The 57671-nt window shown below is 33.5% G+C and carries 58 protein-coding genes and 1 tRNA gene (2 of these 59 only partly in view); 56 read left to right on the top strand and 3 right to left on the bottom strand.

Features of this window, described 5'->3' with window-relative positions; translation table 11 throughout:
* The 11 genes from pheS to THYS13_RS04530 form a co-directional block, all read left to right on the top strand.
* Positions 1-903 carry the 3' portion of a phenylalanine--tRNA ligase subunit alpha gene (gene pheS, locus THYS13_RS04580; RefSeq protein ID WP_042833356.1) on the top strand. The gene continues 117 nt to the left of window position 1, outside the view, so the window shows 903 of its 1020 coding nt (coding positions 118-1020); its start codon lies beyond the left edge, outside the window; the stop codon is at positions 901-903.
* 12 nt (positions 904-915) lie between these two features.
* Positions 916-3300 carry a phenylalanine--tRNA ligase subunit beta gene (pheT, locus tag THYS13_RS04575; RefSeq protein WP_042833355.1) on the top strand — a complete coding sequence of 795 codons (2385 nt, stop codon included), beginning with the start codon at positions 916-918 and terminating at the stop codon, positions 3298-3300.
* Between the two features lie 105 nt (positions 3301-3405).
* On the top strand, positions 3406-3780 hold the full coding sequence (zapA, locus tag THYS13_RS04570; protein ID WP_042833354.1) for a cell division protein ZapA: 375 nt from the start codon (positions 3406-3408) through the stop codon (positions 3778-3780).
* 19 nt (positions 3781-3799) lie between these two features.
* Complete coding sequence (locus THYS13_RS04565) at positions 3800-6151, top strand: DUF3656 domain-containing protein (RefSeq protein WP_042833955.1); 2352 nt, start codon at positions 3800-3802, stop codon at positions 6149-6151.
* Positions 6151-8526 carry an endonuclease MutS2 gene (locus THYS13_RS04560; protein WP_042833353.1) on the top strand — a complete coding sequence of 792 codons (2376 nt, stop codon included), beginning with the start codon at positions 6151-6153 and terminating at the stop codon, positions 8524-8526. The genes THYS13_RS04565 and THYS13_RS04560 overlap by 1 nt, the downstream gene beginning before the upstream one ends.
* A gap of 11 nt (positions 8527-8537) precedes the next feature.
* A complete protein-coding gene (locus THYS13_RS04555; RefSeq protein ID WP_042833352.1) occupies positions 8538-8960 on the top strand; it encodes a DUF523 domain-containing protein in 423 nt (140 codons plus the stop codon).
* Positions 8961-9015: 55 nt separating this feature from the next.
* Positions 9016-9711 carry a sporulation protein YunB gene (gene yunB, locus THYS13_RS04550; RefSeq protein WP_042833351.1) on the top strand — a complete coding sequence of 232 codons (696 nt, stop codon included), beginning with the start codon at positions 9016-9018 and terminating at the stop codon, positions 9709-9711.
* Positions 9712-9760: 49 nt separating this feature from the next.
* A tRNA-Ala gene (locus THYS13_RS04545) sits at positions 9761-9836 on the top strand.
* 134 nt (positions 9837-9970) lie between these two features.
* Positions 9971-11137, top strand: coding sequence for a sensor histidine kinase (locus THYS13_RS04540; protein WP_042833350.1), 1167 nt, complete (start codon positions 9971-9973; stop codon positions 11135-11137).
* Positions 11115-11741: a response regulator transcription factor gene (locus THYS13_RS04535; protein WP_042833349.1), complete on the top strand. Its 627-nt coding sequence runs from the start codon at positions 11115-11117 to the stop codon at positions 11739-11741. Before THYS13_RS04540 ends, THYS13_RS04535 begins: the two co-directional genes overlap by 23 nt.
* 98 nt (positions 11742-11839) lie before the next feature.
* Complete coding sequence (locus tag THYS13_RS04530) at positions 11840-13243, top strand: aminopeptidase (protein WP_042833348.1); 1404 nt, start codon at positions 11840-11842, stop codon at positions 13241-13243.
* A gap of 17 nt (positions 13244-13260) precedes the next feature.
* Here THYS13_RS04530 and THYS13_RS04525 read toward each other — a convergent pair whose 3' ends face one another.
* Complete coding sequence (locus tag THYS13_RS04525) at positions 13261-13941, bottom strand: CAP domain-containing protein (protein ID WP_042833347.1); 681 nt, start codon at positions 13939-13941, stop codon at positions 13261-13263.
* Between the two features lie 128 nt (positions 13942-14069).
* Here THYS13_RS04525 and THYS13_RS04520 point away from each other — a divergent pair, with 128 nt between their 5' ends.
* Positions 14070-14327: a DUF3343 domain-containing protein gene (locus tag THYS13_RS04520; RefSeq protein ID WP_042833346.1), complete on the top strand. Its 258-nt coding sequence runs from the start codon at positions 14070-14072 to the stop codon at positions 14325-14327.
* On the opposite strand, the gene THYS13_RS04515 is transcribed toward THYS13_RS04520, so the two are convergent.
* Positions 14324-15709: a hypothetical protein gene (locus tag THYS13_RS04515; protein WP_042833345.1), complete on the bottom strand. Its 1386-nt coding sequence runs from the start codon at positions 15707-15709 to the stop codon at positions 14324-14326. The two genes, THYS13_RS04520 and THYS13_RS04515, sit on opposite strands and share 4 nt — an antisense overlap.
* 153 nt (positions 15710-15862) lie before the next feature.
* Here THYS13_RS04515 and lpdA point away from each other — a divergent pair, with 153 nt between their 5' ends.
* The 8 genes from lpdA (at position 15863) to thiI (ending at position 22659) form a co-directional block, all read left to right on the top strand.
* Positions 15863-17215 (top strand): dihydrolipoyl dehydrogenase, encoded by a 1353-nt coding sequence (gene lpdA, locus THYS13_RS04510; RefSeq protein ID WP_042833344.1) that lies wholly within the window; start codon positions 15863-15865, stop codon positions 17213-17215.
* A 19-nt stretch (positions 17216-17234) separates the two neighbouring features.
* Positions 17235-17921: a lipoyl(octanoyl) transferase LipB gene (gene lipB, locus THYS13_RS04505; RefSeq protein ID WP_042833343.1), complete on the top strand. Its 687-nt coding sequence runs from the start codon at positions 17235-17237 to the stop codon at positions 17919-17921.
* Positions 17908-18756 carry a lipoyl synthase gene (gene lipA / locus THYS13_RS04500; protein WP_042833342.1) on the top strand — a complete coding sequence of 283 codons (849 nt, stop codon included), beginning with the start codon at positions 17908-17910 and terminating at the stop codon, positions 18754-18756. Before lipB ends, lipA begins: the two co-directional genes overlap by 14 nt.
* Before the next feature lie 81 nt (positions 18757-18837).
* Positions 18838-19137 (top strand): ferritin family protein, encoded by a 300-nt coding sequence (locus tag THYS13_RS04495; protein WP_042833341.1) that lies wholly within the window; start codon positions 18838-18840, stop codon positions 19135-19137.
* Between the two features lie 164 nt (positions 19138-19301).
* Positions 19302-19973 (top strand): hypothetical protein, encoded by a 672-nt coding sequence (locus THYS13_RS04490; RefSeq protein ID WP_042833340.1) that lies wholly within the window; start codon positions 19302-19304, stop codon positions 19971-19973.
* A gap of 103 nt (positions 19974-20076) precedes the next feature.
* On the top strand, positions 20077-20343 hold the full coding sequence (locus THYS13_RS04485) for a metal-sensitive transcriptional regulator (RefSeq protein WP_042833339.1): 267 nt from the start codon (positions 20077-20079) through the stop codon (positions 20341-20343).
* Positions 20344-20361: 18 nt separating this feature from the next.
* Entirely contained in the window at positions 20362-21513 is a 1152-nt protein-coding gene (locus THYS13_RS04480) for a cysteine desulfurase family protein (RefSeq protein ID WP_042833338.1), read from the top strand.
* Between the two features lie 3 nt (positions 21514-21516).
* Positions 21517-22659 (top strand): tRNA uracil 4-sulfurtransferase ThiI, encoded by a 1143-nt coding sequence (thiI, locus tag THYS13_RS04475; protein WP_042833337.1) that lies wholly within the window; start codon positions 21517-21519, stop codon positions 22657-22659.
* Between the two features lie 159 nt (positions 22660-22818).
* Here thiI and ychF read toward each other — a convergent pair whose 3' ends face one another.
* Positions 22819-23910 (bottom strand): redox-regulated ATPase YchF, encoded by a 1092-nt coding sequence (gene ychF, locus THYS13_RS04470; RefSeq protein WP_042833336.1) that lies wholly within the window; start codon positions 23908-23910, stop codon positions 22819-22821.
* 142 nt (positions 23911-24052) lie between these two features.
* On the opposite strand from ychF, the gene THYS13_RS04465 reads away from it, so the two are divergent.
* From THYS13_RS04465 to THYS13_RS04290, 36 genes are all read left to right on the top strand, one after another.
* Positions 24053-24607: a YhcN/YlaJ family sporulation lipoprotein gene (locus THYS13_RS04465; RefSeq protein WP_042833335.1), complete on the top strand. Its 555-nt coding sequence runs from the start codon at positions 24053-24055 to the stop codon at positions 24605-24607.
* A 102-nt stretch (positions 24608-24709) separates the two neighbouring features.
* Complete coding sequence (yfmF, locus tag THYS13_RS04460) at positions 24710-25975, top strand: EF-P 5-aminopentanol modification-associated protein YfmF (RefSeq protein ID WP_042833334.1); 1266 nt, start codon at positions 24710-24712, stop codon at positions 25973-25975.
* Positions 25976-25977: 2 nt separating this feature from the next.
* Complete coding sequence (gene yfmH / locus THYS13_RS04455) at positions 25978-27255, top strand: EF-P 5-aminopentanol modification-associated protein YfmH (RefSeq protein WP_042833333.1); 1278 nt, start codon at positions 25978-25980, stop codon at positions 27253-27255.
* A gap of 172 nt (positions 27256-27427) precedes the next feature.
* Complete coding sequence (gene mraZ, locus THYS13_RS04450) at positions 27428-27859, top strand: division/cell wall cluster transcriptional repressor MraZ (RefSeq protein ID WP_042833332.1); 432 nt, start codon at positions 27428-27430, stop codon at positions 27857-27859.
* A gap of 12 nt (positions 27860-27871) precedes the next feature.
* Positions 27872-28798, top strand: a complete 927-nt coding sequence (gene rsmH / locus THYS13_RS04445) for a 16S rRNA (cytosine(1402)-N(4))-methyltransferase RsmH (protein WP_042833331.1) — start codon at positions 27872-27874, stop codon at positions 28796-28798.
* Positions 28799-28826: 28 nt separating this feature from the next.
* Positions 28827-29270, top strand: coding sequence for a cell division protein FtsL (ftsL, locus tag THYS13_RS04440; protein WP_042833330.1), 444 nt, complete (start codon positions 28827-28829; stop codon positions 29268-29270).
* A gap of 12 nt (positions 29271-29282) precedes the next feature.
* A complete protein-coding gene (locus tag THYS13_RS04435; protein WP_042833329.1) occupies positions 29283-31358 on the top strand; it encodes a stage V sporulation protein D in 2076 nt (691 codons plus the stop codon).
* A gap of 83 nt (positions 31359-31441) precedes the next feature.
* The gene (locus THYS13_RS04430) at positions 31442-32893 is read left to right on the top strand and encodes a UDP-N-acetylmuramoyl-L-alanyl-D-glutamate--2,6-diaminopimelate ligase (protein WP_042833328.1); all 1452 of its coding nucleotides are present in this window, start codon (positions 31442-31444) and stop codon (positions 32891-32893) included.
* A complete protein-coding gene (gene murF, locus THYS13_RS04425; protein WP_052210459.1) occupies positions 32890-34275 on the top strand; it encodes a UDP-N-acetylmuramoyl-tripeptide--D-alanyl-D-alanine ligase in 1386 nt (461 codons plus the stop codon). The genes THYS13_RS04430 and murF overlap by 4 nt, the downstream gene beginning before the upstream one ends.
* Before the next feature lies 1 nt (position 34276).
* Complete coding sequence (gene mraY / locus THYS13_RS04420; protein ID WP_042833326.1) at positions 34277-35227, top strand: phospho-N-acetylmuramoyl-pentapeptide-transferase; 951 nt, start codon at positions 34277-34279, stop codon at positions 35225-35227.
* Between the two features lie 12 nt (positions 35228-35239).
* The gene (gene murD / locus THYS13_RS04415; RefSeq protein WP_042833325.1) at positions 35240-36604 is read left to right on the top strand and encodes a UDP-N-acetylmuramoyl-L-alanine--D-glutamate ligase; all 1365 of its coding nucleotides are present in this window, start codon (positions 35240-35242) and stop codon (positions 36602-36604) included.
* Positions 36605-36608: 4 nt separating this feature from the next.
* Positions 36609-37715 carry a stage V sporulation protein E gene (gene spoVE, locus THYS13_RS04410; protein ID WP_042833324.1) on the top strand — a complete coding sequence of 369 codons (1107 nt, stop codon included), beginning with the start codon at positions 36609-36611 and terminating at the stop codon, positions 37713-37715.
* A gap of 7 nt (positions 37716-37722) precedes the next feature.
* A complete protein-coding gene (gene murG, locus THYS13_RS04405; RefSeq protein WP_042833323.1) occupies positions 37723-38817 on the top strand; it encodes an undecaprenyldiphospho-muramoylpentapeptide beta-N-acetylglucosaminyltransferase in 1095 nt (364 codons plus the stop codon).
* Positions 38818-38890: 73 nt separating this feature from the next.
* Positions 38891-40144 carry a UDP-N-acetylglucosamine 1-carboxyvinyltransferase gene (gene murA, locus THYS13_RS04400; protein ID WP_042833322.1) on the top strand — a complete coding sequence of 418 codons (1254 nt, stop codon included), beginning with the start codon at positions 38891-38893 and terminating at the stop codon, positions 40142-40144.
* Positions 40145-40201: 57 nt separating this feature from the next.
* Positions 40202-40915 (top strand): cell division protein FtsQ/DivIB, encoded by a 714-nt coding sequence (locus tag THYS13_RS04395; RefSeq protein ID WP_042833954.1) that lies wholly within the window; start codon positions 40202-40204, stop codon positions 40913-40915.
* A gap of 15 nt (positions 40916-40930) precedes the next feature.
* Positions 40931-41653 (top strand): DUF881 domain-containing protein, encoded by a 723-nt coding sequence (locus THYS13_RS04390; RefSeq protein WP_042833321.1) that lies wholly within the window; start codon positions 40931-40933, stop codon positions 41651-41653.
* Positions 41653-41997, top strand: a complete 345-nt coding sequence (locus THYS13_RS04385) for a small basic family protein (protein ID WP_042833320.1) — start codon at positions 41653-41655, stop codon at positions 41995-41997. The genes THYS13_RS04390 and THYS13_RS04385 overlap by 1 nt, the downstream gene beginning before the upstream one ends.
* 25 nt (positions 41998-42022) lie before the next feature.
* Positions 42023-43249 carry a cell division protein FtsA gene (gene ftsA / locus THYS13_RS04380; protein ID WP_042833319.1) on the top strand — a complete coding sequence of 409 codons (1227 nt, stop codon included), beginning with the start codon at positions 42023-42025 and terminating at the stop codon, positions 43247-43249.
* Positions 43250-43265: 16 nt separating this feature from the next.
* Positions 43266-44339 carry a cell division protein FtsZ gene (gene ftsZ / locus THYS13_RS04375; protein ID WP_042833318.1) on the top strand — a complete coding sequence of 358 codons (1074 nt, stop codon included), beginning with the start codon at positions 43266-43268 and terminating at the stop codon, positions 44337-44339.
* Between the two features lie 175 nt (positions 44340-44514).
* Complete coding sequence (gene spoIIGA, locus THYS13_RS04370; RefSeq protein WP_042833317.1) at positions 44515-45345, top strand: sigma-E processing peptidase SpoIIGA; 831 nt, start codon at positions 44515-44517, stop codon at positions 45343-45345.
* 14 nt (positions 45346-45359) lie between these two features.
* Entirely contained in the window at positions 45360-46085 is a 726-nt protein-coding gene (sigE, locus tag THYS13_RS04365; protein WP_042833316.1) for an RNA polymerase sporulation sigma factor SigE, read from the top strand.
* A 69-nt stretch (positions 46086-46154) separates the two neighbouring features.
* A complete protein-coding gene (gene sigG, locus THYS13_RS04360; protein ID WP_042833315.1) occupies positions 46155-46925 on the top strand; it encodes an RNA polymerase sporulation sigma factor SigG in 771 nt (256 codons plus the stop codon).
* A 75-nt stretch (positions 46926-47000) separates the two neighbouring features.
* Positions 47001-47246, top strand: a complete 246-nt coding sequence (locus THYS13_RS04355; protein ID WP_042833314.1) for a YlmC/YmxH family sporulation protein — start codon at positions 47001-47003, stop codon at positions 47244-47246.
* 67 nt (positions 47247-47313) lie between these two features.
* A complete protein-coding gene (nrdR, locus tag THYS13_RS04350) occupies positions 47314-47790 on the top strand; it encodes a transcriptional regulator NrdR (protein WP_042833313.1) in 477 nt (158 codons plus the stop codon).
* A gap of 51 nt (positions 47791-47841) precedes the next feature.
* Positions 47842-48549, top strand: a complete 708-nt coding sequence (locus THYS13_RS04345; protein ID WP_042833312.1) for a response regulator transcription factor — start codon at positions 47842-47844, stop codon at positions 48547-48549.
* Positions 48549-49919 carry a two-component system histidine kinase PnpS gene (gene pnpS, locus THYS13_RS04340; RefSeq protein ID WP_042833311.1) on the top strand — a complete coding sequence of 457 codons (1371 nt, stop codon included), beginning with the start codon at positions 48549-48551 and terminating at the stop codon, positions 49917-49919. Before THYS13_RS04345 ends, pnpS begins: the two co-directional genes overlap by 1 nt.
* An 81-nt stretch (positions 49920-50000) precedes the next feature.
* On the top strand, positions 50001-50882 hold the full coding sequence (locus THYS13_RS04335; protein WP_042833310.1) for a phosphate ABC transporter substrate-binding protein: 882 nt from the start codon (positions 50001-50003) through the stop codon (positions 50880-50882).
* Positions 50883-51058: 176 nt separating this feature from the next.
* Entirely contained in the window at positions 51059-51958 is a 900-nt protein-coding gene (pstC, locus tag THYS13_RS04330; protein ID WP_042833309.1) for a phosphate ABC transporter permease subunit PstC, read from the top strand.
* The gene (pstA, locus tag THYS13_RS04325; protein WP_042833308.1) at positions 51955-52842 is read left to right on the top strand and encodes a phosphate ABC transporter permease PstA; all 888 of its coding nucleotides are present in this window, start codon (positions 51955-51957) and stop codon (positions 52840-52842) included. Before pstC ends, pstA begins: the two co-directional genes overlap by 4 nt.
* Positions 52843-52883: 41 nt before the next feature.
* Positions 52884-53633, top strand: a complete 750-nt coding sequence (gene pstB, locus THYS13_RS04320; RefSeq protein ID WP_042833307.1) for a phosphate ABC transporter ATP-binding protein PstB — start codon at positions 52884-52886, stop codon at positions 53631-53633.
* Between the two features lie 14 nt (positions 53634-53647).
* Positions 53648-54301: a phosphate signaling complex protein PhoU gene (phoU, locus tag THYS13_RS04315; RefSeq protein ID WP_042833306.1), complete on the top strand. Its 654-nt coding sequence runs from the start codon at positions 53648-53650 to the stop codon at positions 54299-54301.
* A 100-nt stretch (positions 54302-54401) separates the two neighbouring features.
* Positions 54402-55106 carry a DUF1614 domain-containing protein gene (locus tag THYS13_RS04310; protein WP_042833305.1) on the top strand — a complete coding sequence of 235 codons (705 nt, stop codon included), beginning with the start codon at positions 54402-54404 and terminating at the stop codon, positions 55104-55106.
* Positions 55084-56229 carry a stage II sporulation protein P gene (gene spoIIP / locus THYS13_RS04305; protein ID WP_042833304.1) on the top strand — a complete coding sequence of 382 codons (1146 nt, stop codon included), beginning with the start codon at positions 55084-55086 and terminating at the stop codon, positions 56227-56229. The genes THYS13_RS04310 and spoIIP overlap by 23 nt, the downstream gene beginning before the upstream one ends.
* Positions 56226-57131, top strand: coding sequence for a YIEGIA family protein (locus THYS13_RS04300; RefSeq protein WP_042833303.1), 906 nt, complete (start codon positions 56226-56228; stop codon positions 57129-57131). The genes spoIIP and THYS13_RS04300 overlap by 4 nt, the downstream gene beginning before the upstream one ends.
* A gap of 9 nt (positions 57132-57140) precedes the next feature.
* On the top strand, positions 57141-57344 hold the full coding sequence (locus THYS13_RS04295; RefSeq protein ID WP_042833302.1) for a hypothetical protein: 204 nt from the start codon (positions 57141-57143) through the stop codon (positions 57342-57344).
* Positions 57345-57353: 9 nt separating this feature from the next.
* Positions 57354-57671, top strand: partial view of a DUF3189 family protein gene (locus THYS13_RS04290; protein ID WP_042833301.1) — the 5' portion only. Its footprint extends 114 nt past the window's final position; the window shows 318 of its 432 coding nt (coding positions 1-318); the start codon lies at positions 57354-57356; the stop codon falls past the right edge of the window.

The following is a 57671-nucleotide window of genomic DNA, read 5'->3' as shown; positions in this document are numbered from 1 at the left end:
ACGCAAATTTTAAGGGGAATGGGAAACTTAAAGCCTGAAAAAAGACCTGTAATTGGTCAAATTGCCAATGAAATTAGAGAGAAAATTGAGGGTTTACTCACAGAAACAAAAAATAAAATTGCCCAATTAGAAAAAGAAAAGAGGATAAAAAGTGAGTACATAGACATAACTATGCCAGGTAAACCTTATGAGTATGGCCACAAACATCCCATGACACTAGTATTGGATGAAATTAAAAAGATATTTTTAGGATTAGGCTTTTCTATTGCAGAAGGGCCAGAAATAGAGTTTACTTATTACAACTTTGAGGCATTAAATACTCCAGAGGACCATCCAGCTAGAGACTTACAGGATACCTTTTATGTGACTTCTGATATACTTTTGAGGACTCAAACATCCCCGGTACAAGTAAGGACTATGGAGAAAAATAAGCCTCCAATAAGGGTTATATCTCCTGGAAGGGTTTATAGATCTGATGAGATAGATGCAACTCACTCCCCAGTGTTTCATCAGATGGAAGGGCTTGTAGTAGATGAAGGAATAACAATGGGAGATTTAAAAGGAGTTTTAAATATATTTGCGAAGAAATTTTTTGGGGAAGACACTCAAACCAAATTTAGACCTCATTATTTTCCCTTTACAGAACCCAGTGCAGAAATGGACGTGAGTTGCTTTGCTTGTGGTGGAAAAGGTTGTAGAGTTTGCGGTTATACTGGTTGGATTGAAATTTTAGGTGCAGGCATGGTACATCCTAATGTTTTAAAGATGTCTGGAATTGACCCTGAAAAATACAGTGGATTTGCTTTTGGATTGGGAATAGATAGGATTACAATGCTGAAATACGGAATAGAAGATTTGAGGCTTCTTTTTGAAAATGATTTAAGGTTTATACAACAGTTTTAAAGGGGTGGTCGTATGTTAGTGTCACTTTCGTGGTTGAAAGAGTTTGTTGACATAGATGAAGATGCGAAAACTATTGCTGAAGGCCTTACTATGTCAGGGTCAAAGGTAGAGACTATAACAAGTTATGGGAGAGAAATTTCAAATGTGGTGGTAGGGAAAATTATTTCATTAGAAAAACACCCTAATGCTGATAAATTGTTGGTTGGTATTGTAGATGTAGGTACTGAAAAACTACAAATTGTAACCGGAGCACAAAATATTAAAGTAGGGGACTACATACCAGTAGCACTTCATGGCGCAACTCTCCCTGGAGGAGTTAAGATAAAAAGAGGCAAATTAAGAGGAATAGAATCAAATGGCATGATGTGTTCTGTCAAAGAGCTAGGACTTGATGAAAGCTTGCTGCCAGAATATCAAAGAAACGGAATTTTTATATTACCACCTTTCCCATTAGGAATGGATATAAACGAAGCTCTTCAGTTAAAAGACGATGTATTGGAATTTGAGATAACGCCCAACAGACCTGATTGTTTGTCAATGGTAGGAATAGCGAGAGAGACAGCTGCGACTTTTAAGAAAAAATTTAAAATGCCGGTGGTAGAAGTTAATGAAAGCGAAGAACAAAATCCTGCAAAAGTGACTATTGAGGCTACGGATTTATGCTTTAGATATGTAGCAAGGGTCGTTAAGAATGTGAAGATAGGTCCTTCTCCTATGTGGATGCAGATGCGTCTTTTGAAAGCTGGAATAAGACCTATAAATAACGTGGTGGATGTTACAAACTATGTGATGTTAGAATTAGGGCAGCCTTTACACGCTTTTGACTTGGATAAAGTTGAAAGCAAGCACATAATAGTGAGAAGGGCAAGAGAAGGAGAAAAATTAGTTACATTGGATGGAAAAGAGAGAACGTTAGACAGCTCAATTTTGGTTATTGCTGATGAGAAGAAAGCTATAGGTTTGGCAGGTGTAATGGGAGGAGAAAATACGGAGATAACTTACACTACTGTAAATATTTTAATAGAAAGTGCTAATTTTAAAGGAAGCAATATAAGGCATACTTCTAAGAAATTGGGGTTAAGAAGTGAAGCTTCTTCAAGGTTTGAAAAAGGTTTAGACCCAGAGATTACAGTTTTAGCTTGTGAAAGAGCAGCACAGCTTATGGAAAAATACTGTGGCGGTACAGTTTTAAAAGGGCTTGTGGATGAGTATCCAAAGCCAATTGAAAAAACAGTTTTAACTGTAAATCCTCACAGCATTAACAGATTTTTAGGCACAGAGCTTTCGACATCTCAAATGATTGAGATATTGGAGTCTTTAGAGTTTAAAGTTGTGCAAAAAGGCAATGACCTTGAGATAACAGTTCCGCATTTTCGCAGAGATGTGACAATGGAGGCAGACATTGCAGAAGAAATAGCAAGACTCTTTGGCTATAACAATATTGAAGATAGTTTAATGAAAAATGCTCAAACTACATTAGGAGCGTTGACCAAAGAGCAACGACTAGAAGAAAAAGCAAGAAAAGTTCTATTGGCTTGTGGATTAAATGAAATTGTCACTATGTCTTTTATGGGACACAAGGATTTAGACAAAATAAACGTACCTTTAGATAGCCCTCTTAGAAAAGCAGTTAAAATTATAAATCCTTTGGGAGAAGACCAAAGCCTTATGAGAACTACTCTACTCCCTTTTATATTGAATGTAGCTTATACTAACTATAGTAGAAAAGTACAAGATTTCAAAGTTTTTGAAATATCTAAAGTCTTTATGCCAAAAGAATTACCCTTAAAAGAATTACCACAGGAAATAAAGACTATTGCAATAGGAATGTACGGGAAAGATGTGGATTTTTACTCATTAAAAGGAGTAATAGAAGCACTTTTTGAAGTAATGAGTATAAAAGAAGTAGAATATGTAAGGGCAGAAGATCCTTCCTATCATCCAGGAAGGTCTGCAAAAATTCTCCTAGGTGACGAAACAGTAGGTATATTTGGAGAGATACACCCTGATGTTTTAGAAAATTACGACATACCTGTTAGAGTCTACGGTGGAGAAATAAACTTAGATAAAGTAATACAATATGCTAATGTAGAAAAGAGGTACATGCCTCTTCCTAAGTATCCAGCTGTAGAAAGGGATATAGCAGTTTTAGTAGATGGAGATATTTTTGTAAAAGATGTAGAAAAAGTTATACTTGAAGCAGGAGGTAAACTTGTAGATAAAGTCGAACTGTTTGACGTCTATAAAGGTCCTAACATCCCTGAGGGCAAAAAAAGCGTTGCTTTCTCTATCTGGTATAGGTCTTATGAGAGGACTTTGACAGATGAAGAGGTAAATGTAATTCACAACAACATTGTAGAGGCTCTTGACAAAAAATTAGGAGCCAAATTAAGATAAAAAAGGCAATTTTACAGCCTTTTTTATCTTTTATCTTAATTAAGAAGGAAATTGCCCTTTAATGTAGAAGTAAATAAAATAACAAAAGAATAAGGGGATGTTTTTGTGGAGTTAAATAAAGTTACCGTGATTATCAATGGGAATGAATATATTTTAAAATCTGATTATCCTGAAGAACATGTAATAAAACTTGCCAATTATGTAGACAATGTAATTAAAGAATTGCTACAAAACTACGAAAAGTTATCACAAATGCAACTACTGCTTTTGTCGTCTTTAAATATTGCAGATGAACTTTTTATTGCAAGAGAAGAAAATAATGCTATTAAAAAGGAATTGCTTTCTTTAAAAGCAGAATTAGAAGAAAAAAATCGCTATATACGAAAATTGGAGGAGGAGCTTACTAAAACTAAACAACAGCTTTTAGAGACAGAGGAAGAGTTTCGACAGTTTATAGAAACTTTTGATAAAGAAAAGTAAAGTAAGTAAAGGTGATTGGATGAAAAAAGTTGAATTATTAGCTCCAGCAGGAGATTATGAGGCTTTAACGAGTGCAGTTAATGCAGGATGCGATGCAGTGTATTTAGGAGGAAAAAATTTTGGTGCAAGAGCTTATGCAACCAATTTTGACTATGATAATTTAAAAGCAGCTTTGGAATTCTGCCATTTAAGAGATGTCAAGGTATATGTTACTGTAAATACCCTTGTAGCCAATGAAGAATTTGAAAAACTGGTGAACTATTTAGATTTTTTGTATTCTTCAGGTGTTGATGCAATTATAGTGCAGGATATGGGAGTATTAAAGTTTTTACGAGAAAATTATCCTGATTTAAAAGTTCATGCCAGTACACAAATGACAGTTCATAATTTGGAAGGAGTACAGGAATTAGCTAAAAAGGGAGTTTCCCGGGTTATTTTATCAAGAGAGCTTACGTTAAAAGAAATAAAGGATATAGTTCAAAATTCTAACATTGAAATAGAAGTTTTTGTTCATGGAGCTCTTTGCGTCAGCTATTCCGGGCAGTGCTTTATGAGTAGTATACTAGGAGGAAGAAGCGGAAACAGGGGAAGATGTGCACAACCCTGCCGCTTAAAGTATTCTCTTGTAGATAAAGATGGAAAAGTTTTAGAAAAGGATTTACACCTTTTGAGTATGATAGATTTATGTACTATAGAACATATACCAAAACTCATTGAGGCTGGAATCACCTCTTTTAAAATAGAAGGTAGGATGAAAAGTGCCGAGTACGTCGCTTCTGTGGTAAAAGCCTACAGAGAAGCTATTGACAGTTTTTATGAGAGCAAAGCTTTTGATTCAGGTAAAGTTATAGAAGAGATGTCTCGAATTTTTAATAGAGGATTTTCTACTGGCTATCTTTTTGGAGTTAAACCCTCCAAAATGAGTTATATTTCCCCTAAAAACACGGGAGTTGCTGCTGCAGAAGTGATAAGTGTAACTTCAAAAACTTCAAAACTGAGGCTTTTAAGGGATATTGCAAAAGGTGATGGAATTTCTGATGAAAAAGGAGAAAAAGGACAAAAAGTTGAAATAATATTTAAAAATGGGAAGAAGGAAGATAGAGCCTCTGAAGGAGACATAATAGAACTACCCCTTAAGTTTTATGTAAAAGAAAGTGAAATATTAAATAAAACTTATGATGTATTGTTAAATGACAAGTTGAAAAACTTACCTTCCAGAAAGATTCCTATAAAAATTTATGCGGAGTTAAAAAAGGACAAACCTTTGTATATAAAGATACAAGAAGGAATTCATACAGTAGAAGTTTATAGTGATGAAATAAGCCAGACATCGGAAAAAGTTTCTATTGAGGAAGATTTTTTGAAGGATAAACTTACTCAAATAAATGACACAGCCTTCTACGGAGAAGAAATAGAAGTAGTAGTTGAAAAAGGCCTTTACATGTCTGTAAAGGGAATAAAAGAAGCGCGAAGAAAAGCAATAGAAATGTTAGAAAAGAGAAAGTTAGACTATTATAAAAGAGAAGAAAAACATACCTTTTTTAATCTGCCTTCTTTCAAGGAGAAAAAGGAAGAAGTAAGTTTAACTTTTTATACTGATAAACTTGAACATTTGAAGATGGCCAGCCAATTGGGTATAGAATACGTCTATTTCAATTACAAGCTTGATATAAAACTTTTTAAAAAAGGTTTAGAACTGACAAAAGATTCAAAGACAACGGTTATACCTGCTTTCCCTTCTATATTGAGGGAAGAGATAAAAAGAATAAAGCCTCAATTAGAATTTTTACAAGTTATGGGGATAAACAAAATTTTGGTTTCAAATTTAGGGCTTTATCATATTGCAAAAAATTATGACTTTGAGATTTTTATAGATTATCCTTTGAATATTTTTAATAATTTAGCTGTAGATTACTTTAAACCTTACGCTGTGACTTTATCTTATGAACTTACGCTGGAGCAGATTAAAGATATTGCCAAAAGAAGTGATGTAAAATTTGAAGCTTTAATATACGGCAGACTGCCTCTTATGACAATGGAATATTGTCCAATAAGAAATTTAGTAGGCTGTGACAGAGAAAGGTGTGAAAAAGGTTATTATTTTCTAAAAGACAGAAAAGGAAAGTTAATGCCTCTTAAAAGCAATGGTTTTTGCAGGATGCAGATTTTAAATGCAGACGTGCTTTTAATGTTAAGTATAAAGGAGCTTAAACAAGCTGGACTTTCTTTTTTGAGGATACATGACACAATAGAAGAAAATAAAGAAATAGAGAAAGTTTTAAAAATGTATATTGAAGCTTTAAAAGGGAATGAAATTGAAATTTTAGAAGGGGAATATACAAAAGGACATTTTTACAGGGGAGTTTTGTGATGGTGAGAGGAATTAATAGTAGAGCAATAAAAAGTCTTGAATTTGACAGGATAGTGGAGTTTATTGTTGGCTATTGTGATTCGGATTTAGGCAAACAAAAAGTTTCAGATATTGTCATAAAAAAAGACTTAGAGGAAATAGAGAGGGAATTAGATTTACTGAATGAGGCAATTAGCTTTATTTCCTCCTATGGAGGTATTTCTTTTGCTTTTGAGGACATAAGGGATTATATAAAAAAAGCACAAATAGATTCCGTGCTTTATAACCAAGAGCTTTTAAAGATTAAGAGATTTCTTAACTTAGTAAGCAAAATAAAAGGTTATTTCAAAAATCTTCAAGAAAATGATAGATTTGTAAGGTTAAAAGAATACGATAAAAAAGTTTTACCGATAAAAGATTTGGAAAAAATGATTGAAAATATAATAATTTCAGAAGATGAAATAGCAGATGATGCTTCTCCAATGCTTAAAGCTTTAAGAAGGCAGAAATTAAGCATAAATGAAAAAATAAGGACGACATTGAATTCAATAATTTCTACACGTCAAAAAGAATTGCAAGAGCCTATTATAACTGTAAGACAGGGAAGATACGTTGTACCTGTAAAACAAGAATATCGCAGCACTTTTAAAGGTATCGTCCACGACCACTCCTCCAGTGGTGCTACTCTTTTTATTGAACCTATGCAAGTGGTTGACTTAAACAACGAATTGAGACAAGTGGAATTGAAAGAGAAGCAGGAGATACAGAGAATACTTTTTGAGCTTTCTCAAGAGGTCAAAAAGTATGCACAGGTTTTATTTAATGACATTGAAATAGTTTCAGAATTAGATTTTATATTTGCTAAGGCTAAATATTCTTTAAAGCTAAAAACTGTAAGGCCAGAGCTAAACACAATGGGATATATTAATTTAAAAAAGGCAAGACATCCTCTCATAAATCAGGAAGTAGTTGTCCCTATAGATATATATATAGGAGACCAATTTAATACTTTAGTCATTACTGGTCCTAATACCGGTGGGAAAACTGTGACTTTAAAAACAGTGGGACTTTTAACTTTAATGGCAATGGCGGGACTTAATATTCCTGCGGAAGAAAGGTCACAGATTTCAATATTTGAGGAAGTTTTTGTGGATATAGGAGATGAGCAGAGTATTGAACAAAGCTTAAGTACTTTTTCTTCCCATATGACGAATATCGTAAGTATACTCCAAAAAGTAAACAAAAATTGCTTTGTTTTGTTAGATGAATTAGGAGCAGGTACAGACCCTATAGAAGGCGCTGCTTTAGCTATGAGTATTCTCGATACCTTGCATAAGATTGGTGCGAAGACAATAGCTACTACCCATTATAGTGAGCTAAAGCAGTATGCCTTAAAAACTCCGGGAGTAGAAAATGCCAGTGTGGAATTTGATGTTGAAACTTTAAAGCCTACCTATAAGCTTATAATAGGCCTTCCTGGCAAAAGCAATGCCTTTGAAATATCTAAAAGATTAGGACTTCCTCAGCAAATAATAGAAAATGCGAGAAAGTATATTTCAGGAGAAGCTTTAAAATTTGAAGACATAATTGCAGACGTCGAAAGTAAAAGAAGAGAATTGGAAAGGGCAAATCAAGAAATAGCTTTTTTAAAGAAAGATGTAGAAATTTTAAAAGAGGAATTAGAAAAAGAAAAGAAGAAATTGCAAAGTGAAAGAGATAAAATATTAAAAGAGGCGAAAGAAAAGGCGAGAAAAATAATACAAGAGGCGAAATTTGCCGCCGAGGAAACAATTAAAAAGATAAAAGAAGCAGAAGAAAGCACACAAAATAAAGACAGGATCATACAAGAGGTAAGAGAAGAATTAAAGAAAAATTTAGAAGAATTAGAAGAAGAAGTTTTAAAGCCTAAAGAGGCTCACCACAGCAGAATCCCTGATAATTTAAAAAAGGGACAGACAGTCTATATAGTGCCTTTAGACCAAAACGGGATTGTACTTTCTCTTCCTGACAAATCGGGAAATGTAGAAGTACAGGCAGGAATTTTAAAGATGACAGTCCATATAAGTAATTTAAGGGTAGTGGAGGAGAAAGAAGAGGAGGATGTAAAAAAAGGCTACAGCAAATTTGTACACGAAAAGTCTCAATCTATAAGCACTTCCATAGATGTAAGAGGTAAAAACCTTGACGATGCTTTGTTAGAGGTGGAAAAATACATAGACGATGCTTATTTAGCTGGACTTAAGGAGGTAACAATTATTCACGGACGTGGTACAGGGGTGTTAAGGACGGGGATATCACAATTTTTAAGAAGCAATAAACATGTTAAATCTTTTAGATTAGGTAAATACGGTGAAGGAGGAGACGGTGTTACTATAGTAGAATTAGCTGACAAATAGGGGATGGTAAAATGTATTTGGTAAGTGCTTGCCTTGCCGGAGTTAACTGTAAATACGATGGAGGAAACAATGAAAAAGAAGAAATAAAAAGATTAGTAGAAGAAGGAAAGGCTATTTTAGTTTGTCCTGAGCAATTAGGCGGACTTCCAACTCCGCGTCTACCTTCTGAGATAAATGGGGATAAGGTTTTTAACATTGAAGGAGAAGAGGTTACAGAAAATTTTTATAGAGGAGCCTATGAGACTTTAAAAATTGCTAAAATGTACAAGATAAAGGAGGCAATTTTTAAGGCTAGAAGCCCTTCTTGCGGCTGTGGAGAAATTTACGATGGCACTTTTTCGGGGAATTTGATAGAGGGAGATGGAATTACCACAAGAATTTTAAAGAAAAATGGGATATCTGTTATGACAGAACATGATTTTTATAAAAAATAAAAAAGGAGTAACCAAAACGCCTCCTCTAACATAAAATATAGGGGAGGTGTTTTACTTGAAAAAGAAAAAATGGGGACTGAGGCGTGTTAATTCGTTTTACATATATTTGATTTACATCGCTGTTTTGTTTGTGATTTTATACTATTTTACAGAATATCGATTAAAACCGGCTATTATAGCAGTAAGTGAAACTTTAGCAAAAGAAACAGCTGTAAATACTATAAATGATGCTATAAATGAAAAAGTGTTAAAAGGAATAGAGTATAAAGATTTAATTTATGTAAGAACAGACAACAATGGAAAAGTGTCAATGCTACAGGCAAATACTGTTGAGATGAATTTGTTAGCTTCTAAGATTATAAAAGAAGTAAAAAAAAACTTAAATAATTTAGGCCCTCTCTATACTAAAATTCCTTTAGGTTCAGTTTTTTCGACTGATTTATTCGCTAATGCAGGGCCACGGATAAAAATAGGACTTTTGCCAGTTGGAGCGGTAGATGTTGATTTTAGTTCTCAGTTTGAACCGGCTGGAATAAACCAAACAAGGCACAGAATATATTTAGACATTCAAACTACGATACGTATAATTGCACCTTTAGCTTCTGATAAAATAGCTGTTACACTTCACATGCCAATAGCAGAAAGCATAATAGTTGGAGATGTGCCTGCAAGCTATGTGGATGTAAATGGAGACAAATTTACGATTCCTGTGCCTCAATCTCCAAATTCAAATATAGAAATACAAAAATAACTATTGAATTTTTTTGGTGATGTGATATAATAAAAAACGTGTGGTTAGTGGGGGTGTAGCTCAGTTGGGAGAGCACCTGCCTTGCAAGCAGGGGGTCAGGAGTTCGAATCTCCTCATCTCCACCAATTAAAAAAGTGAATTACCCGATGAGGGTATTTTTTTTTGCTTTTTGTAGCTTAGCAATTTTTTCTTTAAAATGCAGGATTTTTTTGTTTTTTGTCGAATTATTAAGAAGATGGTGCTCAAAGAGGTGAATTAAATGAATGCCAATGTAGAAGTCACTTATAAAAAACGATTAGATAATATTGTAGAAAAAACAATAGAAGCAATTGAAAGCAGTAAAGAACAAATTTTTGATATTTTAGAAAAAGCAAAAGAAGAAGCTAGAAAATTAGAAACGCAATTAGAAGAACTGAAAATCCAAGTCATAAATGTGATAAAAGAAGTAGAGTTGTGTGAAAGGAAAGAAAAAAAATGCAGGTTAAAACTCGCATTTGTAAGTAAACAATTTGGGTACCTATCTGAACAAGCCATAAGAGAAGCTTATGAAGAGGCAAAAGAGGCTCAAATAGAGTTGGCATTAAAAAGGCGGGAAGAAAAAGAATTAATAGAAAAAAGGAACGAACTGGAGAGAAAACTTGTAGATAATAAGGCCATTATCGAAAAAGCTGAAAAACTTGCTTCCCAGATTAGCATAGCTCTCAATTATTTAAACAGTGATTTAAAAGAAATGAATAGTCAATTAGAGCAGTTGAAAGATAGACAGGCTTTGAGTGTAAAAATTATTGAAGCACAAGAAGAAGAGAGAAAAAGAATTGCAAGGGAGATTCACGACGGTCCTGCGCAAGCGATGGCAAATGTGTTATTGAAGTCTGAACTTTGTGAAAAGTTGATAACTAAAGATATTGAACTAGCTAAAATAGAACTCAAAAATCTAAAAGATATTGTACAGCAATCTCTAAAAGAAGTGAGGAAAATAATTTATGACTTAAGACCTTCTGCGCTTGATGATTTAGGACTTGTCCCTGCACTTTCCAGGTACATAAAAAATTTTTCAGAGGAGACAGGTATATTTGTAGATTTTACTGTTTTGTCGGATTATAAAAGACTTAGTCCCGAGATTGAAATAACTTGCTTTAGGGTAGTGCAAGAGGCTCTTACAAATATAAAAAAACATTCTAAGGCAAAAAATGCCTCTGTTAAATTTGAGTTTGGTATGCGATTTATCAGTGTAATTATTAAAGACGATGGCATTGGATTTGATAAAGAAAATATTGGGCAAGGGTATGGACTGATGGGCATGAGGGAGAGAGTAGAAATTTTAAACGGTAAATTTGAAATAAGCAGTTTTAAAAATAAGGGTACACAAATTTATATTTCTATACCTGTAAGGAGTGTTGAGGATGATCAGATTGTTGGTAGCTGATGACCATGCTTTGATAAGAAAAGGGTTAGTTCAGCTTATTGAAATGGAAAAAGATATAAAAGTTATTTCTCAAGCTTCAAATGGAGAAGAGGTTTATCAACTTGCAAAGAAATTTATGCCTGATTTAATACTTATGGATGTGAATATGCCTGTGATGAACGGTATTAAGGCAGCAAAAATGTTAAAAGAAGAAAAACATCCAAGCAAAGTATTATTTTTAACTATTTACAATGACAGAGAGTATCTTTTGGAAGCGCTTAAATTAGGAGTGGAAGGGTACATATTAAAGGATGCGGAATATGACGATTTAATAAAAGCAATAAGGACTATTTACAATGGAGGGGTTTATATTCATCCTTCTTTAATGGAAGAAATAGACAACATAGACCACGAAAACTTAAAAAAAGACCTCACACCAAGAGAGATAGAGATTCTTAAACTTATTTCTAAAGGGTATAGCAATAAAGAAATTGCACAAAAACTATTTTTAAGCGAGAAAACTGTCAAGAACCATGTTTACAATATTTTTAAAAAACTAGATGTGAAAGACAGAACTCAAGCTGCTATTTACATGCTTAAAAATGAAACGATTTTACAAAATTAATCTTTTACAAGGCTAAATTTGACTTTTATTCAAAAAAAGCGTATCATATTGTTGATACAGAGTGTCATCCATATAAAAAACCACGGGGGGTAATTTCATTGGAAGAAAAAGATTTAAAGGAAATTGAAAAACGTTTAGGTTACAAAAATGTAGATGCATGGACAAAAATCTCTGATGAAGAAAAAGAAAAAGTTTATCAGTTTGCAGAAGACTACAAAGACTTTATGACAAAATGTAAGACGGAAAGAGAAACGGCAGATAAGATTATAGAAATAGCAGAAAAGAATGGCTTTATCGATATTGAAAAAGTTACAAATTTAAAGCCGGGCAGCAAGGTTTATTATAACAACAAAGGAAAGTCAGTAGTTTTAGCTGTAATTGGTAAAGAGTCAATGCAAAAGGGAATAAAAGCGATAGCATCCCATATTGATTCTCCGAGAATTGACCTAAAACCTAATCCAATGTATGAAGATGGTGGATTGGCTTTATTTAAAACCCATTACTATGGTGGTATTAAAAAATACCAGTGGGTGACAATTCCTTTGGCTCTCCATGGAGTAATTGTCAAAGCAAACGGTGAGAAAATAAACATTGTAGTGGGAGAAGATGAAAATGACCCTGTCCTTTACATAACAGATTTATTGCCCCACTTGGGGAAAGATCAGATGGAGAAAAAAGTAGCAGAAGCGGTTACAGGAGAAGCATTAAATGCTGTAGTTGGAAGCATTCCTCTTTCTGAAGAAATCAGCGTGAAACCCAATATTTTGAAATATTTAAATGAAAAATATGGTATAGTGGAAGAAGACTTTTTAAGTGCTGAGTTAGAATTAGTGCCTGCCTATAAGCCTCGCGATATAGGTTTTGATAGAAGCATGATTGGTGCTTATGGTCAAGATGACAGGGTTTGCGCTTATACTTCTTTAAGAGCTATTCTTGAGCTTGAAGTGCCAGAGAGAACGGCTGTTGCGATATTCGCTGATAAAGAAGAGATTGGAAGTATGGGCAATACAGGTTTGCAATCAAGATTTTTCGAAAATGCTATTGCAGAGATATTAGAAAAATACGAAGGAAGCACAGATATCAAATTGAGAAGGGTTTTGGCTAATTCTGAACTGCTATCTGCTGATGTAAATGCTGCATTTGATCCTACTTATCCAGAAGTCAGTGAAAAGCAAAACACTGCTTATTTAGGAAAAGGGGTTTGTGTAACTAAATATACTGGTTCAAGAGGAAAGGGCGGATCAAATGATGCAAATGCGGAGTTTGTCGGTAAAGTGAGAAAACTCTTCAATGAAAATGGAGTAATATGGCAGACAGGTGAGCTGGGCAAAGTTGACATGGGAGGCGGCGGTACAGTTGCCCAATACGCTGCGAATTATGGCATGGAAGTTTTAGACTGCGGCGTTGCACTTTTAAGCATGCATGCACCTTATGAACTGTCTTCTAAAGTAGATGTATATATGGCTTATAAAGCTTATAAAGTATTTATGAAAAAAGATTAAATCCGGGGAACCCGGATTTAATCTTTTATAAACATTTCTACCACTATTATGCCATTGCCTTCTTTATTTTTTACTATCCCAACTCCAATTTTATTATAGTAGGGATTTAAAATGTTGGCCCTGTGTCCTTCTGAGTTCATCAAGGAATAGTGAGCTTTTATAACATTTGAATTTAAGGCTATATTTTCACCTGCCAAATAATAATTTATTCCAAATTTTTTCATCATGTCGAAAGGTGAGCCGTAGGTTGGAGAAGTATGAGAGAAATAATTGTTTTCTTTCATGTCTTCTGCTTTTAGTCTGGCAACTTTACAGAGATTTTCATCTACCTGAAGAGGATTTAAGTTGCGGCTTACTCTTTCTCGATTTATTAATTCTACTAAAGTTTTTTCCTCTTGAGAAAGAGAAATATTTGTTGTTTGAGGTGCTACCCCTGTATTTTGCGAGATAGAGCTATCGCTATTAGTGGGATTAAAAGTATTTGAGGGATTTGAAGTTGTTTGTTTAGCTGTAACATTATAAGAAACTGGTTGTTTTATAGTTATTAAGTTGTTTGAATTAGAAAACCTTATTGAATTATTTACTACAGTATTTTTAGTGAAATATCCATAAGAATAAAAAATAGAAGCACTAGCAGGATTTAAAGAAAAAACTATAGTTATTGCTATTAATACTGCTATTATTGATTTTATTTTCATTTTTATTACCTCCTCAAAATCATATATTCTACAAATAGCTGTAAATTCCTTCAAGTAATTTATGGTGAGAAAGGAACATTGTATCAACTTTTGCTTTGTTGGAATATACTGATTTTGAGGTGGTATTAGTGAAATATGGATTGATTGTCTTTTACTCTTATCAGCATGGTTTAATGACAGAAAAAATGTTAAAGAAAAATAATATTCCGGTAGAATTTGTACCAACTCCCAGAAGTATCACGGAAAGTTGCAGCCATTCTCTTAAGTTTGGATTGGAATCTTTGCGAGTAGTACAAAACCTTTTGCAAAGGCTCAACATTCCTTACAAGGGAATATACGAAGTAGAAAGAATTCCTGCAGGATATAAAATAGTTAAAATTGTTTAATATTCGTCGCTTTTTATAAATATATTTTTTATTTTTTGAAAAGTGCTGACATTTTGTAGATTTTCCAGTTTAGCATTTAAAATTATTATTTGATTTTGTAAGTCTTTTATTTGTTTTTTAAGATTTTCATTTTCTCTTATCAAACTATTTACCATTGTATTGTAATTGTCCGCTTTAAGGGCAATTTTCATTTTTTCATCATTTATTTGTTTTAATAATTCTTGTAAATCGCCTATATTTTTGTTTTTTATTGTAATTTCAATATTCTTTCTGCTTAGTTCTTCTTCTAATCTTGTTTTTTCCTCCTTGATAGTTTCAAGCTTTTTTATTAGGATGTGCAAATACTCCTGAACTTCTTTTATATAGAAAGTGAAATAAGAATCTTTTTCTCCATTTTTGCTGGTTAATGTGTACTGCAAAGAAGGAATTATTTCTCCTTTATCGTTTATAAATAAATAATTGCTTTGAAATTTATCTATCGGGGTTTTTAACTTAAAAAAACTGTGTTCAGAAAAAGAAGAAGGAATTTTAAAGGGCTTGCACCAACTATTTCCCCCATCCGAGGAGATGGTGGCAAAGAAGTTGTCGTTTTGAAGGTAAGTGCACCATAAAGTATTTTCTAAAAATGAGATATAGCAATTTTTAATATTTGTAGAATAAGCCAGAGTCATGATACTACCCCAACTACCTTTTGGCCAGCTTCCAGGGGTTTTCTTCCTGTATTTTATTTCTTGAATTATATTTTCCTCTACCCATAAAGTATGTACATTTTTTTGCGGATCTACAGTTATTGTAGGATAGAATATTCCTTCTGCTTCTGAAATTAGAAATTTTGGCGACCAGCTATCTTTTATGTAGTTGAGGTAGTAAAGTTGACTGTTATTTTTTTCTTTTGTTATATAAATCAAGTGAATATTTTCTTCTTCATCAATGAATAAATCATAAAAAGGGGTGAAAGAGATATTTTTTATAACAGCTATATTATTGCCCTTCCAATTTTTTGCCCATTTTTGGTGTATCAAATGGACTTCTCTAGGATTATTAGAATTACTGATTGTGAAAAATATGTGAAGTGTTTTATTTTTTATAAAGAGGCTAAAATTGTTTATATACGTTTTTTTATCTTTATAAGTGTATAAAGATTTTCCTACCCATCCTTCTTTCTTTTGAATTAAAAAAATTATTTCTCCTTGTGAATTAAAGTATATCAGGTTTAGACTTCCTTTTTCATCGTAACAAGCGTCAAAATCACTTAAACAGTCTTTTACAATGATTTCTTCTGTTGTTTTTCCATTTTCTATAGTGTTCAATATGATTTTTCTATCTTTAAGATAAAGATACTGCAAAAAATCCTCATCTTTTTTAGTCACAATCTTGTCCATAAATTTCCCTCCCTTTGCTAAAATATATGCATAATGATTATTGAATAGAATTGACATGTTATTGCAATAATGAAAGAAGGATTTTTGAGGTTAAGTGTAGAAATAAATAAAAAGATAAATCAAGAATCAATATACTCAAAAAGGAGGAGAAAAATGGATTACGATGTTATAGTTTTAGGTGGAGGGCCTGGTGGCTATACTGCTGCTATTAGACTCAGCGAATTAGGGAAAAAAGTCGCTGTTGTAGAAGAAGATTCATTGGGGGGTACTTGTTTAAACAGAGGTTGCATACCGACGAAAGTCTATTCTCATGCGGCAGAGCTTATAAATGCCATAAAAGATGCTAAAGACTTTGGAATAATAGCACAGTATACATTGGATATTGTAAAGCTTCGTCAGAAAAAAGAAAGAGTAGTAAAAAGACTTGTCGGTGGAGTAGGTTATTTGATGAACTTACACCATATAGATGTTATAAAAGGGAGAGGTAGGTTTGTTGATGAAAACACTATAGAAGTTGATAAAAGATACACAGCAAAAAATTTTATAATTGCAACAGGTTCAAAGGTGTTTTTACCGCCTATTGAAGGGATTAACTTAGAAGGTGTTATTACAAGTGATAAAGCGTTAGAACTTGAAAGAATTCCCGAAAAAATTGTTATCATAGGGGCGGGAATTATAGGATTGGAATTTGCAAATATTTATTCTGCTTTAGGAAGTAAAGTTGTCATCATTGAAATGCTTCCTCAACTTTTGCCTATGTTAGATAGAGACATAGCAGATACGATGGAAAAAATTTTGAGGCATAAAAAAATTGAATTACATTTAAGCAGTAAAGTAGAAAAGATAGAAGAAGGTTTAAAGGTAGTTTATACCACAGAAGGGAATACTCGGGTAGTGGAATGTGATACTGTTTTAGTCGCCGTAGGAAGAGTTGCCAATGTAAATGGAATTGAAGCTTTAAATCTTGATATGGATAAAAAAGGCATAAAAGTCGACTCCCACATGAAGACAAGCATAAAAAATGTATACGCAATTGGAGATGTCACAGGTGGTATACAACTGGCTCATGTGGCTTCTTATCAAGGTATTGTAGCTGCTCACAATATAGCAGGAGAAGAAAAGGAAGCGGATTTAAATGCAGTGCCTAATTGCCTCTATACAAGTCCTGAAATAGCATGGGTAGGTTTGAATGAAGTTCAAGCAAGAGAAAAATTTGGAGATGTAAAAATAGGCACTTTTCCTTATACGGCTTTAGGACGAGCTATGACTATGGGGCAAAACGATGGATTTGTTAAAATAATCGCAGAAGCAAAATACAATAGGGTAGTGGGGATGGAAATAATAGGTGCTGGCGCTACAGAGATAATCCATGAAGGTGTACTTGCTATAAAAGAAGAATTTACATTAGAAGAGTTAGTAGATGCAATTCACGCTCATCCTACGCTTTCAGAAAGCATAAAAGAGGCAGCAGAAGACGCATTAGGAATGCCTATAAATAAAGGATAAGTTAAAAGGAGAGATTCAGTTGAGAAAGGGAGAAGTTTTAAAACTGGGAATTGTACCTTATACGGAGGGAAAAGAGATACAGCTTAAAGCCTTTGAAAGAGTTAAAAAGGGCGAGACGGACGGGATTCTTATATTGCTTCAACATCCACCAGTATATACTATAGGAGTTTCAGGTGGTTTTGACGAAAACATCCTTGTACCTTTAGAGGAACTTAAGAAAAAAGCGGAGCTTTATAAAGTAGAAAGGGGAGGTAAAATAACTTTTCACGGGCCAGGACAAATAGTTGCCTATCCTATATTTAATTTGGCAAAGTGGCAAAAAGATGTTCATCTTTTTGTTTATAAATTAGAAGAGACGATTATAAAACTCTTGGAGGAGTATGGTATAAAAGCGGGAAGGAAGCCTAAATACACCGGAGTATGGGTAGGAGATGAAAAGATATGCGCCATAGGTATTGCTGTTAGGCGCTGGATTACTTGGCATGGAATAGCCTTTAATGTAAATACTGACCTTTCATATTTTGGTTTAATAAATGCCTGCGGCATTACTGAGTTTGGAGTTACTTCTATGCAAAAACTTGGAATAAATGAAGACATAGAAAAAGTAAAAGAAAAAATGGTTGATAAATTTAGCGAAGTATTTGGTATACACTTTAATGAAATAACTTTAGATAGATTGGCGGTGATTGATAATGCAAAAGCCTGAATGGCTCAAAGTGAGGCTATTAAACGAAGATTTAAACAGGATGGAAGCTTTTTTAAAAAGTATGTCTTTAAACACAGTTTGTCAAAGTGCCAATTGTCCCAACATGGGAGAATGCTTTGCAAGAAAGACAGCTACTTTTATGATTATGGGAAATATATGTACGCGAAACTGTAGGTTTTGTGCGGTAGAAAAAGGACATCCTCAACCTCTTGATGAGGATGAGCCTCGAAGAATTGCTGAGGCTGCTCAAAAGTTAGGATTAAAGCATGTTGTGGTTACTTGTGTTACAAGGGATGATTTACCGGATGGTGGAGCATCACATTTTGCAAAGACAATCTATGAACTTAAAAAATTGCCAGGAGTTACAGTTGAGGTACTTGTATCTGATTTTATGGGTAAAGAAGAGTCTATTGCTCAAGTAGTAGAAGCCAAGCCAGATATAATAAATCACAATGTAGAAACAGTACCGAGACTTTATCCCATGGTAAGGCCAAAAGCAGATTATTTAAGGTCTTTAAACCTTTTAAAAAAGTCAAAAGAATTAAACCCTTATATTATTACCAAGTCAGGAATTATGGTGGGGCTTGGGGAAACAGAAGAAGAGGTTATACAAGTTATGAAAGACTTAAGAAGTGTTGATTGTGACATGATGACTATAGGACAGTATTTGAGACCTTCAGCAAAACATATAGAAGTAGCAGAATATGTTACTCCACAGCAGTTTAAGAGATATGAAGAGATAGGATATGAATTAGGTTTTAAATACGTAGCTTCTGGTCCCTTAGTCAGAAGTTCTTATCATGCTGATGAGGGGTTGAAGGTGATGAAAAGGTAGTTTTGACTTTTTGAAATTTTTTGATATTACATGAATTTGTGATATAATAAAATCAATACATAAGGAGAGGGGATGTTAGTTATGCCTGAGTTTGGAACTCCTTTTTCTGGACTCGCTGAAAAAAGGAAGGTAACCCATGAAGAGTTGGTACGGGCTATACGCTTTATGGTGGCGGCAGAGTATGAGGCAATTCAACTTTATACTCAGTTGGCAGAAGCTACTGATAATGAATTAGCAAAAGCAGTTTTAATGGACATAGCAGATGAGGAAAAAGTGCATGCAGGAGAGTTTTTGAGACTTTTGAAAGAATTAGCTCCTGATGAGGAGAAATTTTACGAAGAAGGGGCAAAAGAAGTAGAAGAAATGATTGAAAAGATGTAAATAAAAGAAGGAGTTTGTGCTTATAGATAGTTGCAATAAGTGCCTCAATCGAGGTACTTATTTTTTTGATTTTTTGTAACAATCTAATATATTAAAACGTATATTGTAGATAGATAAGATAGTTTAAGTTAATAAAAGCTGTAAACTGTAAAGGGGGAAATAACATGGCTTTTTCTAAAAAGATGATAGGGCAGCAAGAGATAGTGCCAGGCCCTGTACAGCCAGGGCAACTTCCAGAACCTACAGAAATAGCTTGCATTGAAGTGACTAAGATATATGATGCTTGTTCGCAGAGACTATGCCTTGATAATATACCTCCGATTACGTTTGTACCAACAAATCTAACTTTAACTCCTTCTTTTGGAGGATGTGAAAATATAAAAGTGACTTTAGTAACACCCCCGGGTTTTGTAATAACTCCACTTCCGGATAGGCCAGGATTTGCTAGGGTAGAAGCAACTTTTCAAGTGACTTATGATATTGTGATTAACTATCCGGATGGAACCACACAAACATTGCCAGGAAATATTACTACTTTCAACAAAGATATTGTACTTTACGTGCCAGACCCAAAGGTAGCGATAATGAAATACGAGGCGTTAGCAGAGTGCTTGTACGGAAAGGTTAATCTAGGAGTTACTACCACTGTAGAAGTGATAATTGGAGTATGGATTGTGATAAAATCCGCAGTAGATGTGCAATTACTAGTTCCTTCTTATGGCTTCTGTCCTACTCCAGCAGCTTGTGAAGAATTTACAACAGATGTATGTGACATTTTTTACAAAAAACCTTTTCCATCTTTTGATCCACCACAAATGTATCAAAATCCTTATTAAAAGCCAGCAAATTAGCTGGCTTTTTACATAGGAATTGACTCTTTGCAAATTTTGTGGCAAAGTTAATATATAGGGAATTAAATTAGTAAAGGGTGTGTTGTAAGTGGGCGATAATTTGAGAAATGATATTTTAATGAGATTAAAGACGATAAAAGGGCACATAGCAGGGATAGAAAAAATGGTAGAAGAGTCAAAAAGTTGTGAGGAAATTTTATTGCAGATAGCAGCTGTAAAAGCTTCTTTAGAAAAAGTGGGTATGTCTATAATACAAGAGCATGCTAAGGAGTGTATATTAGCAAATGAGGATGGAAAGGCTACCTATGAAGAAGTACAGCGAATTATTAATTTGTTAATCAAGTTTGCAAAATAGATAAAAGGGGTGATGTCTATGGAAGTATACCTCGACAACAGTGCTACTACACGAGTTAGGAAAGAAGTTATAGAAAAAATGGTAGAGGTTTTAGAAAAGGAATATGGAAATCCTTCTTCGTTACATTTGAAAGGGTATCAGGCTGAAAAATTGATGAAGGAAGCAAGAGAAAATGTTGCTAAACTTATTAACGGAGATACTGAGGGGATTGTTTTTACTTCTGGCGGTACGGAATCAAACAATCTCGCTTTAATTGGAGTTGCTGAAAGTTTAAGAAAAAAAGGTAATCACATAATATCTTCCACTATTGAACACCCCTCTGTACTTAATGTTTTAAAATATTTAGAGGAAAATGGCTTTGAAGTGACCTATTTAGATGTGGATAAAACAGGAAAAGTAGATATAGAAAATTTAAAGAGGACTATAACTGACAAAACGATTCTCATTTCAATTATGGCTGTTAACAATGAAATAGGTACGATTGAGCCAATACAGGAAATAGGGGAAGTAGCAAAGGAAAGAGATATAATTTTTCATGTGGATGCTATACAGGCAGTGGGAAAAATAAATATAGATGTAAAAAAGCAAAATTTAGATATGGTTTCTTTAAGTAGTCACAAGATACACGGACCTAAGGGCGTAGGAGCCTTATATATTGATAAATCAGTCAAAATTAGGCCAATAATTTTTGGAGGAGGACAGGAAAAAAATTTAAGGTCCGGAACGGAGAATATGCCAGGAATTGTGGGGGTTGGTGTAGCCAGCAAACTTGCACAAGAAAATTTTCATGAAAACGCAAGTAAGTTGATGAGCTTAAAAAAGCGCCTTTATGAAGGAATAGTTTCGGAAATAAAAGATGTACATCTAAATGGACCAAAAATTGAAGAGGGAGCTCCTCATATACTTAATATTTCTTTTGCTGGAATTAGAGGAGAGGTGCTTTTACACGCTCTTGAAGAAAGGGGCATATATGTTTCTACGGGTTCAGCTTGTTCTTCTAAAAAGAAAGGACAAAGTCATGTTTTAAAAGCGATAGGTCTTAAAGAGGACCTTATTGAAAGCGCTATAAGATTTTCTTTTGGAATTTTTAATACCGAAGAAGAAATTGACTATACTATATCAGTGTTAAAAGAAAAAGTGAATTTTTTAAGAAAGTACAAACGGAGGTAAAATATGCAAGACATATTATTGATTAAATATGGAGAATTAGCTTTAAAAGGAGATAATAGGTCTTTTTTTGAAAATAAACTTATAAAAAATATAAAACATACTCTTTCTGACTTTAAGGAAGTTAATGTTGAAAAAACTCATGGCAGAATTTATGTAGAATGTGATGGAGATACTGAAGAGGTAATAGAAAAGTTAAAAAAGGTCTTTGGAATTGTGGGAATAACGAAAGCAAAAAGAACTGATTTAAAATTGGAGGATATATATCAAGCTGCGATAGAATTAATGAAAGAGCACTCAGGAAAAACTTTTAAAGTAGAAACTAAAAGACCTAATAAATCCTTTCCTTATAACAGCATGGAGATTAGTCGTAAAGTAGGAGCAGCTGTCTTAAAAAATGTGAAAAACTTAAAAGTAGATGTCCATAATCCTGATGTGCTTTTGAATGTAGAGATAAGAGAAATGGCATTTGTGTACGCAGGAGTGATTGAAGGAATAGGAGGGCTCCCTCTTGGGACGAATGGCAAAGCCACTGTACTTTTGTCAGGAGGAATTGACAGCCCTGTAGCTTCTTGGATGATGATGAAAAGAGGCGTAGAGATAGAAGCGGTTTATTTTCACAGTCCTCCTTATACCTCTGAAAGAGCTAAAGACAAGGTTGTAGATTTGTGCAAAGTCCTTTCTCAGTATGGACAAAAGATAAAATTACATATAGTGCATTTTACTGATTTGCAATTAGAAATTTATGAGAAATGTCCACCAAGATTTACTACTATAATTATGAGAAGGATGATGATGAAGATAGCAGAAAAAATTGCTCAAAAGAATGGTTCTATGGCTCTAATTACTGGTGAAAGTTTGGGACAAGTTGCAAGTCAAACGATTGAAAGTTTATATGTAACCAATGCTTCTGTGTCTATGCCAATATTTAGGCCTCTCATTGGAATGGATAAGACAGAGATTATAGATTTAGCTCAAAAGATTGGTACTTTTGAGATTTCTATAAGACCCTATGAAGACTGCTGCACTATTTTTGTGCCAAAACATCCTGCTACAAAGCCTAAGTTAGACAAAGTAATAGAAGCAGAACAAAAAATGGAGTATCAAAAATACATTGATGATTTTGAAGAAGAGGTTATAGAAGTTTAAGCCAAGCAACTTTGCTTGGTTTCAGACACTTGAGTACCAGGAAACTTAGCAAGGCCGAGGGGGGAGGCAGGGCCGAAGCCATGGATGGCGAAGGCGGGCACCTTAGGGCATGGATGCCACCTGACGCTGACGTATAAAAATCGCCATAAAAGGCGATTTTTATACGTTAAATCTGAAGACTACTATATCCCCATCCTGCATCACATAGTCTTTTCCTTCCAGTCTCATAAGTCCCATTTCTCTTGCTGCTGCCTGTGAACCAGCTTTTACTAAATCTTCATAAGAGATCACTTCTGCCTTTATAAATCCTTTTTCAAAATCTGAATGAATTTTTCCTGCTGCTTGAGGTGCTTTTGTGCCTTTTTTTATTGTCCAAGCGTGGACTTCTTTTGGTCCAGCAGTGAAAAAGGTTATAAGTCCAAGGAGAGAGTAACCATGCCTTATTATGTTGTTAAGGCCAGGTTCGGAAAGGCCGTACTCTCTCAAAAGTTCATTTCTTTCTTCATCACTTAAAGAAGCTAATTCTTCTTCAATTTTTGCACTTATAACCAAAACTTGAGAATTTTCTTTTTCAGCATATTCTTTTAGCTGCTTAACATATTGATTGTCTCCTCCTGAAATTAAATCTTCTTCTGAAATGTTTGCTACATACATGACAGGTTTATAGGTAAGCAACATAAGTTGACTTACAAAACTTTTTTCTTCTTCAGTAAATTGAAGAGCCCTTACAGGTTTCCCTTCATCCAATCCTTTTTTTATTTTTTCAAGTATTTCTAATTCAAAGGTTGCTTTTTTATCATTTCGCGCAAGTTTTGATGTTTTTTGAAGACGCCTTTCAATAACTTCCATGTCAGCAAGTATAAGCTCTAAAGTTATTATTTCAACATCTCTTATAGGATCGATACTTCCTTCTACATGGACAATATTGCTATCTTCAAAACATCTTACTACGTTTAATATAGCGTCAACTTCCCTAATATGAGAAAGAAATTTATTTCCTAAACCCTCACCTTTGCTCGCTCCTTTTACAAGGCCTGCTATGTCAACAAATTTTATAGTTGCGGGTATAACTTTTTGCGGATTTTCAATTTTTGCTAGAAAATCCAGCCTTTCATCTGGTACAGTTACAATTCCGACGTTTGGTTCAATAGTACAAAAAGGATAGTTTGCACATTCTGCACCCGCTTTTGTAATTGCGTTAAACAAGGTACTTTTACCGACGTTAGGTAGTCCAACAATTCCTATTTCCATTTTATCTTCCCTCCAATAGTTTTACATATGCATTATATATTACTTAAAAAATTTTTTCAAATGTTTTTCATAAACATTCCATAATTTAGCATAATACTTTTTAATAAAAGTGCAAAAATATATTTTGAGGAGGTGCATAGCTTTGAAAAAAATAAAAAGTATAATTACAATAATGCTTATTGGGATAATGATAATGGTTTCAATGGCGGGATGCAAAACTGCGACTAAAAAGCCTGCTCCTGCTCGTTATACACCGGCGCCTACAAGGACTACTCCTGCGCCTTCTAAGACAGCACCAGGTTATACAACGCCTGCACCTAGGACACCAACAATGCCAGCTCCAACTCCTGTAAGAAAACCGACAACAGAAAGTGTAAGAGCAAGCAAAATAGCTTCAAATGTTGCTAAAATACCAGAAGTAAACAAGGCTACAGTAGTAGTATCTGGAAGTACAGCCCTTGTAGGTGTGGATATGAAAGCAAGAGTACAGGGAACACATGAAACTGATGTAAAAAAGAAAATAGAAAAAACTATAAAAAATACTGATAAATCTATAACAAGGGTCTATGTAACTTCGGATCCAGATTTATACAAAAGAATAGATAATATTGCCAGAGGAATCTCTGCGGGAAGACCAGTTTCTGAATTTGCGAAACAAATTTCAGAAATTATAAAACGCATTACACCTGGTATGTAACAAAAACCTGGGGTTTTCCCCGGGTTTATGTATTATTGACTTTGTGTTACAATTATCATATAATCAAAAAATAATTGGATTATTTTAGAAGGAGTTGATGACATGGAATTAATTAGGAAACAAGTAAACAATGGAATAGATTTGCACATAGATACTACAGACAAATTTAAAACAGTGACAATTAATCTTTATATCCACAACCAATTAGGAGAAGAGGCTACAAAATATGCTTTGCTTCCTGCTGTTTTAAAAAGGGGTACCTCTAGTATTAAAACCTACAAAGAAATTGTGAAGTTTTTAGAAAACTTATATGGTACTACTATGGCTGTTTCTGTGTATAAAAAAGGAGAAAGGCACCTTCAACAATATAGATTGGAATTACCTCAAGAAGTGTACATAAAAGAGAATATTTTAGAAGAGGGAGTAAAATTTTTAAAAGAGTTAGTTTTCAACCCTCTTACAGAAGGAAATGCTTTTAATAAAGATTATGTACTTCAAGAAAAAGAGATTCACAAAAATTTAATAGATTCAAGAATAAACGATAAAACCAAATATGCGGTAGACCGTTGTTATGAAGAGATGTGCAAAGGGGAGCCTTTTGCTATATTCGAATTAGGCAAGAGTGAGGATTTAGAGGTTATTGATGAAACAAATCTTTACCATTATTATCAAAATTGTATTAATACTTTGCCGATGGATATATATGTAGTGGGAAGTGTGGACCCTAAATATGTAGAGGAGGTTTTTAGAAAATATTTTTCTTTTCAAAGAGGACAAATATTAAATATTCCTTCTCCAAATGTATATAAAGAAGTAAAGGAAGTAAAATATGTGACGGAAAATTTAGAAGTAACACAAGGAAAGCTTACTCTTGGATTTAGAACTAATATACCGTCTAACAGTGAGGAATATTTTCCCCTTTTGGTATACAGTGGCGTGTTAGGAGGGGGACCCTTTTCTAAACTTTTTATGAATGTGAGGGAAAGAGCAAGCCTTGCTTATTATGCTTATTCAAGGCTTGAGAGATTTAAAGGTTTAATGGTGGTAAGTTGTGGCATAGAGATAGAAAATTACAACAAAGCTCTTGATATAATACTCAAACAGTTAAAAGAAATTGAAGAAGGCCATATCTCAGATTATGAATTAGATTCCACAATAAAAGCTTTAAAAACCTCTTTAAATGCAATGAAAGACAATGCTACTTCTAAGTCTGACTACTATTTATCACAAAAAATTGCAGGAGTAGATTTAAATATAGAAGAATTTGTTAAAAAAGTAGAGAAAGTGACAAAAGAGGACGTAGTGGAAGTTGCTAAAAAGGTTAAATTAGATACGGTGTATTTTATGACCGGCAAAAAGGAGGGATAATTATGCAGCAATTGTACAATGAGAGAATAAATGAAAAAATGCTTTTACAAGAATTGGATAATGGCCTAAAGGTGTATATAATGCCGAAAAGAGGTTATACAAAACAGTTTGCAATATTTGCTACCCATTTTGGTTCTAATGACAGTAAATTTATTGCTCCAGGGGATACTGATGTAACTGAGGTACCTGATGGGGTTGCACATTTTTTGGAACACAAAATGTTCGAAGAGGAAGAAGGTAGTATTTTTGAGCAGTTTTCAAAATTAGGGGCTTCAGCTAACGCTTATACTAATTTTACTACAACTGCTTATTTATTTGGATGCACTGAAAACTTCTACAAAAATTTGAAACTTTTGGTAAAGTTTGTACAACATCCTTATTTTACAGATGAAAATGTGGAAAAAGAAAAGGGAATAATAGCTCAAGAAATAAGGATGTATCAAGATGACCCCAATTGGAGAGTTTATTTTAACGCATTAGAGGCTCTTTATCATGTACATCCAGTTAGAAAGGACATAGCTGGCACGATTGAATCAATTTCTCAAATAAATAAAGAAATTTTATATAAGTGTTATTACACATTTTATCATCCTGAAAATATGGTATTGTTTGCGGTAGGAGACATTGATATAGATAAAACTCTTGACATTATAAAAGAAAATATGAGGCAGGATAAAAAACAGGGAGAAATAGAAAGGATATATCCTAAAGAGCCTTCAAGCGTTTATAAAAAAGAAGTGGTACAAGATATGCAAGTATCCATTCCTCTTTTTAATCTAGGTTTTAAAGATACAGATGTGGGTTTTGGGGGAAAGAAATTATTAAAGAAAAATTTAGAGATACAAATAGGTTTGGAAATGGCATTAGGCAGAAGTTCGGACTTGTATGAGAGGCTTTACAATGAAGGGCTTATTGACAGTACTTTTAGCTTTGATTACGGCGGAGAGATAGATTACGGTTATTCTATAATAGGAGGTCAATCTAAAGATCCTTTTAAAGTGAGAGATATCATTTTAAATGCAATAAATAATCTACAATTTTTAAAGGAAGAAGATTTTGAGAGAATAAAGAAAAAATATATAGGAAAATTTTTAAGAACCTTTAATTCAGTCGATAGCATAGCTTACAGTTTTATAAACTTTTATATGAAAGAAATAAATTTACTGGATTATTTAGATGTGCTTTATAGTATAATCTTTGAAGATGTTAGGGAAAGATTTCAAAATCATCTGAGAGAAGAGAATAGTGTACTTTCCGTTGTGAATCCTATTAAAAAATAAATATATTATTTTAAAAAAATGTATTATTCTTACTTTCATCAGGCGCAAAGCCTGTTTTTTTATTTTTTTATAAAAATTTAGCAGGATTTTTTAAATTTATATAGAATAACATATTAAGTGGTGTAATGTGGTGGTAAGTGGGAGAATGTGAAATGAAAGTTTGGTGTTTTGTATGTTGATGGGCCAATACGAACACACAATTGATGCAAAGGGAAGAGTCATAATTCCCGCAAAATTCAGAGAAGAGCTGGGGGAAAAGTTTGTATTGACTAAAGGTTTGGACAATTGTTTATTTGTATATTCCTTAGAGGAGTGGAAAAATATTGAGGCCAAACTTAAAACTTTGCCACTTACCAAAAAAGACGCAAGAGCATTTACGAGATTTTTCTTAGCTGGAGCTGTGGAATGTGAAATTGATAAACAGGGAAGAATACTTATACCTGGTAATTTAAGAGAGCATGCCAAAATAGAAAAGGATGTTATATTCATTGGAGTTTCTACAAGGGTTGAGATTTGGAGTAAAGAGGTTTGGGAAGAGTATTCTAATAATACAGATGTTTCTTTTGAAGAGATTGCCGAGCATCTTGACGACTTAGATATATAGGTGTGATAAAGAATGGAATATAGCCATAAAAGTGTTTTGCTTAAGGAGACAATTGAATATTTAAATATAAAACCAGAGGGAATATATGTAGATGGTACTTTAGGTGGTGGAGGTCATTCTGAAGAAATATTAAAAAGGCTTACCACAGGGAAATTAATTGCGATAGATAGAGATTTGGATGCGATAAAGGCTAGCAAAGAAAGGCTTAAAAACTATGAAAATGTAAAGTACATAAATGATAATTTTAAAAATATAAAAGAGATACTTAAAAATTTGGATATTGACAAAGTTGATGGCATACTTTTGGATCTGGGGGTATCTTCTTATCAATTAGAAGAAATTGAACGAGGTTTTTCTTATATGAAAGATGCTCCACTGGATATGAGAATGGACAAAAATTCACCTTTTTCTGCCTATGACGTGGTGAACAAGTATTCACAGCAAGAATTAGAAAAAGTTATAGGAGAATATGGTGAAGAGAAATGGGCATCACGTATTGCTAAATTTATTGTAAAAGAAAGAGAAAAAGGAGAAATAAAAACTACTTTCCAGTTGGTAGAGATTATAAAAAACGCTATTCCTGCCTCTGCCAGGAGGGAAGGACCACATCCAGCCAAAAGAACATTTCAAGCCATACGGATAGAAGTTAATCAAGAACTTAAAGGTTTAGATAAGACGATTGAGGATATGGTAGAGGTATTACGGGGGAAAGGGCGCATTGCGATAATCACATTTCACTCTTTGGAAGATAGAATTGTGAAGAATACTTTTAAAAAATTAGAAAATCCCTGCACTTGTCCACCTAATATGCCATGTACTTGTGGCAAAAAACCAGTAGTGAGAATTATAACAAAAAAACCGGTACTACCTTCCAAAGAGGAAATAGAAACAAATTCCAGGTCCCGCAGTGCAAAACTTAGGGTTGCAGAAAAACTGTAAGTTCTAAAAGAAATGGAGGTAGAATAAATTGATAGTAGCACAAAGAGAATATAATTACGAATATCCCCCATATACCTCAGAAAAGAAAGAGCAAATAAGGAAAACTAAAAAAAACAAGAAGTTAAAGAATTTACTTTTGGTAGTTTTTATAAGTTCTCTAAGCATTTTGATACTTTACAGGTATACTGTAATTTATCAAAGGTCAATTGCTTTAGACAAAATGGAAAAGCGAGTACAATATACAGAAAATTTAAATCAACAATTAAAAGCCCAAATTGCTTCTTTAACTAATCCTGCTCGAATTGAAGAAATTGCAAAAGAAAAATTAGGAATGCAATTGCCAGAAGAAAATCAGATAGTTTACGTAAAAGTAGGAGAAAAACCTAAAGTAGCTGAAGAGAAAAAATGTGAAGAAAAATCACAAGAGAAAAGTAACTTTTTTATGAGGATATTGGGGGTGTTGAATAGATAGGGGGGATAATAGATATATCCAACCATATCTGTAAAGAGAAGAATTCTTTTTTTACTTTTTTTATCCTCTATAGTTGTTTTTGGACTTATACTCAGACTTTTTTGGATACAGGTGGTAAAAAGTGAAGATTATCAAAAGATGGCACTTCCCCAATGGACTTTAGACGTATCTGTTAGCGGCAAAAGGGGAAATATATTTGATAGAAATGGCAAAGTATTAGCAGAAAATATAAGTGTAAATAAGATAAGTGTTATCCCTAAAGAAATACCTGTTTCTCAAAGAGAAGCAGTGGCTGAAGCTTTAGCCCAAATATTAAATTTAGATAAAGAGAAAGTTCTTCAAAAGATTTCTAATAAAAACTTACAAGAAGTGTTAATTGCTAAACAAGTTGATGACGAAAAGGCAGCAGGGATAAGAAAGCTTAATATAAATGGAATAATAATTTCAGAGGACATGAAAAGATTTTATCCAAATAATACTCTTGCATCTCATGTTTTGGGCTTTACTGGAATTGACAATCAGGGCTTAGATGGTATTGAATTAGCATTTGACAACTTTTTAAGAGGTATTCCAGGAAGAATTACTACTCCAATGGATGCTATAGGTAGAAAGATGGAGGTGGGAGAGGAAGAATATTTTGAACCTCTGACGGGTTATAATGTAGTGCTTACAATAGATGAGACTATTCAGCATTTTACAGAAAAGGCTCTTAACCAAGCGATGGTTCATTCTAGGCCTTCAAAGGGAGCGGTAGCTATTGTTATGGACCCCAAAACAGGGGAAATATTGGCTTTGGCTAATAGACCAAATTTTAATCCTAATAATCCTTTTGAAGGACCGCAGGAGGAATGGTATAAAGCTTGGCGAAATAAAGCTATTTCTGATTCTTATGAACCTGGTTCTGTTTTTAAGACAATTACTGCTTCTGCAGCTCTAGAAGAAAAACTTGTAGGTCTTAATGAACAGTTTTATTGTCCGGGCTATACCACAGTTGCTGGACATAGAATAAATTGCTGGGCTACTCATGGCAGTGAAAATTTTGTTCAAGGTGTTCAAAATTCCTGCAACGTAGTTTTTGTGACGTTAGGACAAAGGTTAGGAGTAGAAAAACTCTATAAATACATACATGATTTTGGATTTGGACAAAGGACAGGAATATTTCTTCCTGGTGAAGCTCCAGGTCTTGTATTGGCAGAAAGTAGTGTTGGGCCTGTTGAGTTAGCCACTAATTCTTTTGGGCAAGGTATTGCTGTGACGCCTCTTCAGATGATTACTGCTGTCTCTGCAATAGCCAATGGAGGGAAATTGATGCAACCTATAATTGTGAAATCAATTGTAGATCCAAATGGAAAAGTAGTGAAGGAATTTAAACCAAAAGTAGTGAGACAGGTCATTTCTGAAGAGACCTCTTCTACAATGAGAGAAATACTAAAAAGTGTAGTATCAGAGGGAACGGGAAAAGCAGGATATATTGAAGGATTTGATGTAGCTGGCAAGACTGGTACTACAGAAAAATATATGCCAGGAAAATATGTGGCATCTTTTATAGGTTTTGCACCAGCAGAGGATCCAAAAGTTATTGTGTTGGTGGTAATAGATGAGCCTAATAATCCGGAAACCCATTTTGGAAGCCAATTGGCTGCCCCTGTAGTAAAGAGCATTTTAGAAGATACCTTAAGATATTTGGAAGTACAGCCAAGAGGAATAGAAAAACCTGCATCGGTTATGGTACCGGATGTGAGAAATATGAAACTTTACGAAGCAGAAAACATTATTTTGTCGAATAAGCTTAATTTTATAATAGAAGGAAATGGAGATACCGTTTTTGACCAAATGCCTAAACCAGGAGCAATTGTAGAAGAAAACACACAAGTTATTTTGTACTTAAATGCTGAAAAAATACAAGAAGTAGTAATTCCTGATTTAACTGGTAAGAGTGTAAAAGAAGCTACAGAAATTCTAAATTCTTTAGGACTTAAAATAAGAATAAAAGGCAGTGGTTTTGCTGTATATCAAAGTCCGAAAGAAGGTACGATTTTGAAAAAAGGTGAAACTGTAGAAGTGGAGTTTAGGCCTAAGGAAAATTAAACTTCCTCTATGCAAAATCTATAATTGTGCTATACTATTTAGTGGTGGTATGCCTTTTAGATATTTTTGTGAGGAGGCCTAACATGAAACTTATAGATATTTTAAAAAGTGTTAAGTGCGAGATAAAAGGAGATCCTAATATAGACATCAGTGGGGTGTGTTACGATTCCCGTAAAGCCAAAAAGAAATATTTATTTATTGCTATAAAAGGGTTTAAAACCGATGGTATTTTATATGTGAAAGAGGCTATTAAAAATGGGGCAGTTGCTGTTGTTACAGATAGAGAAATAAAAGAGTATCCTGGTATTACAACAGTATTAGTAGAAGATGCTCGAGTTGCCATGGCAAAAATAGCTTCTAATTTTTACAATAACCCCACCAGCAAACTTACTTTAATTGGTGTGACAGGAACAAATGGCAAAACCTCTGTTACTTATATGCTAAAAGCGATTTTAGAAAGGCAAAATAATAAAGTGGGATTAGTAGGGACTATACAAAATATGATAGGGGATGAAGTGATACCTTCTATACATACCACACCTGAATCATTGGATTTGCAGGAGCTTTTTAGCATTATGGTGAACAAAGGTGTTAAGTATGTGGTTATGGAGGTATCATCTCATTCTTTAGCATTAAATAGAGTAGAGGAATGTGAATTTGATATAGCGGTTTTTACCAACTTATCACAAGACCATTTGGATTTTCACCAGAACATGGAAGAGTATGCTAAGGCAAAGAGTAAGTTATTCAAGATGGCAAAGAGGGCATCGGTCATCAATATAGATGATAAATACTCTTCTATGATGATTGAGAGTTCTAAAGCAAAGGTTTTGACTTATGGTATAAAAGATTTTGCTTATGTTATGGCAAAGGATATTAGGAATAGTCTAAGCGGTGTAAAGTTTAAAGTTCAGATTGAAGATAAAAAAGAAGAGATTTTTTTGAAAATTCCTGGAATTTTCAGCGTCTACAATGCTTTAGCTGCCATTACAGTGGCTGATTTTCTTGGTATTTCTTTGCGAAGTGTGAGAGAGGCTTTAAGTCAGGTTACAGTAAAAGGTCGATTTGAACTGGTGGAGACAGGAAAAGACTTTTATGTAATTATAGATTATGCACATACTCCTGACGGAATACAGAATATAATGGAGGCATTGAAGGAGTATAAAACCGGAAGAAAAATACTTCTTTTTGGTGCTGGAGGAGATAGGGATAAAACTAAAAGACCTTTAATGGGAGAAGTTGCAGGGAAATATGCAGATTTTTGCATTTTGACTTCAGATAATCCCCGTTCAGAAGATTCAAGAGAAATAATTTCACAAATTGAGGAAGGTATAAAAAAGACTGATTGTCCTTATGTTGTAATAGAAAATAGAAAAGAAGCGATAAGGTATGCTCTAACTAATGCTCAAAAAGATGATGTAATAATACTTGCAGGCAAAGGTCACGAAACTTATCAAATTATAGGAAATGAGGTTATTCCTTTTGATGAGAGAGAAATAGTTAAAGAAATTTTGTCTGAAGGCGGTAATAAATAATGGAACTTTTAATAGATGAAATTGTAAGGGCTACTGAGGGAAAATTTATAAAAGGAAGTTTAAAGGATAAAGTAATAGGAATTTCAACTGATTCGAGAAAAGTCAAAAAAGATGAATTATTTATCCCTTTGAAAGGGGAAAAATACGATGGAGAAGATTTCGTAAAAGATGCAATAGACAAAGGGGCTATTGCAGTTATTACTGCGAGGTTGGATAATGTAGAGTGTTTGAAAGATTTTTCAGTTGATGTCATTTACGTTAATGAAACTTTAGAAGCTTTGCATAAAATTGCTTCTTATTATAGAAAAAAATTCAATATTCCTTTTATTGCTGTGACAGGTAGCAGTGGAAAAACTACTACGAAAGATATGATTGCACAAATATTGTCTAAAAAGTATAAAGTTTTGAAAACAGAGGGAAATTTTAACAATGAAATTGGCTTGCCATTGACAATTTTTAATTTGGAAGATACTCATCAGATTGCGGTAGTGGAAATGGGAATGAGTGGTTTTGGAGAAATTAAGAAGCTAAAGAATATTGCAGAGCCTCAAGTAGCAGTTTTTACAAATATAGGAGTTGCTCATATCGAAAAATTAGGCTCAAGAGAAAATATATTAAAAGCTAAACTTGAATTAATTGAAAATTTTAAAGAGGAAAATGTGATTGTATTAAATGCAGATGATGATATGCTATCAAAAATTCCTCTGCAGTATTCAAGTAAGTATTACAGATATGGTATAAAAAGTGGAGAAATTAAAGCTTGCGATATAGAAAAAGGAGAAAAAGATATAAAATATACTTTAAAATATAAAAATTTGGCGAAGGGAATAAAGCTTTCAGTACCTGGTATTCACAATGTGTACAATTCTCTTGCTGCAATTTGTGTTGGATTAGAGTTTGGTATCAATGTAGAGGACATGGCAGAGGCTTTAAAAGATTTTCAACCAGGCAAAATGAGGCTTAATATAATAGAAAAAGGTGATATAAAAATTATTGATGATGTATATAATGCTAATCCGGATTCTATGAAAGCAGCTTTAAGCGTATTAAGGGATTTACCTGCTAAGAGAAAAATAGCAGTTTTGGGAGATATGCTGGAATTAGGTGAGTATGCAGTAGAAGCCCACAAAGAAATAGGAAAAGTGGTGGCAGATAGCCATATAGATATTTTGATAACCTCTGGTGATATGTCGAAATATATTGCAGAAGAATCCAAGGTTTGTGGGATGAAAGAGAATACTATTTTTGTTTGTAACACTAATAAAGAGGTTAAGGAAATGTTGAAAGATATTATCAAAGAAGGGGATTCAATTTTAATAAAAGGTTCAAGAGGTATGAAAATGGAACAAATAGTACAATTTTTGCTGGAGAGGGTAAAGTAAAATGTTACAAAAGATAATTTTGGCTACAGTTGTTACTTTTGTGCTAAGCTTGGTGTCTGGTCCTCTTTTTATACCTTATCTTAGAAAATTAAAATTTGGGCAAAAAGTAAGGGAAGATGGGCCTAAAAGCCATTTAAAAAAATCCGGAACCCCTACAATGGGTGGGATAATGTTTATTACAGCCACAGTTATTTCTACTTTAATTTTTTCTCATTGGAACAAATATTTGGCTATTTTGTTAGTAGGTTTTTTGGGATATGGTTTAATAGGATTTGCAGATGATTTTCTAAAGGTTTATTTTAAGAGGCCTTTAGGTTTAAAAGCGAGAGAAAAACTTATTGGACAGTTTTTACTTGCGACAATCATTTCATATTTTGCTCAAAAATATGTGGGAACAGAAGTGATTTTTCCTTTTTTAAAAACTACTATTGACCTTGGCAATTTATATATTCCTTTTATGGTTTTTGTAATAGTTGGAACAGTAAACAGTGTAAACTTGACAGATGGGCTTGATGGATTAGCAGCTGGTGTATCTTTTATTGTTATGGCTTTTTTCACTATGACAGCTTTATTTTTAAATAATATAACTTATGGAGCTTTTAGCGCCTCTTTGACAGGGGGATTGTTGGGGTTTTTGAGGTATAATCGTCATCCTGCGGAAATTTTTATGGGAGATACTGGTTCCCTAGCTATTGGAGGAGCGATAGCTACTGCTGCAGCTTTGACTAAATTGCCTTTGATTTTGCCCTTAATAGGTATTATTTATGTGGCTGAAGCTCTTTCAGTGATTATTCAGGTATTATCTTTTAGATTGTTTGGTAAAAGAGTTTTTAAAATGAGTCCTTTACACCATCATTTTGAACTGTCAGGATGGCAAGAACAAAATGTAGTCTACGCTTTTTGGATTGTTACTCTAATTGCAATGTTTATATCTTTTTATAGTTTAAACTAAGGAGTGCAAATTATGGAACTAAAAGGGAAAAAAATTTTTGTGGCAGGTTTAGGAGTTAGTGGAATAGCTTTATGTAAAGTGTTGGACAGCTTAGAAGCAAAAGTAATAGCTTATGATGAAAAAGAATATGATGTGTTAAAAGAAGATTTAGGAGAAATTAAAAGTTTGTCCATAGATTTTAGGTTTGGTAAATTCAAAAAGGAATTTTTAGAAGGTGTGGATTTGGTTGTTTTAAGTCCAGGTGTTCCTACAGATTCGGATATAGTAAAAACAGCACAGCAAAAGAAAATTGAAGTATGGGGAGAAGTAGAGTTTGCATATAAATTTTCTAAAGCTCCTATTTATGCAATTACAGGTACAAATGGCAAGACAACTACTACTTCTTTATTAGGTGAAATGTTTAAAAATGCGGAAAGAAAGGTATATGTTGCGGGGAATATAGGTTATCCACTTATTTACGCTACTATGGAAGCAACAGAAGGAGATTTTATAGTAGCAGAGATTAGTAGCTTTCAATTAGAGACTGTAAAAGAGTTTAAACCCAAAATAAGCTGTATAATAAATATTACCCCTGATCATTTAAACAGACATAAAACCTTTGAAAATTATAGGGATATAAAAGGAAGAATTTTTGAAAATCAACGCGAAAATGAATATACTGTTCTAAATTTCGATGACCCTATTACTTGGGGTCTAAAAAATAAGGCTAAATGCAGAGTTTTTCCTTTTAGTAGAAAAAGTTCATTAGAAAATGGGGCATATGTAAAAGATGGAAGTATTTATATAGGTGTTAATGGAAATGCTAAAAAAATTATTGACATAGAGGAAATTTATATTCCTGGAGAACACAATTTAGAGAATGCATTGGCTGCTTCTTCAGTAGCATATCTTTCCGGAATTAATGTAGATGTTATTGCAAATACTTTAAAAACTTTTAAAGGTGTAGAACATAGGATTGAGTTTGTTGATGAAATAAATGGTATAAAATTTTACAACGATTCTAAAGGAACTAACCCAGACGCCTCAATTAAAGCGATACAAGCGCTAAAAACCCCTATAGTTTTAATTGCTGGTGGTTATGATAAAGGTAGTGAATTTGATGAGTTTGTAAAAGCCTTTAATGGGAAAGTAAAGAAATTGATTTTGATAGGGCAAACTGCAAAAAAAATCAGAGATACTGCAAAGAAGTATTCTTATCCTGAAAATGACATATTTTTTGCTAGTACTCTGGAAGAAGCTGTTAAAAAAGCTTATGAAAGTGCAAAAGAGGGAGATAGTGTACTTTTGTCACCAGCTTGTGCCAGTTGGGATATGTTTAGGAATTTTGAGGAGAGGGGAAGAATCTTTAAAAAGGCAGTGGCAGAGTTAAGGAGGTAAAATAATGAAAAAAAAGTATCCTGTGGATTACGGCATTTTACTCGTAGTTTTAATATTAGTCTCCATTGGTGTAATTATGGTCTTTAGTGCTAGTTCTGCCAGTGCTGAGTACATGTACAATGACCCTTATTATTTTTTGAAAAGGCAATTGTTATGGGTAATATTAGGTTTTTTTGCTATGGTTTTTATGATGAATTTTGATTACATTATTTTAAAGAAGTTAGCTGGCCCTTTGCTTATTATTTCGATTGGATTGCTTGTTGCAGTCTTAATTCCTGGAATAGGAGTTGAAAGATATAATGCAACCAGATGGATAGGAGTTGGAAGCTTTACAATACAGCCTTCTGAAGTGGCAAAATATGCTCTTATTATATACTTTGCAAAATATTTTGACAAACATCCTGATTATGCAAAAAGTTTCAAAAAAGGAGTTATGCCTGTTTTAGGATTGGCAGGATTGTTTTTTGGCCTTATAATGTTACAGCCTAATTTTAGTACAGCTGGTATTATATTCATTGTGGCTGTAATAATTCTCTTTGTAGCAGGTGCTAAATTATCTTTTATGGGAGCTTTATTTGGAGCAGGAATTGGGGCAGCAGTTGTTGTTTTTTCATCTTTTAAGTATATACGGGAAAGGGTATTTACATTTTTAAATCCATGGCAAGATATTCAAAAATCTGGGTATCAAATTGTACAATCCCTTTATGCTTTAGGCTCTGGAGGATTATTCGGAGTAGGACTTGGAGAAAGCAGGCAAAAACTTATGTATCTGCCTATGCCTCACAATGATTTTATATTCGCCATAATTGGAGAAGAATTAGGACTTGTGGGTACAGTTACTATACTTTTGATGTTTTTATACCTTATTTTGCGAGGTTTGAGAGTGGCAGCAAAAGCTCCGGATATGTTTGGATGTATTTTAGCAACAGGAATTACAACTCTTATAGGAATACAAATACTTATAAATGTTGCGGTTGTAACTTCTTCTATGCCACCTACAGGAGTATCTCTTCCTTTTATAAGTTATGGAGGTACTTCTACTGTTATTATGATGGCAGGAGTAGGAATACTATTAAATATTTCACGATATGCAAATTTAGATAGGAGTTGATGGACAATTGAAATATTTGTTTGCTGGTGGAGGTACTGGAGGGCATATTTATCCTGCCATAGCCATTGCTAGGGAAATATTAAAAAATGAAAAAGATGCTCAAATTTTATTTGTAGGTACGAAAAAAGGTTTAGAAAATGAGTTAGTACCAAGAGAAGGCTTTGAATTCAAGACAATTACTGTGCAGGGATTTAAAAGAAAATTATCGTTGGATACCTTAAAAACTATTTATAAAGCGGTGGTGGGGCTTAAGGACGCAAATGATATTTTAAAAGAATTCAAACCGGATGTGGTAATTGGAACAGGGGGATATGTTTGCGGTCCTGTTTTAATGATGGCGGCTTTAAAAGGGATACCTACTTTGATTCATGAACAAAATGCTTTTCCAGGCTTTACAAATAAGGTACTATCACGGTTTGTGAAGGTAGTAGCAGTAAGCTTTGAAGAATCAGTTGAATATTTTAAGAATAAAGGAAAAGTTGTAGTAACAGGTAATCCAATTAGGAAAGAACTGTTAGAAATTACCAAAGAAGAAGGTTTAAAAAATTTGGGTTTTTATCCTGATAATCCTTTAATAGTATCAGTTGGAGGGAGCAGAGGGGCAGAGAAAATCAATTCTACAATGGTAGAGTTTTTAAAATTGAAAGATAAAAACTTGCAAGTTTTAATAATTACAGGAACTAATCAATATGAAAAAGTGTTAGAAAATGTTAAAATTGAAACTATAGATATAGATGAAACAGTTAAAATAATTCCTTATTGTCACAATATGCAGGATGTATATGCTGCTGCAGATATTATAATCTGTAGGGCGGGGGCTATTACTTTGTCAGAAATCACTGCAAAAGGTGTTGCTTCAATCTTGATTCCTTCTCCTTATGTTGTTAATAATCACCAAGAGTATAACGCCCGGGTGTTAGAAAAAGCCGAAGCTTCTTATGTTATATTAGAAAAGGATTTGACAGCAGAAGAATTGTACAAAAAAATTAAATATCTTTTGGATAATCCTCAAGTACTTTCGAAAATGAGAGATAATGCACGAAAAATTTCTAAAATTGATGCTGCTGAGAAGATATACAAGCTTATAAAAAGTATAACTTAATACCTTATGTAACACCCCATCCTATTTATGCATAGTATATGTTGTAAGCTGTATTAAATTTAGGGGTGATAAGATGGGGAAATTTAAAATTAATGGAGGGAACAGGCTATATGGTGAGTTAAAGGTAAATGGCGCTAAAAATTCTGTTTTACCCATCCTTGCAGCATCAATTTTAAATGAAGGAATTTCTGTAATACATGATTGTCCTAAATTAAAAGATGTTTATTCAATGATAGAAATTTTAGAACATTTAGGATGTAAGATAACTTTTAAGGGCAGAGACATTATTATAGATGCAAGGTATGTGAAAGATAGTGAAATACCTGATAGCTTAATGAGAACCATGAGGTCATCTATATTTTTGATGGGGGCTTTAATATCAAGAAATACAAAAGCTTTGATGAGCTTCCCGGGAGGTTGTGATATAGGACACAGACCTATAGATCTACATCTTAAAGGTCTGAGAAAATTAGGAGTTAAAGTTGAAGAATCTTATGGATATATTAAATGTGAAGGTGAGAAGGTAAGAGGAAATGAAATTCACTTAGACCTTCCTAGTGTAGGAGCTACAGAAAATATTATGTTGGCGGGAGTTTTTGCAGAAGGTATTACCATCATTAGAAATGCGGCAAAAGAACCTGAAATAGAAGACTTGCAGAATTTTTTAAACTCTATGGGGGCTAAAATATCAGGAGCTGGTACCAACACGATTATCATAGAAGGAGTAAAAAGATTGCATGATACGGAATATACTATAATTCCAGATAGAATTGTTGCGGGTACTTATCTTTGTGCTGCGGTGATGACACGAGGAGAATTAACAGTAGTAAATGCTTTAAAAGAACATTTAGAACCATTGCTGTCAAAATTGAGAGAGACAGGATGTAAAATACAAACTGGGAATGATTATATAAAAATTATGTGCGATAAACGTCCCAAAGCAGTAGATATGATTATTACATTGCCATACCCTGGCTTTCCCACAGATTTACAGCCACAAATGGCTTCGGTTTTGTCTGTAGCAGAGGGAACATCTATTATTACAGAGACAATATTTGATAATAGATTTAAATACACGGAAGAACTTATACGAATGGGAGCAGATATAAAAGTGGAAGGAAGAGTAGCGGTAATACGTGGCGTTGAGAAGTTAATGGGTGCAAAAGTAGTAGCAAGAGATTTAAGGGGAGGAGCTGCTTTGATTATTGCAGGTTTGGGGGCAAAAGGTACAACAATAGTAGAAGAAGCAGAACACATTGATAGAGGATATGAATCAATCGAAAAGGCTTTGAAAAGTGTGGGAGGGGATATTGTAAGAATAATGTAAAACAGCGTCATGCTGTTTTACATATGCAAAAGAAAAGTACAAGCAGGGGATGGTTTAATGGTTAAAAGTGCTTTTAAAAAGAGGTTTTTAATATTTATGTTTGCGACCTTGATATTTATAGTTTTGATTTACCTTTTTATGTTTCATTCAAATTATTTTGAGATTAAAACTATAAAAGTTGTAGGCAATCGAATTTTATCTTATAATGATATTAAAGAGCTAGCTATGATTGATTATGGAATGAATATTTTTAAAGTTAATCCTAAAAAAATAGAAAGTAATTTACTTGCTAACCCCTATATAAGGGAAAGCAAAATAAAAATTCAATATCCTTCTACTGTAGAAATATTTATAAAAGAAAGGCGAATAGTTGCACAGGTCAAATATCAAAATGACTATTTAATGATAGATAAAGAAGGAGTAGTAATAAAAAAGGAAAATTATAACCCTGAACTTCCTGTTATAGAAGGAATAAAAGTTGAGAAATATCAGATTGGTAAAAAGTTGAATGATATTTTTGAAAAAAGTTATTTGGGAACGCTTTTAGAACTCATAGAAGGTACAGATTTTTATACTGTTATAAAATATGAGAATGAAAGACAAATTATATTAGTTACAAAAAATGGTATAGAGATATCTTTTGACAATCCTTCGGACGTTAATTATTCTTTCAAATTTGCCGAAATAATATTAAAAGATTTAGCTAAAAGAGGGTATCATAAAGGCACAATTCAAATTATTGGAGACAGCAATCCAGTATTTATGCCATAGAGGATGGGGGTACTTATGAAAAAAAGTATATATATTTCTGTAGTTTTAGTTTCAATAGTATTGGGAATAATGCTTTCTACCCAATTTAAAATAGTAAAAAAAAGTGGTATAGTTACTGTGCAGAGAGCAGAAGAATTGGCAGCTCAATTAAAGGAAATGCAGTCAGAAAAAAATGCTCTTCTAAAGCAGATTAATGATTTAGAAGCAAAAATAAATGCTTATGAAGATTCTGCTTCCAAGAATAGTGTAATTACTAAAACTTTGAAAAATGATGTAGAAAAATATAAAGAATTAGCAGGTCTGACTGACCTTCAAGGTCCAGGAGTAATTGTAACTATAAATGATAGCAAACAAGCAGTTCCTCCAGGACAGGACCCTAACTTATTTTTGGTCCACGATGAGGACTTATTGCGGGTTGTAAATGAGCTAAGAGCGGCAGGAGCAGAGGCTATATCTTTAAATGACCAAAGATTAATTGCTACTTCAGAAATTAGGTGTGTTGGTCCTACAGTAAATGTAAATTCTGTCCGTTTTTCTGCGCCGTATGTTATAAAAGCTATTGGAGATCCGGATACCTTAGAGGCTGCACTTAAGTTAAAGGGTGGAGTAGTAGATACTTTATCTACGTGGGGGATAGAGGTAAATATCAAAAAATCAGACAATATATTGATTAAAAAATATGACGGAGTGATAAAGTTTAAATATGCAAAACCTTTAGTTGAAGGAGAGAACAAGTAATGGCTTATATTATAATAGTTAGTTTATTAATAGGAATAATAATAGGTTTTATTTTGCCAATTAATATCCCCAGCACTTATGTTTCTTATTTATCTGTTGCTATTCTTGCAGCATTGGACTCAGTTTTTGGTGGTATTAGAGCTAGTATTGAAGAGAAGTTTGACAATCTTATTTTTATAACTGGTTTTTTTGGCAATGCGATATTGGCAGGAGGCCTTGCTTATATTGGAGATGTATTAGGAGTTCCCATTTATCTTGCGGCAATTTTTGTATTTGGAAGTAGGCTCTTTGTCAATTTTGCATATATAAGGAGATATCTGATAGACAAGATGCGAAGAAGGTAGCAGTCTCCTGAAGGAGGATTTAATAATGGGTAATTTAATAGTTGGTTTAGACATTGGTACATCTAAAGTATGTACAATTATTGGAGAAGGGGATAAAAACGGAGAGCTGCATATTGTTGGGATTGGCTATTATCCTTGTAGTGGGGTAAAAAAAGGAGTTATTGTAGATATAGACGAAACTGCCTATTCTATAAAAAAGTCTGTAGAACAAGCGGAAAGAATGGCCAACCAAAAAGTATCATCTGTGTATTTGAAAATATATGGGGGATTGACGACAATATATAAAAATAATGGAGTAGTAGCAGTATCGAGAGAAGATAGAGAAATAACAAAACAAGATGTGGATAGAGTTTTACAAGCTGCTAAAATTATTGCCATTCCTTCTGATAAAGAAATTATCGATGTTATACCATTAGAATACATTGTGGATGGATATGGGGAAATAAAAGACCCGATTGGAATGGCAGGTATAAGGTTAGAGGTAAATGCAGCTATAGTAACAGGTAGTGTTACCGCTATTCAAAATATGGAAAAGTGTATTAAAAAAGCAGGGTTAGAGGTAGAAGGAATAATCGTAGGACCTTTAGCTACGGGAGAAGCAGTACTTTTAAAAGATGAAAAAGAGTTGGGAGTTGCATTAATTGATGTGGGTGCAGGAGTGACTGATATTTCTGTTTTTAAAGATGGCAAAATTATTTATTCTTCCATGATAGCAGTGGGAGGATGGCATATCACAAACGATTTGTCTGTAGGGTTAAAGATTTCTTTTGAAGAAGCCGAAAATATAAAGAAGAAATATGGAACTTTAGAAAAATTATACCCTGAAAAGCTGGAACCAATTAAAATTGCTAGTTTAGCAGGTAAAACCAAATCAACTACAGATGTAAATGAAATATCTGATATAATAGAAGCGAGGGTTTCTGAACTTTTAATGCTTGTGTATGAGAGATTGGAAGAAGCAAAAGTTCTGGAAGACATTGTTACAAATGTTGTCATAACAGGTGGAGGTATTTCCTTCTTAAAAGGTAACCTAGAGTTAGCACAAAAAATTTTTAATAGAAACATTCGTATTGGCTCTCCGCAAAATATCGGAGTAGCAACTCCTATTTACTCAGCAGGAGTAGGAGTGGTAAAATATGTATATAACAATAAGAGGTTTATGCATAATGTCCAATCAACTGATAAAAAAGAGAAAAAGGGTTCTAAATTAGTTGACAAGCTCAAGGAAATATTTAGCGATTTTTGGGCATAAAAGAGGAGGGTTTTTTGTGATAGGTATAGAAACTGATATGGAACAATTTGCTGCTATTAAAGTGATAGGAGTTGGTGGTGGAGGCGGAAATGCAGTAAATCGTATGATTGATGCCGGCCTTCGCGGTGTTGAGTTTATTTCAATTAATACAGACAAGCAAGCTCTTTATTTATCAAAAGCTGAAATAAAAATACAAATTGGCGAAAAATTAACGAAAGGGTTAGGAGCAGGGGCAAACCCGGAAATTGGGAAAAAAGCTGCTGAAGAATCTAGAGAAGAAATAGAACGAGTTATAAAAGGCGCTGATATGATATTTATTACTTCTGGCATGGGAGGAGGCACAGGTACAGGGGCTGCTCCAGTTGTAGCGGAAATAGCAAAAGAATTAGGAATTTTGACAGTGGGAGTTGTTACTAAGCCTTTTACATTTGAAGGAAGAAAAAGGATGTCTCATGCAGAAATGGGCATTGAAGAACTTAAAAAACATGTAGATGCGCTGATTACTATTCCTAATGATAGATTACTGCAAGTTGTAGAGAAAAAAACTTCAATGATTGATGCTTTTAAATTAGCGGATGATGTTTTAAGACAGGGTGTTCAAGGTATATCCGATCTTATTGCAGTTCCTGGACTTGTCAATGTTGACTTTGCTGATGTAAAAACGATTATGACAAATACAGGACTTGCACATATGGGAATAGGCATAGCTTCTGGGGAGAATAAAGCGACTGAGGCAGCGAAACAAGCCATTCATAGTCCACTATTAGAGACTTCAATTGAAGGCTCAAGAGGAATTCTTTTGAATATTGCAGGAGGTCCGAATTTAACCATATTTGAAGTTAATGAAGCAGCTAATTTTATCTATGAGGCTGCTGACCCTGATGCAAATATTATATTTGGTGCAGTAATAGACGAATCATTAGAGGACCAAATAAGAATTACTGTTATAGCTACAGGATTTGAAAGAAATGAAAAATCTAAGGAGACAGCGAAGAAAAAAGACACTAGGGAGCCTGAAGTAAAATTAGAAAATGTTATAGAAAGTGATGATTTGGATATACCTACTTTTTTAAGAAGAGGAAGACGATAAAATCTGCAAAGGTTTCTTTGCAGATTTTTTTATGCAAAAATTCTACAAAAATAACCTTATTTTTATACCAAAATATTACAACAAATTTGAGATTTTTATTTTATAATATGAATAAAATAGGCAAATGGGAATATACATTGTATAAGGATTAAAAGTGTCCCCGGGGATGATATGAATGTATTTAGATGTAATTTTTTTCGAAAATTTAATTATTAACTATTTTATTTTATCCCTTACACGAAAATTTTCTCAAAAAGACAGCAAACCTATTAAACTTTTTTTAGGTGCATTATTGGGAGCCTGTTATGTCCTAATAATTTTTTTGTTACCTTATAAGATGATTCATGAAGTTTTCGCAAAAATTATTTTATCTCTCTTAATAATATATATGGCATTTACTCCAAAAACATTAAAAGAATTTTTGAGAATTTTAGCAGTTTTTTATCTAATTTCTTTTGCAATAGGTGGGACAATTTTTGCGGTTTTATATACGGCAAGACTTAATTTACATAGTTTATGGATTGGAATATTGATAGCTATTTTACTTTTCTATACTAATTGGGATTATATAGTGAGAAAATCAACAGAGAAAAAAATGTTATACAGCATAAAAATAGAAATTTTTCAAAAACAAGTAGAGATAAAAGGATTATTGGATACTGGGAATAGATTATATGACCCTTTAACTAAATCGCCTGTTGTGGTGGTGGAGTTTTCGGCTATGGGGAATATACTTCCTGATAATATGGAAATTTTATTAAATGAAGAGAACATAGATTTTAACAAAATTTTTGAAGTTTTGAAAGAGGAAAGATGGTTATCAAGGATAAGGTTAATACCCTTTATATCAGTGGGACAGTCAAAAGGAATAATGCTAGGATTTAAGCCGGATAAATTAGTTGTAGGGGAAAAAGAAGTAAGAAATGCAATAGTAGGAATATACAAAAGCAAAATAGGTAAAGATGGCAACTATGCAGCGTTGTTGACACCAGAAATTTTAGTATAATGGGGGTGTGGAAAGTGCAATTAAAAACAAAAGTAAAAATAGAAATGCTATTGTTGTGGAAAAAAATCCTTGATTTTTTAGATTTATCTGAAGGCATATTTTATATTGGAGGAAGTGAAGCATTACCTCCTCCTCTTTCTGTAGAAGAAGAAATATATTTAATTTCAAAGATGGAAAAAGGAGATAATGGAGCAAAAACGGTACTTATTGAAAGAAATTTAAGGTTGGTAGTATATATAGCAAAAAAATTTGAAAACACAGGAGTGGGAATTGAAGATTTAATATCTATTGGCACAATTGGACTTATAAAAGCCATTAATACTTTCAATCCTAAGAAAAAAATAAAATTAGCTACGTATGCTTCTCGCTGTATTGAGAATGAGATATTAATGTATTTAAGAAGGAATAGCAAAACTAAATTAGAGGTTTCTTTTGAGGAGCCTTTAAATGTAGATTGGGACGGAAATGAACTTCTGCTTTCAGATATTTTAGGAACTGATAATGAAACAGTTTATAAATATATCGAAGATGAGGTAGAAAAGGAATTATTAACTTCTGCATTGAAGAAATTACCAGATAGAGAAAAAAAGATAATAGGATTGAGATTTGGATTGGAGGGTGGAGTAGAAAAGACTCAAAAAGAAGTGGCAGATATGTTGGGAATTTCACAGTCATATATTTCTCGTTTAGAAAAAAAGATTTTGAAAAGATTAAAAAAAGAAATGAATAGACTAGTCTAAGCTTTTCTGTATATTTTTTTATCCTGCCGGCAATACTGTTAATAAGCTAAACATGTGGGGGCAGGATTTATGAATAACAAAGTTGAAATTTGCGGAGTCAATACCTCTAAGTTACCTGTTTTAAAACCTTCCAAGCAAAAAGAGCTACTGCAACGGATGAAAAATGGAGACAAAAAAGCGAGAGAAGAATTTATAAATGGAAATTTGCGATTGGTACTAAGCGTTATTCAAAGGTTTAATAATCGCGGAGAGTACGTAGATGATTTGTTTCAAGTAGGATGTATAGGGCTTATAAAAGCTATTGACAATTTTGACTTAAATCAAAATGTAAAATTTTCCACTTATGCTGTTCCAATGATAATTGGAGAAATAAGAAGATATTTAAGAGATAACACTCCTATAAGAGTGAGCCGCTCTTTAAGAGATATAGCTTATAAAGCATTACAGGTAAGGGACAAATTAGTATCGGAAAATTCCAAAGAGCCGACAGTAGGTGAAATAGCTAAAGAGCTGGACCTCCCACGTGAGGAAGTAGTAATGGCTCTTGATGCTATTCAAGAACCGGTTTCTTTGTTTGAACCTATCTATCATGATGGTGGTGATGCAATTTATGTGATGGACCAAGTCAGCGATGACAAGAATATTGACGAAGTTTGGTTAGAAAAAATTGCTTTAAAAGAGGCGATACAAAAACTTAATGAAAGGGAAAAATTGATATTGACACTGAGATTTTTTGAGGGTAAAACTCAAATGGAGGTAGCAAAGGAGATAGGAATATCTCAAGCACAAGTTTCAAGATTGGAAAAAGCGGCTTTAAATCACATGAGGAAATACATCTAGCTTATCAGGAATGATAAGCTAGATTTTTTCATATAATTTTATGAAAAGGAAAAGGACAAAAAGGGGGAAATTAAAATGATTAAAGCATCAGAATTAAGAGATAAAGATGTTATAGATATAAACACAGGACAAAAATTGGGAAATATAGTTGACATTGAAATAAATCTTGAAGAAGGAAGAGTGGAAGGGATTGTTATACCGAAAGAAACAAGTCTTTTTAGGTTTTTTAATAAAGATATAGAAATTTATTTGTCGTGGGAATCTATAAAAAAGATTGGAACGGATGTGATATTAGTAGATTTCAAAGGCAGAGAAGCTTAAGTTTGACTAATGAAAACAAGTTTATTATAATTTTATTAAACAATTAAGAATTGTTGGAGGTAATAAGATGAAATGCCCTTATTGTGGGTATCCAGATTCAAAAGTTATTGACTCTCGACCTACAGATGATAACACTTCAATAAGGAGAAGAAGGGAATGTTTAAAATGTGGGAAGAGATTTACTACTTATGAGAAAGTAGAACAATTGCCTATACTTGTAATAAAAAAGGACAATAGCCGAGAGGTCTATGACAGAGATAAAATATTAAAAGGCATGATAAAAGCTTGTGAAAAAAGGCCAGTGTCTATAAAAGTTTTAGAAGAAATTACAGATGAAATTGACAAGAGAATAATAAATTCAATGGAAAGGGAAATAACCTCCACTGAAATCGGAGAAATGGTAATGGAAAAACTTAAAAATGTAGATGAAGTAGCTTATGTCAGGTTTGCCTCTGTTTATAGGCAGTTTAAAGACATAAATACTTTTATGGACGAACTTAAGAAACTTCTTAAAGAGAGCGAGACAAAAAAAGAAAAGACATAATTGTTTTTTTGTTTCAAAGGTGTACAAGCTATATTAGCTGGAGGTGTCAAAATGGCCCATATGGTTTTGGTTATAGAAGATGAAGTTCATATATTGGAACTTTTAAGGTATAACTTGGAAGCAGCAGGGTACAAAGTTATTACTTCGGAAAATGGGAAAGAAGGATTGGATAAAGCACTTGAAGAAAAACCCGATTTGGTTATATTAGATTTGATGTTGCCAGATGTAGATGGATTGGAAATATGTAAAATTTTAAAAAAGAATGATGAAACGAAAAATATACCGATAATAATGTTAACAGCAAAAAGTGAAGAATTTGATAAAGTATTGGGATTGGAGTTGGGAGCAGACGACTATATAACAAAACCCTTCAGTGTAAGAGAATTGTTAGCTCGAATTAAAGCTGTTCTTCGGCGAACCCAACTATCAGAAGAAGAAGAAAAAGAAGAAATAATAAAATTTGGTGATATAGTTATAGATACAGGAAAACATTTGGTTTATAAAAAAGGAAAAGTATTAGAATTGACTTTAAAAGAGTTTGAGCTTTTAAAACTTTTGTCTCAAAATATGGGTAAAGTATTAACTAGAGACTATCTATTAGACAAAGTATGGGGATATGAATATGCGGGAGAGACTCGAACTGTTGATGTCCATATCAGGCATTTAAGAAAAAAGATAGAAGACGATGATAAATCTCCTGTGTATATTGAAACTGTAAGAGGAATTGGATATAAACTAAACGATAAAGGTGGAGTATAATGTTAAAAAAATCCTATTATAAATTGTTTTTCATAAACCTACTTGGAATTTTAATAGTTGCCCTATTTTTTTTAGGCAATGTTCCAATGACCAAATTTATTTTTGCTATTTTTTTGGGAATTTTAGTAACATTTTTTTTGAGTTATAGATTTATAAAAAATATAGTAGATCCTATAAAAGAGATAACTGAGATTACAAAGGATATTGCAAATGGGATATACAGTCATGGGCTTGAAAGCGATTCTATTGATGAGATAAAAGAACTTTCTCTTGCAGTAGATTCTATGTCTTATAAATTAAAAGAAACTATAGAAGAATTAAATGATAGAAATGCAAAATTAGAAGCTATTTTAAAAAGCATAGTAAATGGGGTTATCGCTTTTGATAATAATGAGAAAATATTACTTATAAATGACGCTGCGAGGAAAATTCTAAATATAAAAGGAAAAGATTTAATTGGAAGACATATCCTAGAAATTATAAGAAATAGTAAGTTATATGATCTTTTTGAAGATGTTAAGAAAAATAAAAATTCTCCTTCCAAAAATTTAGAGCTAAATGTTTTCAATAAACACCTCAAAGTGTACACTAGTCCAATTCTTCATCCAATTTCCCATCAAAATTTAGGTTTTGTGTTGATAATAGATGATATCACAGAAATGAGAAGATTGGAAAAAATAAGAAGTGAATTTGTTGCAAATGTGTCTCATGAGCTGAGAACGCCTTTAACTTCTATTAGAGGCTTTATTGAAACTTTAAGAAATGGTGCTATTGACAATCCACAGGCAAGAGATAAATTTTTAGATATAATTGATTTTGAATCAGAAAGACTTACAAGACTTATAAACGATATACTCACTCTTTCTGAGATAGAGAATGTGAAAGAAGGTTATCCTAAAGAAGAGATAGAATTAGATAATGAAATAGAGGATATATTATATATAATGGAAAAAGTGGCGAAAGATAAAAATATAACGTTGAAAAAAGATTTAAATTGTACTGATTTGGTGATAAATACTAATAAAGATAGATTTCATCAAATGATGATTAATTTAATAGATAATGGTATAAAATACACTCCAGAAGGCGGATTTGTAAAAGTATCTACTCAAGAAAAAGGGGATAAAATAATTATTACAGTGGAAGACAACGGTATTGGCATTTCAAAAGAAAATATTCCTAGGCTTTTTGAGAGATTTTACCGAGTTGACAAAAGTCGTTCGAGGAAATTAGGGGGTACAGGGTTGGGACTTGCTATAGTTAAACATATCGTGGAATCTATGAAAGGGGGAATTTTTGTAGAAAGTGAAGTGGGGAAAGGTACAAAATTTATTATAAAATTCAACAAAGCTGATTTAACAAAGACTTAACAATATTTTAATATTGACTTTACAATAGATTGTTACAATGTAGTTGTACAAAAAATTTAAGAAAATTTTGGAGGTGCTTTAATGGTAAATAGTCAATTTACGAAACTTGCTATTGCAGTACTGTTGATTGCAAGTCTTTTTAGTTTTGTTGCCTGTGGCTCAAAACAACCTCAAACTAATAATTCTTCAACTTCTAATAATCTTTCAGGCAACATAACAATTGCTGGCTCTACGGCATTACAGCCATTAGCTGAACAAGCCGCCAAAATGTTTATGGGAAAATACCCCAATGTGGCGATAACGGTGCAAGGCGGTGGCAGTGGTACAGGGTTGACACAGGTAGCTCAGGGCGCAATTAATATTGGAAATTCTGATATTTTTGCGGAAGAAAAATTAGATGCCAACACAGCCAAATCTTTAGTAGACCATAAAGTTGCAGTTGTAGGTTTTGCTGTAGTTGTGAATAAAGATGTGACAGTTGATAATTTGACTCAGCAGCAGTTGGTAGATATTTTTACAGGTAAAATAACAAACTGGAAACAAGTTGGCGGACCTGATATGAAGATAGTAATAATCAATAGACCAGCAAGTTCAGGAACGAGGGCTACTTTTAAGAAAATTGTTTTAAAAGGTCAGGAGGAAGCACAAGGCCTTGCATTGACGGAGGATTCATCTGGTGCAGTTAAAAAAGCTGTAGCAGATACGAAAGGTGCTATTAGTTACCTTGCATTTTCTTACCTAGATAATACTGTAAAAGCATTAAAATATGAAGGCGTCGAACCGAATGTTCAAAATGTAATAGATGGTAAATATCCAATTTGGTCATATGAACATATGTACACAAAAGGAGAACCTACAGGAGCGGTTAAAGCTTTTTTAGATTTTATGATGTCACCAGAAGTGCAGAAAGGACCTCTTACTAAATTAGGGTTTATACCTATTACCGAAATGAAAGCAAAATAAGAAATATATTGTAAAAAAAGGAGCTGGTATCTTTTCCAGCTCCTTTTTGCAAAAATATGGATTTAACATAAATTTAACATTTATTTAACATAAATTTAATGAAGTTTTTTTTTAAAATTGATACTATAAAAAAGTGCCATTATTGTCATTATAATTTCTTAAATGGGGGAACTCACATGACAGTTGATAAAAATTATGAAAGAAAGCGCAAAATAGTTAATTTGTTTGGAAAGGCTATCGTTTTCATTTCTGCTTTGCTATTAATAATCATCACTGCTTCTCTCTTTTTATTTGTAGCGTCTAAAGGTCTTTCCACTTTTATAAAAGATGGCATCTCTTTAAAAGAATTTTTATTTTCTACCATCTGGAAGCCTGATAGAGATGTTCCTGCAGTAGGTTCCTTACAATTTATATTAGGTTCTATTCTCGTTTCTGTTTTTGCTATTATGATAAGTGCACCTCTTGGAGTTTCCTCTGCAATTTTCATGATTGAAATTGCGAAAAAATTAGGTCAAAAGATTTTGCAACCAGCTATTGAAATATTTGTAGGCATTCCTTCTGTAGTGTACGGTTGGGTTGGTCTGACGGTATTAGTTCCTTTTATAAGTAAACATTTTGGAGGATTAGGATTTAGCTTGTTAGCCGGTATATTAGTTCTCACTGTCATGACACTGCCAACAATTACTAGTGTTAGCACTGATGCTATAAAGTCGTTACCTGTGGAGATAAGAGAAGCCAGTTATGCCCTTGGTGCAACACGATGGCAAACAATAAGACATGTAATTCTTCCTGCAGCGAAACCGGGAATTTTGACTGCTATTATATTAGGACTGGCAAGAGCTTTTGGAGAAGCTTTGGCAGTTCAAATGGTTATAGGAAATCGACCAGTGATTCCTAAATCTTTTTTAGAACCAATGAGTACTATAACTTCTATTATTACCATGGACATGGGGAATACAGTAATGGGCACTGTGTGGAATGATGCCCTTTGGTCCTTAGCACTACTCCTTCTTATGATATCTTTTACTTTTATCATCGTAATTAAATTGGTAGGCAGGAGGGGAATGTATAAATGAAATCTAAACTATATGACAAAATAGCGACGATGTATTTTTACGCTGTTGCTCTGTTTTTAATCTTGTTTTTGGTCTCATTAATAAGTTATATATTGTATCAAGGTAGAACTAAACTCAACATAGATTTTTTAACTTCCCCTCCCAAATTTATGGAAGCAGGAGGAGGCATAGGGCCACAGCTTTTTAATTCGTTAGAATTGTTAATAATAACCTTGATAATTTCTATTCCTATAGGCTTAGGTGCAGGAATTTATATGGCAGAGTATGCAAAGCCAGGTTTGTTAACAGAAATTATAAGATTGTCTATAGAAACTTTATCTTCAATGCCTTCTATTGTAGTAGGCCTTTTTGGGCTTTTAGTCTTTGTAACTATGACTGGATGGGGATATTCCTTAATTGCAGGTGCTCTTGCTCTTACGGTGTTAAATCTTCCTGTAATGACAAGAGTAAGTGAAGATTCAATTAGAAGTGTGCCCAATAATTTGAGAGAGGCAAGTTATGCTTTAGGTTCTACAAAATGGCAAACAATTGTAAAAGTTGTAGTGCCTGCTGCAATGCCTGGTATTATAACAGGAATAATTTTAACTGCCGGAAGAATTTTTGGGGAAGCTGCTGCACTACTTTATACTGCAGGTATGAGTAGCCCTGCCTTGAATTTTTCAAACTTAAATCCTTCAAGTCCTACCTCGCCTTTAAATATCTTTAGACCTGCGGAGACTTTGGCTGTTTATATTTGGAAGGTAAATAGTGAGGGGTTAGCACCTGATGCAAGACAGATTGCAGACGGTGCCGCAGCAGTTTTATTGTTAATGGTATTGATTTTTAATATCCTTGCTAGATGGTTAGGAAATACATTATATAAAAGAATGACAGGCGAAAGATAAAATGGTATAATATGCTTAAGAGGAAGGGGAATGACTGGTAAATGAAAAAAATACAGGTCAAAGATTTAGACTTGTTTTACGGAGATGTCCAAGCCCTCAAAAAAATAAATTTGGATGTAGAGGAAAATAGCGTTTTGGCACTTATAGGTCCCTCTGGTTGTGGCAAATCTACCTTTGTTCGTACTTTAAATAGGATGAACGATCTTATTGAGGGAGTTAAAATAAGTGGTACTGTTTTACTTGATGGTCAAGATATATATAAAGAAGTAGATGTTATTGAACTTAGAAAGAGAGTAGGAATGGTTTTTCAAAAACCTAATCCTTTTCCTATGACGGTTTATGACAATGTAGCTTATGGTCCAAGAATTCATGGTATAAAAGACAAAAAAAAGCTGAATGAAATTGTTGAAAAAAGCCTGATGGCTGCAGCTTTATGGGATGAAGTAAAAGATAGACTCTCCAAGTCAGCTCTTAGTTTGTCTGGTGGTCAACAGCAAAGGCTTTGTATTGCCAGGACATTGGCAGTAGAACCAGAGGTAATTTTGATGGATGAGCCTACTTCAGCGCTAGACCCTATTTCTACCATGAAAATTGAGGAATTAATTAATGAATTGAAAAATAAATATACAATAATAATAGTAACTCATAATATGCAACAAGCAGGAAGAGTGTCAGATTATACGGCCTTTTTCTTAAATGGTGAATTAATTGAAAGTGGACCGACAGATAGAGTTTTTTATAATCCTAAAGATAAGAGGACGGAAGACTACATTACTGGAAGATTCGGTTAGAAGGAGGTGACATAGTGAATCGTACTCATTTTGAAAAAGAATTAGAAGAACTTCATTATGATGTCTTAAAAATGGGTAGTCTTGTAGAAGAGGCCATAGCAAATGCCATTGCTTCTCTAGTAAACCATGACACAGAATTAGCTCAGAAAGTTATAGATGACGATGACAGAATAGACAAAATGGAAGTAGAAATCGATAATAAGTGTGCAAAGATTATTGTGACCCAGCAGCCAATTGCAAGAGATTTGAGAATAGTTTTGACGGGCCTTAAAATTGTTACAGATTTGGAAAGAATGGCAGATCATGCAGTAGATATAGCAAAGACTACGTTGAGGATTGCTCATCAAAAGTATATAAAACCTTTAATCGATATTCCGAGAATGGCAGAAATTGTAAGAGAAATGGTCAAAATGTCTTTGGATTCCTATGTACGACAAGATTTAGAGGTGGCGAGAGCTATTGGCGAAAAAGACGATATAGTAGATGCTCTTTACAAACAGGTTTTTAGAGAACTTTTGACATATATGATGGAAGACCCTAGAAACATTGATCAGGCAACACAATTTTTGTTTGTTGCTCGTTATCTCGAAAGAATTGCTGACCATGCAACTAATATATGTGAATGGGTAATTTATCTAGATACCGGTGAACATATAGATTTAAATTGAAATGCAAAAAGCGCTCACTGAAAAAGTGAGCGCTTTTTGCATATTTTTTATGCATTGTGCAAAACATATTTTTAAGAAAAGAACTTAAGGAGTGATTTTGATGCCATTAAGCTATATTTTGCTTTCTATTACAGGATTAATCGTTTTGTTCGGATTTGCCCATAGAGTATTAGATAGGATGAAAATGACAGATACATGGGCTTTTTTGGTGATAATTGGGATGATAATAGGGACATTAATACCTAACATTCCTATAACAAAAACTGTGTCTATAAACATAGGTGGAGCTGTTATCCCTATAGCAGTATGTGTGTATCTTTTTTTAAAAGCAGAAAGTACGAGAGAAAGAGTAAATGCAGTTGTAGTATCAATTGTTGCCGGAATAGCTGTTTTTATTGCAGGGAGAATACTTCCTGCAGAACCTGAAGCCATGATTATTGAGCCTATGTATATTTATGGTATTGTTGGAGGTTTAATTGCGTATCTTTTTTCACATTCGAGAAGAAGTGCTTTTATTGCAGGAGTGATGGGGATAATACTGGCAAATGTAATGCAGGCAGTCTCAAACTACCTGACAGGGACAAGAGGAGCCGTTTCTATAGGAGGAGCTGGATTTTTTGATTCGGTAGTTATATCTATGATAATTGCCGTGGTTTTGTCTGAAATAATTGGGGAAACAAGGGAAAAATTGCAAGGAGGTACTTCTAAAAAGCATCTTGAACCTAGGGAGGGTATGGCTAGCAGCTTGGTAGATACTAACAAAAAAGAAGAGGGTGACAAAAATGAACAAAAGAAAGATGAATAGAGCTACAATATTAATCTTATTGGTTATTGAATTTTTATCTTTTGCTATTAGCAGTTATGCAGAGAAGCAGACTGAATTACAACCTGATTATTACACAGTGTATGATGGAAAGACAAATAAAGTGCTTTTCAGAACTGCAATGGAGGTTTATAAAGGGGACAGATATTTATCAGGGGATAATAAATTGTATGAAGTGTTTAAAGTGGATAAAAATGAAAGTAAAGCTTATGCAAAGTATTTGCGAACAGAAAAACTTCCAGATGTTAACATAGAAGAAATTTCACAAGCAATGGCAGTAGCAGAAAATACTGGTGAAAAGAGAGTGGCGATATATTCTACCCACAGTGATGAATCATATCTTCCTTCAGATGGTGCTGCAAGTATCAATGGACATGGCGGGATATATAAAGTAGATGCTGCCTTACAAAAAGCTTTAGAGGCAAAAGGAGTCACAGTCAAAGTGGACAGGACTTTGTACCTACCTCATGATGCTATGGCATACAGCCGGTCAAGAACTGGAGCGGTCAAACTTTTGAAGGATTTTAAACCGGACTTACTTTTGGATGTCCATAGAGATGCAGTCCCCTTCCAAGAATATATACGAAAAATTGCAGGGAAGAATGCTACAGGCGTAAGAATTGTCTTAGGACGGAACAACCCTAATTTAAAAGCAAATCAGCAGTTAGCCTATAGGATAAAAGCTATTGCGGATAAGACATATCCAAACATGATCAAGGATGTATTTTTTGGAAAAGGAGATTTTAATCAAGATTTGACTCCAAACTCTTTATTGTTAGAATTTGGTACCTACTCTCATACAAGAGAAAGAGCAGAAGTTTCTGCTTCTTTAATAGCAGACATATTGACTAAAGCACTTTATGGTTCAGATGAGCAAAAACAAGTAGGCACTGTTACAAAAACTCAAAAACCGCTTCCAGGACAAAATAAAGCTGCAGGTACCGGAATATGGGTTTTGATTGGAGTTGTTGTAGTGTCAGCAGTAGCTTTCATGTTTTTGAGTACTGGTGGGCGAGAAATGTATCACAAGTTTTCTAAAGCTACGCGTAAAGAATTTGCAAGTTATTTGGGTAAGTTTAGGCGAAAAAAAGGAGATGAGCCATGAACATAAATCATGAATTTTATATCAATATTGTGGTTTGTGGAATTGCTTTTGGGACCATAGCCCGCTTTATATATTTAAGAGTGGACTATAGGCAGTATCCTACTTATCCTCAAGGTTATACGACTCATTTGACCTTAGGTATAATTTCAGCGGCTTTAGGAGCTTTTTCTGTGCCTGCATTAATTGAAAAACAGTACACTGCTGTTACCTTTTTAGCTTTGGCAGCACAACAATTTAAAGAAGTAAGAGAAATAGAGAGAACCAGCTTAGAAAAAATGGAAGCAACAGAATTAGTTCCAAGAGGAGCAGCTTATATAGAAAATATAGCTAAAATTTTTGAAGCAAGAAACTATATTGCTATGGCTGTAGCTGCTCTTACTTCTTTGGCAGTTTATTTTTCTAAAAGTGTTATAATAGGGACAATTGTGGGAGGACTAGCAATTTATTTATCTCGTTATGTAATGAAAATTGCTTATATTAGAGATATTGCCGAAGTTCTTCCTTCAAAGATTGTTTTTAAAGGACCTTTATTGTGCGTTGAGGATGTGGTTTTAGCAGATATAGGTCTAAAAGAAGGAAGAGAAATAATAGAGAAATTTGGAATGGCTGTTGTAATACGACCAAAAGGGTTAGATAGTTTAATTTCCATAAATAACTTAGGAATAAGACAGGCTATTCTCCATGAAGCTGCTAATCAATTGGGATTAAAGATGAATATTGATACTCCTGAATTAGCTCCTCTTACTATGAACAACCATGAAAATGGAGATGTTATTGTAGTTATGGTAGCGATGAAGCCTGATATTGATGCTTTTGTGGAAATTATAAAGAATGTGCCAGCAATTGAAACTGTAAGAAAGTATCCTTCAAAGTCAAGGGGCGCGAGAAAAGCTTTCAATTGAGGTGATAGAATGGAAGTACATGTAACAGGATATATAATAGCTATGGTAACTTTAAAAGAGGCAAAAGACAATGTTTCAAGTGGTACTGCACCTATCATATATGTAGAAAATGAAGAAGAGCAGCAAAAGCTTTCTATGTATTTAAGCAGAATTTTTAAGGCAGCCGTTCACGATCTTGAAAATGGAGTATTTATTTTAGTTAAACAATATTAGGTGGTATCTATGAAAGTAGTGTATTATAGCTATTATGGGTGCTATTCTTCTTCTATATGTGCATATCTTCATTTAAATGATAAATCCAAAATTGAAAAAGAGGAATTTCTTAAAATCCCTTTTTTGTTTCAAGTTGATTATGGACAAATGAGGTTTATTGGGAAAGATAATAATCAAAATGAAGTCTTCATAATAGGAACGAAAAATTTTAGTGAAAATATCAAAAAAACTTTGTATGATTTGATGAAAGTTTTTAACATAAAAGAAGATATAATTTTTATAGACACTTCCCACTATGATGTAATTTTTTTTAAAGTGCTGATGAAT

This window comes from Thermoanaerobacter sp. YS13 (genome assembly GCF_000806225.2).
Lineage (GTDB): Bacteria > Bacillota > Thermoanaerobacteria > Thermoanaerobacterales > Thermoanaerobacteraceae > Thermoanaerobacter > Thermoanaerobacter uzonensis.
The sequence above is the reverse complement of the archived record's forward strand: the minus strand, read 5'-3'. Positions and strand labels throughout refer to the sequence as shown.

Excerpts from the sequence above, each read along its gene's own strand:
- THYS13_RS04430 (WP_042833328.1), top strand. The coding sequence starts at position 31,442 with ATGAAACTTATAGATATTTTAAAAAGTGTTAAGTGCGAGATAAAAGGA.
- yfmF (WP_042833334.1), top strand. The coding sequence starts at position 24,710 with ATGGAATTAATTAGGAAACAAGTAAACAATGGAATAGATTTGCACATA.
- THYS13_RS04335 (WP_042833310.1), top strand. The coding sequence starts at position 50,001 with ATGGTAAATAGTCAATTTACGAAACTTGCTATTGCAGTACTGTTGATT.
- THYS13_RS04535 (WP_042833349.1), top strand. The coding sequence starts at position 11,115 with ATGATCAGATTGTTGGTAGCTGATGACCATGCTTTGATAAGAAAAGGG.
- spoIIGA (WP_042833317.1), top strand. The coding sequence starts at position 44,515 with ATGTATTTAGATGTAATTTTTTTCGAAAATTTAATTATTAACTATTTT.
- lipA (WP_042833342.1), top strand. The coding sequence starts at position 17,908 with ATGCAAAAGCCTGAATGGCTCAAAGTGAGGCTATTAAACGAAGATTTA.
- murA (WP_042833322.1), top strand. The coding sequence starts at position 38,891 with ATGGGGAAATTTAAAATTAATGGAGGGAACAGGCTATATGGTGAGTTA.
- lpdA (WP_042833344.1), top strand. The coding sequence starts at position 15,863 with ATGGATTACGATGTTATAGTTTTAGGTGGAGGGCCTGGTGGCTATACT.
- yfmH (WP_042833333.1), top strand. The coding sequence starts at position 25,978 with ATGCAGCAATTGTACAATGAGAGAATAAATGAAAAAATGCTTTTACAA.
- THYS13_RS04395 (WP_042833954.1), top strand. The coding sequence starts at position 40,202 with ATGGTTAAAAGTGCTTTTAAAAAGAGGTTTTTAATATTTATGTTTGCG.
- ftsA (WP_042833319.1), top strand. The coding sequence starts at position 42,023 with ATGGGTAATTTAATAGTTGGTTTAGACATTGGTACATCTAAAGTATGT.
- spoIIP (WP_042833304.1), top strand. The coding sequence starts at position 55,084 with ATGAACAAAAGAAAGATGAATAGAGCTACAATATTAATCTTATTGGTT.
- THYS13_RS04560 (WP_042833353.1), top strand. The coding sequence starts at position 6,151 with ATGGTGAGAGGAATTAATAGTAGAGCAATAAAAAGTCTTGAATTTGAC.
- thiI (WP_042833337.1), top strand. The coding sequence starts at position 21,517 with ATGCAAGACATATTATTGATTAAATATGGAGAATTAGCTTTAAAAGGA.
- pnpS (WP_042833311.1), top strand. The coding sequence starts at position 48,549 with ATGTTAAAAAAATCCTATTATAAATTGTTTTTCATAAACCTACTTGGA.
- mraZ (WP_042833332.1), top strand. The coding sequence starts at position 27,428 with ATGTTGATGGGCCAATACGAACACACAATTGATGCAAAGGGAAGAGTC.
- pheT (WP_042833355.1), top strand. The coding sequence starts at position 916 with ATGTTAGTGTCACTTTCGTGGTTGAAAGAGTTTGTTGACATAGATGAA.
- pstB (WP_042833307.1), top strand. The coding sequence starts at position 52,884 with ATGAAAAAAATACAGGTCAAAGATTTAGACTTGTTTTACGGAGATGTC.
- murD (WP_042833325.1), top strand. The coding sequence starts at position 35,240 with ATGGAACTAAAAGGGAAAAAAATTTTTGTGGCAGGTTTAGGAGTTAGT.
- THYS13_RS04295 (WP_042833302.1), top strand. The coding sequence starts at position 57,141 with ATGGAAGTACATGTAACAGGATATATAATAGCTATGGTAACTTTAAAA.
- THYS13_RS04390 (WP_042833321.1), top strand. The coding sequence starts at position 40,931 with ATGAAAAAAAGTATATATATTTCTGTAGTTTTAGTTTCAATAGTATTG.
- spoVE (WP_042833324.1), top strand. The coding sequence starts at position 36,609 with ATGAAAAAAAAGTATCCTGTGGATTACGGCATTTTACTCGTAGTTTTA.
- THYS13_RS04355 (WP_042833314.1), top strand. The coding sequence starts at position 47,001 with ATGATTAAAGCATCAGAATTAAGAGATAAAGATGTTATAGATATAAAC.
- THYS13_RS04495 (WP_042833341.1), top strand. The coding sequence starts at position 18,838 with ATGCCTGAGTTTGGAACTCCTTTTTCTGGACTCGCTGAAAAAAGGAAG.
- THYS13_RS04515 (WP_042833345.1), bottom strand. The coding sequence starts at position 15,709 with ATGGACAAGATTGTGACTAAAAAAGATGAGGATTTTTTGCAGTATCTT.
- pstA (WP_042833308.1), top strand. The coding sequence starts at position 51,955 with ATGAAATCTAAACTATATGACAAAATAGCGACGATGTATTTTTACGCT.
- THYS13_RS04300 (WP_042833303.1), top strand. The coding sequence starts at position 56,226 with ATGAACATAAATCATGAATTTTATATCAATATTGTGGTTTGTGGAATT.
- THYS13_RS04555 (WP_042833352.1), top strand. The coding sequence starts at position 8,538 with ATGTATTTGGTAAGTGCTTGCCTTGCCGGAGTTAACTGTAAATACGAT.
- THYS13_RS04480 (WP_042833338.1), top strand. The coding sequence starts at position 20,362 with ATGGAAGTATACCTCGACAACAGTGCTACTACACGAGTTAGGAAAGAA.
- nrdR (WP_042833313.1), top strand. The coding sequence starts at position 47,314 with ATGAAATGCCCTTATTGTGGGTATCCAGATTCAAAAGTTATTGACTCT.
- THYS13_RS04540 (WP_042833350.1), top strand. The coding sequence starts at position 9,971 with ATGAATGCCAATGTAGAAGTCACTTATAAAAAACGATTAGATAATATT.
- rsmH (WP_042833331.1), top strand. The coding sequence starts at position 27,872 with ATGGAATATAGCCATAAAAGTGTTTTGCTTAAGGAGACAATTGAATAT.
- THYS13_RS04490 (WP_042833340.1), top strand. The coding sequence starts at position 19,302 with ATGGCTTTTTCTAAAAAGATGATAGGGCAGCAAGAGATAGTGCCAGGC.
- THYS13_RS04310 (WP_042833305.1), top strand. The coding sequence starts at position 54,402 with ATGCCATTAAGCTATATTTTGCTTTCTATTACAGGATTAATCGTTTTG.
- pstC (WP_042833309.1), top strand. The coding sequence starts at position 51,059 with ATGACAGTTGATAAAAATTATGAAAGAAAGCGCAAAATAGTTAATTTG.
- THYS13_RS04565 (WP_042833955.1), top strand. The coding sequence starts at position 3,800 with ATGAAAAAAGTTGAATTATTAGCTCCAGCAGGAGATTATGAGGCTTTA.
- sigG (WP_042833315.1), top strand. The coding sequence starts at position 46,155 with ATGAATAACAAAGTTGAAATTTGCGGAGTCAATACCTCTAAGTTACCT.
- THYS13_RS04385 (WP_042833320.1), top strand. The coding sequence starts at position 41,653 with ATGGCTTATATTATAATAGTTAGTTTATTAATAGGAATAATAATAGGT.
- THYS13_RS04525 (WP_042833347.1), bottom strand. The coding sequence starts at position 13,941 with ATGAAAATAAAATCAATAATAGCAGTATTAATAGCAATAACTATAGTT.
- THYS13_RS04345 (WP_042833312.1), top strand. The coding sequence starts at position 47,842 with ATGGCCCATATGGTTTTGGTTATAGAAGATGAAGTTCATATATTGGAA.
- mraY (WP_042833326.1), top strand. The coding sequence starts at position 34,277 with ATGTTACAAAAGATAATTTTGGCTACAGTTGTTACTTTTGTGCTAAGC.
- ychF (WP_042833336.1), bottom strand. The coding sequence starts at position 23,910 with ATGGAAATAGGAATTGTTGGACTACCTAACGTCGGTAAAAGTACCTTG.